Consider the following 57,671-nt stretch of genomic DNA (forward strand, 5'->3'; position numbering starts at 1 on the left):
GTCTAATGAATCGAACATTGAAGGAAACTTTCAAACAAGCCTCATTAGTTTGCTCCCCTTGTTGGCAACAGCAAGAATCATATGAAACAACACCAACCGCTTCCTTATAAACAAAAGTTCATGCATCAGAGTCAGCACCAGATATGAGCGCTGTATGGCTTCTTTGCCTGACACGGATTTGCACACTGCGACGAAGTTCACGCTTACCGATACTGGCTCTTAGTTCACCCTTTATTGAATGTAAGCAAAATCGATTCGTTGACACTTTACTGTAAACAAACCTATAAGTGGGACTTCATTTACACAGTAGGGCATAGCTCGACACGTGTAAGCAAACTTATAACTTTGTTTACACCATTAGACACAGTTTACTGGACGATATAGTACTAAGCCTTTTTATCTAGACGAGTCGAAGAGATGACCACCGAGGGGACTTCACACAAAGCAAGAAGAAATCGTTACGTTATGTCAGCTTATAACTAGATGACTTTCCATTAATGAATGCACTAGGGGGGAGTGCTCCTTTAAGTCATCATCGCTCACAAACTCCCATTTATAACCATTACTAGTGATTACTCAGCAATCGATACTTAGGCATTTCAACTACAGTCCATTCGTACTATCTTTCCTATAAGCTGACAACTCATAGTGGGTTTTGGCATTAGCTGTGTTCAAGGATAGAGACGCTAATTGAATGGTGATAAACTCGTAAATGTCGAAAAAACGCGTCGAAATATCTCGTTTTTTATCGGATTGGCTCATTGATGATAAAAAAACCACTGTCATAATTTAACAGTGGCTGCGAGTACCATAATGGTAAAATTTGTTATAACGGTCATCTTTTTCTGCTAGTTTCGATGAGTAATTTTTAACTACAAGGCTGATTATTATTGCATTGACGATCTTTATGTACAGGCTATCAATTATAATATAATTCTGGCAACTCACGGCTTACGTTGTTATTTGAAATACTATAAGATGAGTCAAAGTTTACCTGTTCATTACTATTAACGAACACCAAAACTCTTTCGAAAACACTTCTCTGCATTTACGCTTTGATGACTCGCGCTCATCGATATTGATAGCTTTCTATGTGGACTCACATGCTAGATTAACTTGTTTATTTCGCTCTTGTTGCATTTTGGCCAAGAAATAAATATTGACGCAGGCAATAAAGCCATTAGTTACGACCACTGGGAATGCATCGATCATAAAACCATAAGTAGTGAAAAGTACACAACCAATGAAGTTCAAAATACGAAGCCATACAATGTCTTTCATCATTAGTGATATTGCAACCATGAGTGACGACGCATAACCCACCATTTCAACCATGTTGAATTCCATAATGTTACCCTCTAGTTTTGCCAATCATCTCATCATGAGACAGTTATTAATCCAGTGATTGATATAAAGGAGGGTTCCTTTCCCCAAATGGTTTATTTTATAAATCACGATCAAACAATAACAACGAAGTGATTCCCCCCAATTGAATTGCGGGGATCAATTGTTAGAAGAAATAACGCAGGTGTAAACCAAACGCATCTTCACCTATATCGCTGCCATTCGCATCTTTCTCTGTTTCTGCCAGTTTATACTCCGCAGCTAAAACTAGTTTTCCTGGAGTCCACTCGGCACCCAACAAGCCATAGGAAAGCTCACCAATGGAATCCTTATCTTCTAAATAGTTATACCCTCCATATAATGCAGTATTACTTGTTGTGTTATACCGAACATAAAGCTCTGAGCCTAGACTTCCAGTCTGTTTATTCGAGCTAGCGGCTACACCATCAAAAACGTGTTCATTTTCATACTGCCCTATTGTTGTAGCAATATACCAGTATTGACTGGTATATTTTGCACCAAATAGCATTGCAACAGTGTCCACATCATCTGAATATTTGGTTGTGGCATAGGTTACACCGAGTTTAATACCCGAATCAAAATCAGAAGCTAATGCTAGTTGGTAACCATAATCTCTATCTGCAGCACCATTTGAACGGTGTTTTTCTTCAACCTGATATTGTGCTCCAATTTGTATATTGCCAATTTTATGACGATAAGTTAAAGCGTCATCAGCTCGCCCTTGACCAGAATCACCGCCATCAAATCCATATCGTCCATCATAGAAGCCAGATGCAGAAGCTCCCCATATCCAAAATTGATCCGTCATTCTTGCAATGTCGCCATAAACAGACCATTGTTTACCTATACGAATAGAGCCAACTTCACTGTTGACGAAACCATAATTAGCTAGACGATTTACAAGATTCAAACTATTCGTTGTTGAATCTTGATTTTGCCCGTCAAATCCCCACTCAACCTGAGCAGATCCTACCCAGTTATCCGTGATTTGATGTTGGAAAGCAAAACGGACACGAGAGTAATGATCTTTCAGGCCACTTTCATTTGGGTAAGCTGATGTATCATCACCAGAAAGATATAAACTGGCGGCTAAGTAACCTTTTATGTCGGCTTTTGTTGAACCATCATCATATATATTTGCAGCCGAAGAAGAAAAGGAAATTAGGCTAGTTCCAAGAACAAGAATTGCTTTATTCATATTATTTACTCAAAAATTTCAGTCACAGCCCACACAGGATGATAGCATTGACTTAGATGAAGGAATTAAATTAATTACATTTTACATCAACTTGACGGCCAGAGGATGTAACGTTGATATTTTTTATTGATCAATATATTAATAACCATTCTCAATACTACGAGGATGTAATAGTGTGACCTCCTTATTTACAGGACAAGTTGATGAACTCAGACCAAGAAATGTAATCAAAATAGAACTAGAAAGTGGCGTTAAAGGGGTTGGTTTCATAATACTCTCTTCTACTTTTCTTTTTATTAACTACGAAGAGTGTAAAGTAAGAATAGTTGCTACCTGGTGATGTTGTTCACATAATTAAATTAAATTTAGACTCAGAAAAAAAGCATTTCCCTTTTAAGTTGTAAATATTTAGATATTTGTAAAACGTATTATGAATATTATCCATAGCATTTGTTCTGACCATAAATTCAGACGAAGTTGGGAACGGAGCATACTTTGTTGAAGTGCATTAACGCTGCTTATCCAAGCAGACAGCTGCGAAGATAAGTACAGCATTTTTTCTTTAGTTAAACGGTGCTGACTGACATGAACTATGTTATATGATTGCGTGACAACCACTTGTTATGGATTTTTTATAAAGTGGGCTACGGCCCGTCATTCATTGAGTCAATAAACCGCTTCCGTTAGGTTTTTATAAATATTTTCGCAGCAAAATTGTTTATTTCCACATCAAGACATAAGGATTGGAATACTTATCGCGTTGAAAATTTAATGGCCATGTAATTACACTGAGTGAAAAGCTTGCATGATCATAACTCATAGGATAACTTTGCGAAAACACCTCATTTCCGTGTGTTACCTGATCCAGAAAGGTATTCTAGAATAGAATTAAACATCAAGACTTGATAAGGTAGACATATACTCTGACATGAAGTCGATGAAACATTTTACTTTAGGTGCAAGATATTTACGTCTTGGGTAAACGACATAAACCGTCAACTCTATATTCGCATTCCATTCAGGAAGCAGTTTTATTAAGTTGCCGGTCTCTATTTCGTCAGTAAGCAAATAAGTTGTCAAATAAGCAATTCCGAGACCAGAACAGGCGGCGTCGAGTAAAGCTGGTGCATTATCAATACGGAAATTACCTTGGACGAAAGCTGATTGGTGAACACCATCACGAGTAAATTCCCAATTTACGTATTTTCTTTCCCGGCTCTGGTAAGTGATGCAGTTATGGTAACGTAAATCACTTGGCGTCTTAGGATAACCATGTTTGCTTAAATACTCAGGTGAGGCGACAACGGCAAAATTACAATCAGCCAACCTTCTGGCAACCATGCCTTCGGGAAGGTACGTGTGTTCGCGAATTGTTAGCCAGCAGTCATAACCTTCTTCAAGCAGGTTAGGGCGATGATCAAATAAGCTCACTTCGATCTCAAGTTCTGGGTGAGCTTTTTGGAATGCAGCAAAGGCCGGTATAATGTGTATATTGCCAAATGACTGTGCGACACCAATCCTGAGAACACCTTTAACTTCATTGCGATAACCTGCGATCATTGCTTCGGCTTCTCCTACCGTATCAAGCAGTTGTTGACCATATTCAGCATATTGAATACCTTGCTCGGTTAAAACAACAAACCGCGTATTCCGCTGTACTAGCTGACAACCCAATCTCTCTTCCAGAAATCGAATCTGTTTACTGACTTGCGACTTTGATATATCAAGGTGTTCTGCTGCACGAGTGAAATTCTGCTTATGTGCAACTGTTGCGAGAATAATCATTTGTTGAAGATTATCGAGCATAAGGGAGCTGTTAAAACTCATTGTCAAATTACCTGTTAACATATGAAACTAGGGAGTTGATGGATGTCAATTCAGTATCCTTAATATCTAAGCCTTCTGTCCTGGATTCTGCTTTAAGATAGTTATAGATAAATCGGAAGATTTCTAACCATTGCACCATGGTTTCGCACTTAATTTTTCGGTGATAGGTAACTGGAAGCCACTCTATGTATTGTTGCCAGAAGTCATGATTCCAGTCAGGTCTTGTTAGTATCGGATTATTTTTTATGGGTTTTGTTAGATAGCCCAGTGCAATATTCCAATGCAGCTTATGCCATGAATAAGCTTGTTGAACCCACCTCTCGTTCCACCAACCCAATATCCGTTGTTTAGCTTCATCTGATGTTGAGGTATGTACTTCCTTATTACAGGCGGCGTGATACAGATAATATAACTGACAGTTCCCTGTTTTTACTTGTTCGCTGAAAGCCCATATACATGATCCTCGTAAAAAGCTTTCATGTTCCAGAATGATCGATAACTTTTTTACAGGATTGAACATGGCCTGCAACAGCTGAAAGTGGCAGTGTGCACCATAAACAGGTCGTAATAGCGCACCTTCTTTGGTCTTACTTCTTGATTCAGAACAGTAAAATAATTCGTCAAACTGCCTTCGACTCATGATCTTATGATAATTCTTTTCAGCCGTTTTTAATAAATTTTCTGGGATAACTTCAATTTCCTGCTCAAGAGCATTGGGGTTATATACCCCCTTAGTTTGTTGATCACCTAGAAGCAAATTGCTTGTCTGAAGAAATTGATAACCTGTCTTGGCATCAGTTGTAGAAAGAAACCAAAGATCAACACCATGGCTTCCAGTTACTCCGGCGCGACAACGGACTACCTGAGAGTGAGTCATCAGCGTAACGTTTCGGGCTACAGACAATCGACATTGTTCCTGAATCCTTGAAAAATGTCGTAATAGTGCACTTAGCTGCCCCAGAGATTGATAAAACTTTTTGCTGTGCATCTGGCTACACTTGATTAAATCTTGGGGCTTTTCTCCGCTGACCAGAAGATCAAATAAGTGTTGGAGTTTTCTTGTCATTTGCTCTGTATTGAGCAAGCTGAATATTTTTCCACAGGATGCACACTTTCTCCTTTGTGTTCCTGCGGGTGTCACCCCATAGGATAATACTTTACTAATTGCAGAGGATTTATAAAGAAAGTTAGGCTTGCATTGAGGACACGCCGCGAGTTTTTGCTGCAAATGTTGCTGGTAGTTCTGTTTGATTAACTGACCAATAGGCTCATTTTCAAGAACAGGCGGATACGACCCGCATAGTGGGCAGTGAAGAGCTGGATAGCCCAATCTGTCAGAACGAGAGTATCTGGCAGTTTCACTCTCTCCCAGATTAGGGCAACCAAAGGATTTGCAGCCATTAAATAATTGACTGAAGACTGACAGCTCTTGAGGATATAGATTGGACATAACATAGTGCGCCAGCAATGGCTGGCGCGCTCCTTCTTAAGTAACGACCAGTTGTTATCTATCGACTTACATCCACTTGTCTTCCTAACCCAGGTACGTTGATCTGCTTGGTTTCACGGAAATAATCAACCAAGTGTTGTGTCACAGATTCGCCATTAGAAAGTAATTTACCCTTCTCAAACATAGTATACCCATCGCCACCACTAGCTGCATAAGAGTATGTCGCCACCTTATAGTTCCCGTCATTTTGTACCTGCTGTCCATTTACTTTTAATGTCAGTAGTCGCTGTCCTTCAGGTTTAGTGCTGTCATAAGTAGATTTAATACCTGAGAATTGAGCCAGGCCATAAGGTAACTTATAACTGTACTCCAGTAGCTCTTTTAATTGGCTACCAGTCATGTCAACGACAGATAGCGTATCGGTGAATGGGAAAAGGTTCATCACATTTGCCACTGTCACGGGGCCGGAGTTAAGATCAACTCGCAGGCTGCCTGAACTGATCATCGCAATATCCGCTTGACCTTTTTTCCGCATAATATCAGCAACTAAATTACCAATGTTCGACTCGCGGTAGTAGCGACGGTATGCAGTTGAGTCAATACTTGCTATTTCCTCTGCCAGTTCAGGGCTATCATTTCTATACTGTTCAATAACTTGGCTTGTTTTTTTATCTATCTTTAATTTGTCTGACTCAACCGGAATTAATTTACCTTCCAGTAGCTTAACCTCATCAGTGTCAGTATCAATTCTGAATTTTGTATACCCAAGGTATTTACCCTGACCAAATGTCAGGCCGATAACAGTACCTGTCTTCGGATGCACAACCGGTTTCCAAAGGCCATGATCAGAATGCCCGCCAAAGATGACATCTACCCCTTTTACTTTTCCGGCTAATTCATAGTCTTCATCAAAGCCGCGTTGGATTTCGGCATCCGCCTCTTTGTCGGTTTGCATTGGTGCCGTTTTATTCTGATGGGTTAAGGCGACGATCATATCAACCTCAGGGCGTAATTTATCCGCCCACTTTTGCACCTCTTCAGCTGGATCGCGAACTTCCAACCCTTTACGGTTTCCTTTCCACATTGTGTTGTAGAAAGCATCTATCCCCATCACGCCAATCACACCGATTCTGACACCATCTTTTTCAAGTATGGTGTAAGGCTGCGCCAACGGAATGTCAGTTCCTTGGTAATAGATATTAGCATTAAGGACAGGGAAGCTTGCGCGTGGCATGGTGTCACGTAAAGACTCCCAACCATATTCAAATTCATGATTGCCCAACGTGATGGCGTCATACCCCATAGCACTGTATATATCGAAAACTACTTTTCCTTGCGTTTTTTTTGACAATGCGCCAGTGTAAATATCACCGGCATCAAGCAAAAAGCTAGTGCTACTTTCCGCTCGAACCTGCTTTATCAATGTCGCTAGATAAGGAATACCACCAATGTGTTCAATATCATTATTCCAGAAAGCCTCAACAGGCTCATAAACACTTTCAATGTCATTGGTATGCAGTAATGTGACCTCCTTAATTTCAGCCCATGCTAGGGGGGATATGCATAGCGCCGCGAAAACGGACACTGCTGTTAACGACTTTTGCACTCTTGTTGTCATAACTTACTCTTCATTCTGATAGTACATCGGATGCGTTAAATATATAAACTCACCAAATGTTTCAGCATGCTTGCGATCACAGTTCGTTCATCATTTGTGAGCACTTAAAAAAGTATTTCCTTTTCGTGTTGGATTTAATTGCAAATAAAAAATAGTTTAATTAAATCTATCATGTTGATTTAAAACGACTTGGTTTACCAAAAGCAGTATCAATAAGTCATGGCTATTATCCCTTCATCACTTTTAAAATGGAATATACCATTTAGCCGAAGTCATTTATTATGATGTTATTAACTGAAATTAAAGATACAACAATGAAATTAATAACTTTCGTTGAAGGACAAAAGACCTAGAAAGTGAAGTTTCCAGATATTTTGTTTATTCAGAATCCGCTAATACAGAAAGAGAAGTAGCACAACAGATTAGTTAGTCAGAAAACCACAGTACGTATATTTCCAAATTATCCAACATGCTGTTGGCCGCTAATTATCCTTAGTATCGAATTCTAAGTAAGACTCGACTGTCATGACCTGATTCATCTTGGCACTGACGAACTTGAAAAGGTTCTTAACGCGGGAGTGTTTGAGCTGACGGCGATACATGATGCTCTAGCCCGTTTTGTTGTTAAACTACAACAAAAATAGCTTATGCACGCTTATTGTGCCAATTATGTACGGTATTAGGGAAGATATGCAGGCTTATGGTGCAAACTACAAACGCTAGATGGGTGGAAGCCCCCACCAGCCACATCCCGGCACACACGTCACCTGCTGCGGTTGCTCCCTTCCGGGCCTGGCCGAGTTCACAGGTTAGTGTTGCGGGAGGACCAATGGGGGCCTCCATAGATTCTTTGTCTCTGTTCGAGAACGGGAGAGATTATCCAACAAGGCAGAACACAATGCAAGGTGATAACGCTCTGCTGCATGTCAACTGCTGGTTTATTGCCCAAACTGACTGCACGTCTGTTTGATGTGAAAGAATTAATCGTTTTCTGCCGCCTTCATCCCTGGTTTACAGCTCTTCTTCAGGCTCATCGAGCAGGAACTCTCCGAGCAATGCCGCCCCCAAAACCAGCAACCAGGCGACTAACACCGGATTCGGGACTTCAAATTGCGGTGTGAGAACCAGGGTTGCAAAACCGACCGCCGGTAAAATCCAGACTAAGCGTGGAACCCAATCACCGAGCTTCACTTTCTTCATACCTTGCAAGGCTGCTATCAGGCCAGTAATACATAACGCCACCAGCGCGGCATGCTCCATGCCTCCTACCCATAGCGGGACCACCAGAAACAATGGCCACCAGGTATTACCGTCTACATAACGCCAGTTTCTGGCTGTATACCACATCGCGGAAACAGCAACAATCTGAACGACCGTCGCCCACACGCTGCCAGCAAGCTTGCCTTCGCTCTGCAGTGCCATCAGCCCGACATCCATCGCGAGTACGACCGAGAATAATAGCGCCCCCAGCTGCCAATTGCTTTTGGGCGAGAAAGCCACTGAAAAAATAGGTAACATCATAAAGATGCTGATGGAAAGTGCGAGTGGCTGTTCTGGCATTACAACACCAAAAGACGCGAGTGCTATCAGTAACAGCCAGGCAGCAACGCCACCTTGCGGCAATAACCAGAGCGCGGGTATAGCAAGGGCCAGTGCGGGCAGATCACCCTGACTAAGACCAAGTGCAATAACACCTAATACAGTCAGCACTATGCTGACCAGAACGAGTAACGCGGCATACAACACGGGCAGCACCTCCTTGCGTTATCCGATAGTGCGAAGGAGAACTAATAGAAGCCAGCAGCTATCGGTATGTTTCTTATTTTTTTATTCAGGTTTAATATGAACGACTTTCCCAGTCAAATCTACACCCAAATTCACCAAATTCCTTTCGGCAAAGTCACAACTTACGGGGATATTGCTAAATTTTCCGGCTTTCCCGGTTATGCACGCCAGGTCGGCCGCTTAATGGCCAATTTGCCAGAAGGTTCAACTTTACCCTGGCATCGCGTGGTTAATGCGAAAGGGCTGATCTCTCTGACTGGCAACGATTTGACCCGTCAGAGAGCAATCTTGCTGGCGGAGGGCGTAGAAGTGTCAGAAACCGGCAAGATTTCGCTGCAAAAATACCGTTGGAATGGCGTGTCAGTCTCAACCGAAAAAGTAAAAAGCTGATTGTTTACTTTACTTTAACCAACATTAAATTTAGCTTGTTTGTGGCGCCGGGATCGGTGATCACAGGGTTGGCAGTATCGGTGATAAAGATCAGCTTGCCATTGATTTCGATACGTGCGCTGACTGTGTAGGTATGATTTGGCTTAACTTCATCCAGTTTATAGTCCAGCTGGAAGATAAAAGGCACTTGTTTCCCGTCAGCAATGAATGACTGGCTGCTGATCACCTCTGCAGCGGCGTCCATTTTAGACACATCAGCTAAAGTCACCGTAATGCGTGCATCGTCTGGTAAAGCAACCGGCTCAGCGTAGGTTAGTGAACCTTCAACACTGCTCATATCAGTGTCGGTCTGAATCAGATTAGTACAAGCCGTAATAACAAGGGCGACGACCAATGCAAACATTAGCGCAATAATTTGTTTCATGATGATCCCGGATTAAAACCAAAACACAATTTAATAAAAGTATGATTACTATTAAATAGCACTTGAATTTGTGCTGTAGTGTCGTAATAACACCATTCCTACTGAGTAATTGAGTCTTCACTCAGCAGCGGTCAATAATAACATGGTAATTGGAGCCACAATGAGCAAAGAACTGAATGAACTTCTCAATCTGTTACATTTAGAGCCTCTGGAGCAAGGGTTGTTCCGCGGCCAGAGCGAACATTTAGGCTTACCTCAGGTGTATGGCGGTCAGGTTATCGGTCAATCATTATCTGCCGCAAAAGAAACGGTCGACAGCCAACGCCATGTTCACTCTTTTCATAGCTATTTCTTATTACCCGGCGATCCTGAAAAACCAATCATCTATGATGTCGAAAAACTACGCGACGGCAGAAGCTTCAGTACCCGCCGTGTGAAAGCGATTCAGAACGGACGGCCCATTTTTTATCTCACCGCGTCTTATCAGGCAGAAGAAGAAGGATTTAATCACCAATCAACCATGCCCGATGTTGCCGGACCTGACGGGCTCGCTTCTGAAAAAGAGCTGGTTCAGTCAATTGCACACCACCTGCCTAAGCAAGCCGTCGATACCTTTGGCCGCGATCGTCCGATTGAGGTTCGCCCTGTTACTGTAATTAATCCGTTGAAACCACAAGCCTCGGAGCCAAAGCAGTATCTCTGGATCAAAGCCAATGGCGAAATGCCTGATGACCCGCGGATCCATCAATATCTGTTAGCCTATGCTTCTGATTGGGGATTTCTGGTGACGGCACTGCAACCTCACGGCGTCACCTTGCTGACGCCTAAGATGCAAGTTGCCACGATCGACCATTCAATGTGGTTCCACCGCCCGTTCCGCCTCGATGAATGGCTGCTGTATGCCATCGACAGTCCCTCTGCCAGTGGTGCCCGTGGCTTAGTACGTGGCGAGATATATAACCAGAAAGGCGAGCTGGTCGCTTCCGCTATTCAGGAAGGCTTAATGCGCCAGCACCAGCCTTAACCGTGCCTGCGACAGTGGCGGTCTATGCCGGCTGCTGTCGCACCGACTCACACAACCTCAGCGCCGGTTTCATCTTCTTCTAGCTGGTGTAAATGCTCACTGGCCTGCTGCAACTGATACATTTGCCAGTAATGGCCTTGCTGAGTCAGTAACTGGCGGTGAGTGCCACGTTCGGTAATATCACCGCGATGCAATACAATAATTTCATCGGCTGCCATGATGGTCGATAAACGATGGGCAATAACCACGACACTCATGTTCTGACGCAGCACATCCAGTGCTTGCTGGATCTTCTGCTCCGTCCCGGAATCAATGTTTGCCGTCGCCTCATCAAGGATCAGAATTTTAGGTTGTGCCACCAGCACACGAGCCAGTGCCAGCAACTGTTTCTGGCCGGCGGACAAATTAACCTCTCCCCCGCCAAGGCGGGTATCTAACCCGTCTTGATACTGATGAATTTGCTCTGCCAGGCCGATTTTTTCCAGTGCATGCCAGATCACCTCATCAGCCACGCGACGGCCAAGGCAAATATTATTCCGTACCGTATCATTCAGCACATGGGGATCCTGCTGCACCATGGCGATCCCCTGGCGCAAGACTTTCTGACTCAGCGTTGTCAACGGCCTGCCATCAACCAGCACTTCACCTTGTGTGACCGGATAAAAACCCATCATCAGCGAGGCCAGGGTACTTTTCCCGCTACCGGTATGCCCGACCAGCGCGAGAAATCCTCGGTGCTTCAAGTTCACCGCAATCTGGTTCAGAACATTTTGTTTGCCGTCATAACTAAAACTGACCTGTTGGCACTGCAAATCGCCAGATGCCAATGGCTTGGTGTCATCGCCGTATTCCTGCTGTTTGGCATCAATGAGACCAAAGATCCGCTCACTGGCAACCAGAGCCTGTTGCAACAAAGACAACTGTTGGGTCAGTTCAATTAATGGTTCCGTCACCCGCCCGAGATAACTGATAAAGGCGTACAGCACACCGACACCAATTAACTCAACCCCACTGACCCCAAACACGGCAACCAGCGAAATCAGTGCCACCCCAGAGATAAAATCGATTAATGGACGCAATAACAGCCCATTCAGTTTCATTACTCCGATCTGTGACTGTAAGTGACGGCTCGTCAGGGATGAGAACTGATCGCTAAACTCTCGCTCCTGACGCATCAGCTGGATCAGGCTCATGCCCTGAATCGACTCGCTCATCGAGGCATTTATATCGGTCAGTAAGTCGCGCATTTTCCGGTAAGCACCAGCACTTTTTCGCTGGTAGACCACCATAATGCACACCACAACAGGCAATAAGATCAGCACCACGATGGTTAACCGCCAACTCAGCATTGTCATCACAACCAACATCACACTAATCAAGGCGATATTTTTCAAGACGGTTGAAATAACAAAAACATAAAAGTCTTTGATCGACTCGGTATCGTTGGTGATCCGGGATATGAGCTTCCCTGCCGGCATGTAGTCAAAGGCGGATAACGGCTGATTCAGTATTTTACCAAACAGCTGTTTACGCACGGTCTGTACCACACTAATCGCAATTTCATTAAAACGGATCGACTGGGCATATTGAAACCAGGCCGCGAGGCACATCAGGCCAATATAAGCCGCGGCCAGCCCTGCCAGCCCCTCGATGGAATAGTTATCTTTAGCAATATAGTTATCGATAAAGTGCTGGATCAACCACGGGCCGGAAACATCTGCCAGCGAAGCGACAATTAACAGCGTTGCCGCAATCGCCAGTTTTTTCTTATCATGCAAGGCATAACGCAACAGACGCTTGAGCACTGCTTTGTTAACGGCTTTCTCACTCATTACGCCTCCTCAATGGCACGTTCTAACTGCTGGTAACGGTGCATTTCTGCATACCAGTTATCATTCTGGATCAATGCCTGATGTTTCCCTCGCTCTGCGATCTGGCCATGCTGCAAGACAATCACCTCATCGGCTTGCTCTAACGCCGTCAGGCGATGAGCTATCACAATCACCGCTCGCGTACTCTGCCGGGTTCGCAGATTCTGCAGTATTATATGTTCGGTTTTCCCGTCAACCGCTGACAGGGAATCGTCCAGCACCAGTATTTCAGCCTCCAGTAACAGCGCCCTGGCTATTGCGATACGCTGCTTCTGCCCCCCCGACAAGGTAATACCTTTTTCACCCACTAAGGTGTCGTACCCTTCTGGAAACTGCATGATGTCCTCATCCACACATGCCAGCTTAGCGGCCTGACGGATCTGATCTTGCGTTGCCTCTGGGAAACCAAGGGCAATGTTGTCGGCTATTGAGCGGGAAAAGAGAAAAGGGGCCTGACTGACAACGGCAAACCGGCTGCGCCAGTGATTGAGATCCGCTTGATCAATGGCAACATCACCATAGTGAATCGAGCCATGTTGCAATTCCTGCTGACGCAGTAGCAGTGATAGCAAGGTCGATTTACCGCTACCGATTGGCCCCGCAATGCCCAGCATCTGTCCGGCTGCCAGTTCGAAATTCACCTGTTGCAGGGCTGGCTGAGCCTGCTGGTTCCAGCAAAACTGTTGAATAGCAACATGCAGGGTTTGCCGAGGTTGATTCAATGGTGTGTCACCGCTGACGATATCCGGCGTTTCATTAAATATGTGCTGGATACGCTGCCAGGCGGCAGAGCCACGCTCCAGAATATTAAACAGCCATGCCATGGCCAGCATTGGCCATATCATCAACCCCTGATACAGAGTGAACGCGGTGAGATCTCCCAGCGTTAACCGCCCCACAGAAACCAGATACCCGCCACCCGCGACACTGAGAAAAAATGACATGCCGACGGTTATTTGAATGACCGGATTGAACTTGGCATCAATCTTCTCAACCGCTAAATTTTTACGCCCGGTTTCATCGACAACGTCATCAAACTCAGCTTGCTGACGCTGCTCCAGCCCAAAGGCGCGGATCATCCGCACCCCATTGAGCGATTCCTGGGTTTTATCTGTCAGGTTCGAAAAGGCGGCCTGCGATTTTGCAAACCTGACGTGTAATTGTCGCCCGAAACGAAACACCACCAGTGTCATGACAGGCATTGGTAATAAAGCCAGCAGAGTCAACTGCCAGCTGAACTGAGTCGTCATAACGACTAATACCGCCAAGCCGGTGATCAGGGAGTCGGCCGCAGTCAGCACCCCTTCGCCAGCAGTCATTACGACGGCGTTGACATCATTGGTTGAGCGCGCCATTAAATCACCGGTTTTATAACGCTCAAAAAAAACCGGGGAGTGTGACGAAAAATGACGGTACAGGCGATTACGCAGTACCGTACCCAGCTTGGCTGCCGCGCCGAATAGCCAGACCCGCCAGATCACCCGCAGAACATAGATCAGGAACCATAGTCCTATGATGGTGCCCAGCCACACCAACATCGTCGCAACAGACATTTCGCCCTCGACGACCCCGTCGACAATCCAGCCAATGGCGCGCGGCGGGATCAGTTCAAATACCGCGACGACACACAGAATTGAGACAGCGCCGCCGTAGCGACGCCATTCCTGACGAAAAAACCATCTGAGTTGCCAAAATATCTGCATGTTTCCTCCGCCGATGTACGGCTTTTGACCAGAACGGGCCATCGGTATTATTGATACCAATATGATGAACTAACTGGTCATTTCGCGAGAGCAAGCTGTCACTTAAAGTGCTTGATTTTAAAGCTCATTATCGAAGGTTAAGCGACGGATTCAACCATAAAGTCGTGGTTGAATAAAATACAGCGATTAATCCTGTATTTACTGATGAAAGATTTTATAAATTCTCTTTTATGCCGTGAACTAAACCGGTAGCGCAGTGGTATATTTTAGCGGTTCCATTGCAAAGGTAGAGGTCACATTTGTCAGCCCTTCTACGCTGTTAACCAGTTTCTTATAGAACAGATCAAACGCCGCCATATCGGCGACCTGTACTTTCATCATGTAATCGTACTCCCCTGCCATGCGATAGAATTCCATCACTTCCGGAAACTCCGACACCGTTTCGACAAAGCAGTGATACCACTCTTTTGAGTGATTACTGATTTTAACCTGCACAAAAGCCGTAAAAGACAACCCCAGTTTGACCGGATCAAGCAGCGCAACTCGCTGGCGTAATATCCCGTTTTCTTCCAGCCGCTTTAAGCGCTTCCAGCATGGCGTGGTGGTCAGATTAACGGCATCGGCCAGCTCCGCTAGCGCCGTGGTACCATCTTGCTGTAATAGTCGAAGTAACGTTCTGTCTATGTTATCCAAACCGCTCATCAATTTCCCTTAAATCAAAATCATGGAGAAAAATATTCTCCATAATAGACCGACTGCAATATACAGCAACCTGTTTTTCCTTCTCTGCAATCGCCTTTTGACAAAATTGGCCGGCTGTTTTATGCCTGATCTGATTGATAAAATCCCCCTCATCCGGCCCGGAGCCTTTTCTCTCATGCAGCTCTGAGGTAGCATGGCCCCCGCCAGCAGATCACGCTCTGATTGGTATTATCTTATTTAATTATTTATAAATCAGATAGTCGGTACCGACTGTTTTTCGGTAAGGCTACATAACACAGGACACCCCCCATGCGTAAAGCCGTAGTAGTATTCAGTGGCGGTCAGGATTCCACCACCTGCCTTATTCAAGCAATCGCCAACTACGATGAGGTGCACTGCATTACTTTTGACTATGGCCAGCGCCATAAGCAGGAAATTGAAGTTGCGCAGTCCATTACCAAAGAGCTGGGTATTGCCGCCCATAAAGTGATGGATGTCGGGCTGCTAAATGAGCTGGCAATCAGTTCGCTGACCCGCGACAACATTGCAGTATCACACGAACTGCAAGCCAATGGATTGCCCAATTCGTTTGTTCCTGGCCGCAATATCCTGTTTCTCACCCTGACCGGGATCTATGCTTACCAGATCGGCGCTGAGGCGGTGATCACCGGTGTTTGTGAAACGGATTTCTCCGGTTATCCGGATTGCCGTGACGAATTTGTAAAATCATTGAACCAGTCGCTGGTACTGGGGATGGATCGCCAATTAAACATCAACACCCCTCTGATGTGGCTGAATAAAGCACAGACCTGGGCGCTGGCGGATCAGTACGGTAAGCTCGACTTTGTTCGTGAGAAAACCCTGACCTGCTACAACGGTGTGATTGGTGATGGCTGCGGTGACTGTCCTTCTTGCGATCTGCGCCGTGCAGGCCTGGAAGATTACCTGAATAATAAAGAGACAGTCATGGCTGAGCTTAAAGCCAAGCAGGAAAAAGGCGACGCCTGATTTAAATGCCCTAATTTGAAAGATAAAAAAACCGGAGTGATTACTCCGGTTTTTTAATGTCCGCCATTCATCGATTAATCGCGATAAATCGAAAACTCGTCTTGGCATTCAAGCAGTTGTTCACGGGTCATCATAAATACCCCGTGGCCGCCATTTTCAAATTCAATCCAGGTCAGCGGTAGATGCGGATATTGCTCTTCCATGTGAACCATGGAATTACCCACTTCACAGATAAGCACACCATCGTCTTTCAGGTAATCAGGGGCGTTAGCAACAATACGACGCATCAGCTTCAGGCCATCAGTCCCCGCAGCCAGACCCAGTTCAGGCTCGTGGCGGAACTCTTCGGGCAAGCTTTCCATATCTTCCTGATCGACGTACGGCGGATTCGTCACGATAAGATCGTATTTATCTTTTGGCACATCACGTAACAAATCCGAGCGCAGCGGGGTTACCTGCTGCTCCAGACCGTGATCTTGAATATTCTGTTCAGCAACATCAAGTGCATCCGTCGAAATATCAACCAGATCCACTTCCGCATTAGGGAATTCATATGCACAGGCAATACCGATACACCCACTGCCGGTACACAAGTCCATAATGCGCGTTGGTTCTTGCTTCAGGAATGGTTCGAAGTGATTTTCAATCAGTTCGCCAATCGGTGAACGAGGCACCAATACACGCTCGTCAACGAAAAATTCCAGGCCACAGAACCACGCTTTATTGGTCATATAGGCAACAGGAGTATGATCGTTAATGCGCCGGATCACACGCTCGACCACACGCAAGCGTTCGCTGCTTGTGAGGCGCGAGAAACGGACTTCCGATGGAATATCTATCGGTAAATACAACGTTGGCAACACCAGTTGTACTGCCTCGTCCCACGCATTATCAGTGCCATGACCATAAAAAAGACCTGCGGCATTGAAACGGCTGACCGTCCAACGTAGCATGTCCTGCAAAGTATGAAGTTCGTTGACAGCCTCGTCGACAAAAATCTTATCCAAAATAGCCTCCGAATAACGCTACAATACCGCCATATTGTTGTTGGAATTTCATTATGAGTAAAAAAAATCCAGACTTAGAAGATGATTTTGCACTCTTCCAAGATGCGGTAAAAGGCGTAAAAAAGTTGACGCATGATACCATAATCACGCCACGTCGACAGGGAACAAAAGTTGATAAGGCGCAAGTCTTGACCAAAGAAACGCAAAACCATGAGTTTTATTTTTCTGATGAGTTTGAACCGCACCTTAATGAGCACGGGCCGACCCAGTATGCCCGTACCGGAATCTCTAAGTACGAAGTGAAAAAACTGCGGCGGGGGGTGTATGTTCCCGATATGTTCCTGGATATGCACGGAATGACCCAGCAAGAGGCCAAGCGGGAACTTGCGGCTTTAATTGCGGCCTGTATTAAGGAAAGTATTTTTTGTGCCTGTGTCATGCATGGCATTGGCAAGCATATTCTGAAACAGAAAGCGCCCCTGTGGCTGGCACAGCACCCTGACGTGATGGCCTTTCACCAGGCACCACTGGAATTTGGTGGTAACGGTGCCCTGCTGGTATTGATTGAGATTCCGGAGAGATAGACGTTGAGATGAGATGCGAGTCGCTAGAACCAAGGAAACAGGTTCTCGAAACTCGCCTCTCGTTTTCTGTCACTAATAAACATATTTAGCCAGCGCGCCAACATTAAGCACCCGACCATCCTGAATCAGGGTAACTTCACCGCTGTCACAGATCTGCATCCGGGTCTTCAGCGCACCCTCGCTGTAATAATGCTCACAAGAGCCATTACGGGCACTGTCGATACGCGAGAAAATAGTGATCCCGCCGGGGCTTAAGATATTGGAAGGTGCGGAAAAAGTTAATGTACTGCCGGATGTCGAAATATGCATTTCTTCACTGACACCATTTGCCCATTTAATCGCACCATTAGCATTGATACTGACTGTTTTTGGTCCCATCACACAACCTGCTAACAAGGCTGAGCAAACAATAACGAATAATTTACCTTTCATTGCAACGCTTTCTTCTGTCTTTGATGCGTGAATCATAACAAACCCGACAAGCGAATAAACGGTCTCAGGTTGGATAATCCGCATAAGAATACCCATTAATGGATGAATAAATGAATTTGCCCAATGGCCCGTTATCCCGCAGGGATATCTTGCCATAAAAATTCAGAGGCCTCTGTATCGGGATTATACTCAATCGCAGCCATAGCCGATGTCTGGAACATTGGCGGTGGCATGCCAGATACCACTTCTGCCGTCAGGTAACCAACCAGAGGTAAATGTGAAACCAGCAATACGGTTTCTGGCCGTTCAACCGCAATGGTCGCTTTAAGGTACGCAGCGACTTCTTGCGCTTCGCCATATGGCGTAATTTCATCAATGTTCAGTACCGCCTTAGCCGCAGGCAGCAGATCGGCCATTGCTTGCCAGGTTTGCTGAGCACGTAAATACGGGCTGACCCATACGATATCCAGCGTCTCTCCCAGATGAGACGCCAGCTGGTTCGCCATCTGCTGTGATTCCAGTTTGCCACGCGTCGTCAACGGACGTTCAGCATCGCTGGGAGCAAAATTCTGTGCTTCACCATGACGCATGATAAAAATTCGCATATTTCTTATCCAAAAATGAATATTTCTGTCGGTATGCTAACAACTCCTTTACTGGCTGAATACCGATTCTGACATTTCTCTTCCTATTCCGTGACCTCGTATTAATAAAAAGGAATAACATTGGATGCGTGCGGGGAGGTCTCAATTTCAACAGAAATGATTACCGGGTCTGAAACGTCTCTTCCTCATTCACCTTAAGCGCCGTAAATTCTGGTTGTTTTATGCTCAAGTCATTTTAAAACTGAGAATCTCATATCAAAAATGGTTGAGGGGATATAATGCCAGGATTTGCCAGCCCGCACTCTGAGCGTCATACTTAGCCTAATTTCCTTAGAAAGTAGGCCCTTCCTGTGCACATTAGTCCAAACGATAACAAGCAGTACCGCTATTTGACCTTAGATAATGAGCTCAAGGTACTTCTGGTGCATGACATTGATGCACCTCGTTCTGCTGCAGCACTTTCTGTCAAAGTCGGGCATTTTGATGATCCTGCCGAGCGGCAAGGTATGGCCCATTTTCTTGAGCATATGCTGTTTCTTGGCACAAAAAAATACCCGAAGATCGGTGAGTTCCAGACGTTCATTAATCACAGCGGCGGCAGTAATAATGCCTGGACAGGCACAGAAAACACCACTTTCTTCTTTGAGGTAAGTCCGCATACTTTCGAGGAAGGGCTGGATCGTTTCGGCCAGTTTTTTACCGCGCCGTTATTTAATGAAGAAGCGGTCGAAAAAGAACGTCAAGCCGTTGATTCTGAATATAAAATGAAATTAAAAGATGATGTTCGCCGTATTTATCAGGTACATAAAGAGACCATCAATCCAGCCCACCCCTTTACTAAGTTTTCGGTGGGGGACCTGACCACGTTGAATGACAGAAACAATCTTTCTGTCAGGGAAGAGTTGCTGGCCTTTTACCATACGCACTATTCCGCTAACGCTATGGGCCTGGTACTGCTTGGGCCACAATCGCTAGACCAATTAGAAAACTATGCCCGGACGAACTTCAGCCACATTAACAACACGGGCGAGGCTAAACCTGTCATTACCGCCCCGCTGGTAACCGAAAAAGAAAGCGCTCAATTTATTCAGATCGACCCCATTAAAGAGGTGCGCAAGCTGACGCTGTCGTTTTCGCTGCCTTCCGTTGATGCGTTTTATCAGCAAAAGCCGCTTTCGTACCTGGCACATTTATTGGGCAACGAAGGCCCGGGCAGCTTAATGTCATTGCTCAAAGGCCGGGGGCTTATCAATACACTCGCGGCAGGCGGAGGCATTAACGGCAGTAATTTCCGCGAATATACGGTCAGCCTCAATTTAACCCCCAAAGGACTGAATGATGTCGATGCCATCGTGACGTCAGTTTTCCAGTATATCGCCCTGATCGAGCAACAAGGCCTCGATGCATGGCGCTATAAGGAAAAACAATCGGTTTTAGAATTGGCTTTCCGCTATCAGGAAAAAAGCCGCCCGCTTGACACGGTCAGCTATCTGGTGATGAACCTGCTCCACTATGATCCGGAAGATGTCATCTACGGCGATTATATGATGACCGGTTATAATGAACCGTTACTGCGTGACTTATTGGGATATCTACGCCCCGATAACATGCGCCTGGTACTCGTCGCGCAAGGACAACATTACGATAAGATCGCGCAGTGGTACCACACCCCATATTCGGTAACACCGTTTACTGCAGCACAGTTATCCCGCTGGCAGCAGGTCAAGCTGGATCCTGAGTTGTTACTGCCACCACAAAACCCCTACATTTGCGAACAATTAGATCCCCATGCTCTGGCGCCGGGCTCTGAACTTCCCCCGCAGCTGATCCAGGATCTGCCGGGGTTCCGCTTATGGTATAAGCAAGAGCATGATTTCCGGGTCCCCAAAGGGGTGGTCTATGTGGCGATTGACAGCCCGCATGCCGTCAATTCTCCGCGTAACATTGTCAAAACCCGTTTATGTGTCGAGTTGTTGCTTGAGTCGATCAACGAAAAAGCTTACCCGGCTGAAATCGCAGGCATGTCGTATAACCTGTATGCCCATCAGGGCGGTGTTACCCTGCAGCTCTCTGGCTTCAGTGAAAAACAACCCCTGCTGATGAAGCTAATTCTCGATCGCTTTGCCAACCGTTCATTTAATCAGGACCGCTTTGATAACATTAAAGCTCAGATGCTACGAAACTGGCGTAATGCCGCGCAAGACAAGCCGATTTCTCAGCTGTTTAATGAGCTGACCGGGCTGCTGCAACCCAATAACCCTCCTTACCCGGTGTTGATTGAAGCGCTGGAGTCGGTTGAAATCGATGAACTCCCGGCCTTTGTCGAGGCAATGTTCGCCGAGCTCCATATCGATACCTTTATCTATGGCAACTGGCTGAAAGAGGATGCGCTGGCACTGGCTGAAACACTGAAAAATGCATTCAGAGTAACCGATCAGCTTTACGGTGAATCACAGCGTCCGCTGGTCCGGCTGGCACAGTCAGGTACCAGAACGCATGAAATCATCTGCAACCATGCTGACTCTGCTATTTTGATGTATTACCAGTCGCGACAAACCACCCCGCGCAAGATTGCCATTTACACTCTGGCCAGCCATCTGATGTCGACGACCTTTTTCCATGAGTTGCGAACCAAGCAGCAGTTGGGCTATATGGTCGGCACGGCAAACCTGCCGTTAAACCGCCACCCGGGGTTGATCTTCTATATTCAGTCGCCTGTTGCCGGGCCGAAGTATTTGTCCGAGGCCATTGATGATTTCGCCAATGCCTTTGCCTTGGTGTTATTAGAGCTCAATGAAGCCCAATGGCAGGCCAGCAAACAGGGGCTGATTGCACAGATTTCGGAGCCGGATACCAATTTACGCAGCCGCGCTCAGCGCTACTGGGTGAGCATCGGCAATAAAGATAATGAATTTAACCAGCGAGCAAAGGTGGTTGAAGAATTAACCGCCCTGAGCCGTGTCGATATGGTGCGTTTTATTGTCGATATCATTAAGCCCCGAACGTCCAACCGCCTGGTTATGCACTGTCAGGGCCAAGCACATGCTAACCTTGAGCCATTAGATATTGGCCAGCCCATTGAATCAATAATGGAATTCCAGCAACAGGCGAGGTAATCCAATCCTCAATGCCCCCTCCTGCGCTAAAGCAAAAGGCCTGCAGATGCAGGCCTTAAATCTAGGCAGGGAATAAATTATGCCTGTTGCAAGCTTCGATCGTTGAAAAAAGCGTTAGCCGTAAAAAGAGAGTTCTTCGTTGGCCATTGCCACCAGCTTTTCACAAGGCGTAAAGCGCTCGCCATATTTATCAACGTGCTCTGTGAGCAGTTCAACTACCCGTTTAGCGCCGAGTTTATCCATATGGCGGAACGGACCACCAAGGAATGGCGGGAAGCCAATCCCGAAGATGGCCCCGATGTCACCGTCGCGAGGTGATTGGATGACCCCCTCATCAAGACAACGGGCCGCTTCATTAAGCATCATCAGCGTACAGCGCAGTGCAATATCTATCCCGGCAGCCTTTTGCTGCGGCTCCAGAGAAAGCAGCTTATACACGGTTTTATCGACTTCTTTCTTCTTGGCCTTGCTCTGCTTCGCATTGTAAAGATAGAAGCCTTTACCGCTCTTACGCCCTTTTCGGCCATCATTAAGCAATATGTCAAACACATCCGGCGCTTTAAAGCGTTCGCCAAGCTCAGCCAGCAGAATAGGACTGATCTTAGCACCAATATCCACCCCGACCTCATCTAACAAGGTGATAGGGCCGACCGGGAAGCCAAAGTCCAGCAACGCACTATCGATATGTTCAATCGGCTCGCCGCTCAATAAAACCGATGCCGCCTCATTCATATAAGGCGCCAGAATACGGTTAACGTAGAAACCCGCTTTATCGGCGACAACAATCGGGGTCTTGCCCTGTTTTTTCGCCAGCGCCACCACCGTTGCGATAGTTTCTGCCGATGTCGCAGCTCCCGTTTCAGTCCCCAGATGTGGGATCACCTCGACCAACGGCATTTTTTCTACCGGGCTAAAGTAATGTAAGCCGACCACATTTTCAGGACGCTCTGCCGCAGAGGCTATCTGGTGGATCGGCAGTGATGACGTATTGGTCGCAAAAATGGTGGTTGGCGAGGTTTCTTGCTCAACATCCCGCACCATTTGATGCTTCAGATCCAGATCTTCAAATACCGCTTCGATCACAATATCTACATTAGCAAAACCTTTAAAACTGGTTCCACCGGTAATTTTCATCATCTGGCTTTGCAGTTCAGCCTTGCTGATAATTCGACGTTTGCACTTTTTATCCAGTAACTTGAAGTTATAGGCCAGTGCATTCTGAATACCATCGTTGGCGATATCTTTGATCCGTACCGGGTAACCGGCCTTGGTTGCCGTGACGTGGCTTATCCCACCGCCCATCAAGCCACCGCCCAACACCCCGACCTTGCTGATTGCTGCCGGTCTGGCTGCTGAGCCTGTTTCTTTTTTCATCGCTGTCGTGGCAAAGAAAATACTCCGTAATGCCGCCGACTCCGGTGTCATTACCAGCTCGCCAAAACGCTTGGCTTCTTGTTGCAGCCCTTTTTTCACGCCATGCTGTAAGCCATATTTGATAACCGCCAGGATAGCGTCAGCGGCAGGATAATTGCCGCGGGTTTTTTCATGGGTCTTTTTCGCGGCCTGATCAAAAACAACAGAGCGGCCTAACGCATTGCCCCCCATCGCCCAGTCCTGAAACGAATGCTTACGCTTTGGCTTCTCGGCTAAAGCTTGCTTCTCCGCGACCTCAAGCAGAATGCTCTGCGGTACGACTTCATCAGCCACCCCAAGCTTCTTCGCCTTTTTTGCCCGAAGCTGCTTACCGGTCAGGATCATATCCAGCGCGTTAGCCACTCCAATCAGGCGAGGCAAACGCTGGGTTCCTCCTGAGCCGGGCAGCAAACCCAGCTGGACTTCAGGCAGGCCCAATCGGGTCTTGTCATCATCACTGCAGACGCGGCTATGACAGGCCAGTGCCAGCTCAAGCCCTCCCCCCAGACACGGACCATGAATTGCCGCAACCACATGGAACGGCAGCGATTCTAACTGCGCAAACAGCTCCTGCCCTTTCGCTGCGAGTTGCTGGGCCTCTTCAGCCGTCGTACAGGCATCAAGCATCCGAATATCGGCACCGGCGATAAAGTTATCCGGTTTGCCGGAATACACCACCATGCCTTTGATATCTTTCTTGGTGTTCAGCTCAGCCAGCACGTCAGAGACCTGGTCTGCAAACGCTGACTGCAAGGTGTTCATCTTCTCGTCAGGCACATCAATCTTGAGCCAGGCGACACCATTGTCACTGTATGACAATGAAAATGCAGAAGGTCGTTCATTTGAAGATTCATACTGTGTCATTATTCTGCCTCCAAGATCATTGCTGCGCCCAGTCCACCTGCGGCACAGGCCGTATTGAGTGCCAAACCGCCCCCCCGACGCTGCAACTCACGCAGGGTTTGGGTGATCATCCTTGCACCCGTTGCGGCAAACGGGTGACCGTAAGCCAGAGAGCCGCCAAGGACATTGAACTTATCCATATCAATCTCACCGATAGCCTGCCGGCGTCCTAATTTCTCTTCAGCAAATTTCTGCGAACCAAACATTTTCACATTGGCCAGCGTTTGAGCCGCAAACGCTTCGTGCATATCAATCAGGGTAAGATCTGCCAGCGTGATCCCGGCACGATCCAGCGCTATCGGAGTCGCATATGATGGCCCCATCAACATGTCTTTTTCCACGCCAATGGCAGAAAATGCATAAGAGCGGATATAGCCCAGCGGCGTCAATCCAAGTTCTTTGGCCCGGCCTTCACGCATCAATAAAATCGCGGCGGCGCCATCGGTCAATGGCGTACTGTTCGCGGCCGTTACCGAACCGAATTTGCGGTCAAAAGCCGGACGGAGTTTGGCATAGGATTCAAGCGTTGATTCTTCACGAATATTATTATCTTTATCAATCCACTGACGATACGGTTCAGGGAAAGCCGTCATCACTTCATCGCGTATCAGGCCATCGTTCCAGGCTTTTGCGGCCAGGGTATGAGAACGGTGTGCCAGTGCATCTTGCTCTTGACGGCTGATCCCATACGTTTTAGCCATCTGCTCGGCAGTTTGGCCCATGCTAATCCCCGTTGAATACTCAGCAACCGCCGGGGGCACCGGCATCAGATCTTTTACCTTCAAATGACTGAGTAGTTTTAAACGCTTCCCTATGGTGCGTGCTTTGCTTAACGCCAGCAAGGTAGCCGCTAACTGTTTAGATACGCCGATAGGCAACACAGAAGAAGAGTCTGCCCCGCCAGCAATACCAATATCGATGGTACCTGATAGGATGCTTTCCGCGATATTGGCTGCCGCTTGAAAACTGGTCGCACAGGCCCGGGAGACGCTGTAGGCATCCGTGCCGATATTCATGCCTGTACCCAGAACAATTTCACGTGCAATATTAGGGGCTTCAGGCATTTGTACCACTTGGCCAAATACAACCTGTTCAATTAATGCCGGGTCAAAATCAAGCTCTTGAAGCATTTCATTGACCACCATTTTCCCCATATCCAGAGCCGGCACACCATTGAAGGCGGTGGCTTGACGAGCAAACGGGGTACGTAATCCACTTACAATGGCGATGCGCTCACCTTGACGGGTGGTGAGATCCTGGAGACGTGTCATCGCTACTCCTTATTGTTAGGTTATAGGGCACAGAGATGTGCGCCAGAGGTCAGACCACAATAATTGTAATTGAGCTGTTATACATTTCAAATAAATGTTTCATTTTTGTGGAAAAGAACAGAAAAGAGCGAGCAGAGGCGAGAATGTTGCAAAAACGAAAGATTAGAAGCGCTATACTTTGCTTTAGATAAAAAAAAACCATACCTATGGGGTATGGTTGTAATTTACGCGGAAAGCTATTTACCAAAGAAATAAGCCATCTACGTAAAGATTGTAAGTCAATTAACATAAAGCCAATTGCAAATCAGGATAAACCTGATAGGAGAAAGTAAAGTCAGCCTTCAAAGGAAGTTGTCATCTTGCTCAACAGATAGTAATTTTTGAAAACAATGTCTGATCCTCAGAACTTGCTCTCTCTGACCACTACCAGATGACAGTCACTACTATAGCTTCCCGACCAAGACACAATTTGAACCAGATCAATTTTAGGGCTGATTATCTAATTATTCGCACCATCGCTGAAAAAACTAACGAAAAAATCGGTGCCGCGGTTACCATTTTATGGGTCAAACACCCTATTGACGGGCAAATTTATGATTAAGCAATTTTTTCGCAAGAAAAAGTCAGATGCCTCGGTCTCTGTTGATATGAATAAGCAAAGACGATATGAAGCCCTTGTCAGGGCATGGCATCGAGATTTATACCGCTACGCCTATTGGTTATGTCATGACCCTCATATCGCCGAGGATCTTGTACAGGAAACCTGTTTGCGCGCCTGGCGATCCCTTGATAGCTTGCAGGATGACAAGGCAGCAAAATCATGGCTGATCACTATATTACGCCGGGAGAATGCGCGTCGCTTCGAACGCAAGCAGCTGGACTTAGTCAATATTGACGACCATCCTATTGCCGATACCCACCATCAGGGAACGGAAAGGGATATTGAACAGCAACTGCTGCGCCGCCAAATCATGAAATTAGCCCCTGAGTACCGAGAACCTTTAGTGTTACAGGTCATGTCAGGCTTTAATGGCGATGAGATAGCGGAGATATTGGGGTTAAACCGCAATACTGTAATGACGCGCTTATTCCGCGCCAGAAATCAGCTAAAAGATCAAATCGAAAAACAGTCCGAGCGGAGGGGTCAACAAAATGGACGATCTTGAATTCCGTCGCCGTATCCTGTCTGATCCTAACGACAACAGCCCAGATATGGCAACGGCCAGAAATTCTTCAGTGAACAACCGAAAGTTAGCTGATGAATTAAAGCAATTAGATGTACAAATCGACAATATCCTTAAAGTGGATGTACCGGATGATCTTGCCGATCGCATTTTATTTCATCAATCGGGACAATCTCACGACAAACCGAATAAAGCCCGCTTCCACTTGGCTATTGCTGCGTCTGTCGCTTTTGTTTTTGGGATATTATTGGGTCAATTCAATCCCCAGAGACTGCTGCCGGCTGAAGTTACCGGGATGGGACAGATCGCCTTGCAACATATACATAATGAAGCCTCTTTTATTGAGGGGGTAAATGAATCGGTTAGCCTCAGACAAGTTAATGCCAAGTTGCAACCTTTTGGAACCAACCTGACCGACCTGCCAGGCCATGTGTACTATGTTAATCACTGTGGTTTCGGCGATCAGAGTGCGCTGCATATGGTTATGGAGACTGAAAAAGGCAAGGTGACAGTTTTTGTGGTGCCAGAAACAAGCACAACCACTTTACACTTTAACGACAGCCGAATGGAAGGGGTTGTCTTACCGCTTCAGCATACCAGCTTAATTGTGGTTGGCGAAAAAGGTCAGGACATCACGCCGATTGCCAACACGATAAAATCAGAGATGCGCTGGAAAATTTAACCGCTTGAAAGCCACAGCCAAAAGCCATTATCAGAGCTAATGATAATGGCTTTTTTATGCTATTGAAAGATATAGCTCTTCTTGTAATACCCCTGCTGGATACTTGAGATTTCATTACTCCGCCGTGTACTTTGAATTCTATACACTCGATCGCGAAACTGTTCATTTCACAATAACAATCAACGAAATAACAACTGGTCAGATTTGATAGATCAAGTTACAGACCTACAATCTTCCGCGATCTGTCAACATAGACAGGCACTTATGCACGAAAAAATTAGGAATAATAATAAATATGAATAAGAAGCGTCTGTTTACACAATCACTGATTGCTGCGGCAATTACTCTTGCAGCATCTCAGCAAGCCCTTGCTGCAGGTTTTCAGTTAAATGCACAATCGGCGACAGGTCTGGGCCGTGCTTTTGCAGGTGATGCCGTTATCGCTGATAACGCCTCTGCGATGTCGCGTAACGCGGCTGCAATGTCCCTTTTCGATGCACCAGCGATCTCGCTGGGTATCAATGCGATTGATACTGATATTAGCGTGAAGAATGCAAGCTACACCAATGCAATCTCACAACAGTCCGGTTCTATCAACGATCAGTCAGTCGGTGACATCTCCTATGCTCCTAACATCTATTACATCCACCCTATCAATGAAAAGTGGACGGTAGGTGCGGGGATCTACTCAAATTTCGGTACCAAGACTGAATTTAGCGATGACTATGCTGCAAATGAATACGGTGGCATGACTGACGTTAAAAGCGTTAACTTTGCGCTAAGTGCCTCTTACCGCATCGATCAGCAATGGAGCGTCGGTGGTGGCTTAGATGTTATCTACGGTGCAGGCAAACTAAAACGTTCTGACAAAGCTCTCGAAGCCGCTCTACCTGGTGACGGTCCCCTTCTAGATGTTGATGCTGATGGTGTTGCTTTCGGTTGGAATATCGGTACCGTTTATGAGCTTAATGAAGACAACCGCTTTGGCCTGTCTTATCGCTATAGCCCAGAATTGGAAGCTGAAGGTGATATGTACTATCAGCCAGGCGGCGGTGATATCAGCAACGAAAAACTACTGATGCCACTACCTGACATGGCTGAATTCTCAGGCTTCCACAAACTGAATGACACGTTTGCAGTACACTACAGCGTACAGTGGATTGGCTGGAGTGCATTTGACAAGCTGGAAACAACCGGTGGCAAAGAGTTGAATTCCTATGAGTGGAAGGACGGCTGGCACTATGCACTGGGTGGTACTTACTACCTGAACAACGACTGGACCCTGCGTGCCGGTTATATGTATGACACCAGTGCTCAAGATGAAAAAACATCAATTTCCGTGCCGGATTCAGATCGCCAATGGTTCTCAAGCGGCTTTACTTACCACCTAGATGCGAAGTCCAATATTGACTTTGGTATTACTTATCTCGTAGGTAAAGATATTAACGCAAGTGAAAGTACAATGGTTCCAAATCAGGGTCAAGGTCCTGCCTTCATTGAAGCAAGTAGCGTAACTGCAACAACCCGCGCTAACGCCTGGTTATACGGTATTCAGTACAGCCGTTCGTTCTAATTTCAGCGAACAATTGCTAGCGATGTAATTAAGGGAGCCTCTGGCTCCCTTTTTGTTGATTGACGCTTTAATCGCTTTTATTCACTTGATACCCAAAGCATTTCATTTTAGGCAAAACCTCATTATCACCTTTTTTCAGTGAACACATGATCGCTGAAACCCTCCAATTCAGACACAACTGTACGCTGAAAACAGATCTGACCAGAATAATCAGAACAAAAATTACCACTTATTAAACCTATAAGAAGAAAACAATCAGCATAAAACACTAAAACAGAATTAAAATCCAAGAAAAACTTAAAGAAATTGCTCTAAAGCGTATGATCCACCTATTAGTATTTCAGCGAACAGACATAACCATGAATAAAAATAAAATCACATTAGCCTTAGCGTTAGCGTTAACACTTGGGATGAGCGCTAATGCCACTGCAGCAGGTTTCCAGCTGGCAGAATATTCAGCAACTGGTCTGGGCCGTGCTTTCGCAGGTGAAGCGGCAATGGCCGACAATGCTGGCGTACAATTCCGCAACCCGGCGATGATGACCTATTTGGAAGGAACACAACTGTCTATCGGTGCTATTTACGTTGACCCGAACATTGATGTTGAAGGTAAAGTAAATGGTGTTAAATCTACCGAAGCAACAGATATTGCCGGTTCTGCCGTGATCCCTAATTTCTACCTATCGCACCAGCTAAACAACCAGTGGGTCGTCGGCCTGGCACTCGCGACTAACTACGGTATGGAAACCAAGCTCGACGGCGACTACCAGGCGACTCAGTTTGGTAACCAGGCGATGGTAAAATCGGTGGAAATCAATCCCAATGTGGCGTACAAAATCAATGACCAATTCAGCATCGGTGGTGGCGTTCGCTATGTGATCGGCGAAGGGCATTTTGGTGCTGCAGGTTCGTCCCTAACAGAACAGGCAGGCTTAATACCGGCAGGAACTGACATTAAATACATGGAAGGAGATGATACCTCATGGGGCTGGCAGCTGGGTACTGCCTGGCAGATCAATGAGTATAACCGCATTGGGGTAAACTACCGTTCAGCTGTTGATCTGACCTTAGACGGTGAGGCTTCAGGTCTCCTTTACGGCAACAAAACCCTGCCTGGGAGTATGGATCTGACATTACCGGCAACCGCTGAAATCTCCAGCTTTCACCAGCTGACTGATAAAGTCGCTGTACACGCCAGCTTTAACTGGACCGACTGGAGCAGCTTCGAAAAACTGGAAGCTAATATTCCCGCATTTTCTTCTAAGCCAGATTTGATTAAAGAAGAAAATTGGGAAGATAACTACCGCCTTGCCGTTGGTACAACTTACCAGTACACCGATACGCTGGCTCTGCGTAGCGGTGTTGCCTACGATACGTCGGCCGTCAGTGAGAAACACCGTACTCAGACGATTCCTGAGACCGATCGCCTATGGCTGAGCCTAGGGGCGGGCTATACATGGTCTGAAAACCTGACTCTGGATGCGGGCTTGGCCTATATTTTTGCCAAAGATGCTGCGATGAATGAACAATTAAAAGATGCCAATGGTAATGTTCTTTCAACATTCGAAGGTGAAACCACCGGCGACATCTGGCTGGTCGGCGTTCAGGCCAGCTACCGGTTCTAAAATAGTCGCGAGGGATGAGAAACGAGTTTCTCGATTCTCATCCCTCGATAATTAAAAAGAGAGCCGCTTATAACAGCGACTCTAGTTTTAATTTTTAATAATTATCAACTTCATCTAAGAAGTCATCAAGATACTCTTCATTGACAGGCTTTTGTTCAGAGACTTCGCCATCACTGGCTTTGAAGTTTTTATGCTGAATATAAGCATCACGAGTGAACACATACGGATCAGGCGAGTCTCTCAATATAGATTCCTGAGATACCAATGCTGCACGATCTTCCATCCCTTCAATCGCCCACTTACCTAAGCTTTGCCAGAATGTGAGTAAGTTCAGTGGAAAATAAAGGCCATCAGCTGTATCACCGACCCCTTCACGTAAGGTGACCGGCCCGTAGAAAGGCACCATGAAATAAGGGCCGTTACCGACACCATAATAACCAAGGGAATCACCGAAAGCGCGACTGCGAGGTGCCGTAATATCAGCTGCTGTCGCAATATCGATAACACCCGCAAGACCAAACACCGTATTAATCCAGAAGCGGTTAAAGTGGGTAACAGCATCCCTCGGATTTTGCATGATAATACTGTTCACCATACTGGCGGGTTCATCTAAGTTCGCAAAAAAATTAGAAAGCCCGGTACGCAGAGGACCAGGCGCATAATCCACATAAGCCAGTGAAACAGGTCGCGCGATGTACGGGTCGAGATAGTTATAGTTCAGATCCCACATTGCGCGGTTAAAGCCTTCTAACGGGTCATAGACATCGCCATATGAGCCAGACTCCTCCAGCTCGATATAATCCGCTACGTTTGTAGTATCCGTTTCTGCTTTCGGATCCTCAGGAGACCCAGCACAGCCAGCCAGGGTGATCAGCAGAAAAACAGAAAAAATAATACTCTTATTCAAGGGGTTATTCACATCCAATAAAAAAGCAGACGGGACATGATATCCAGCCTGCTTCATTTGTGCCAGTGTTGTGATTAATATTGTTTATTGATTGTCACAATTGTTGAACCGCCTAATTGTGTTTCACCGCTCTGGCCGTACCAATCACCTTGCTTGGTCATGACATTGCCATCGGCATCAATCCGAGCTTTCACTATCATCGATGGCAATGACGATAACTTACGCTCAGGGATCATGCTGTCGTTGTCGTCTAACGTCACGGTCAACGGAAACTGGCTAGACAACGAAAGCCGGCGGGCTGCCACAGGCATTGGAGATCCGTCGGCGGGGTGCACCGAAATAATCACTAGCCCCTGCGCTGGTAATGAAACGCTCGGATCCAAATTTACTTTCACCGTTACGCTGGTTGCAGTATTGACCGCGTTACCTAAGCGCGATTGAGCACGCTCAATACTGCGGTTTAACATATTGGCACGCGGATCATCTTCACCAATCAGATTTTTCATCATGGTCCAGTACGAAACCGCCTGCTGATAGTTTCCGGCTTCAAACGCATCAAATGCCAGCAAAGACAGCGCACGGATATTGCTGTGATCGCGCTTAATCACTGAACGTAATAACTGACGGGCATAATCACTTTGTCCCGGATCGCCGATCAACATCAGCGTCTGGGCATAGCCTAGCTGAATCTCCAGATCGTCAGGTGCAAGAGCATAAGCCCGCTTCATCGCGCCCTGCGACGTTTCAGCATCACGGTTAGCCATACCGATACGTCCCAGCAATAACCACCCCATAGCATCATCCGGGTTGTTATGCAGCCGGGTACGCAGTGCCAGAGTCAGATCCACCATTTCCTCATCGGTTAGTGGTACTGTGCCCTGTTCATCCATCAACCGTTTTGACAGTTCTGGCAAGCGTGAAGCCGTCTGCTGCCAGCTTTCCACCTTATTGATATTGCCAACAGCGAAATACATGCCATAGCAGATACCGACCAGCAGAATTAATCCCGGAAAGAGCATTAACGGGCTCACCGCTACAGCTTGCTGCTTCGAGCTGGCAGGAACATCATCCAATAGTGACTGTTGCAGCTCCACAACCAACTCTTGCGGGTTATCGACCAAGCCTTCGCTGTCTTCTTCGTTCAATTCGTTAATGCGATCTTTAAAGAATGCTTTATTCAGCTCATCACGGCTTGCAACGTCATCCTGCTCTTTCCCAACGTACATAGGGGCAACAAAAATGACAGCGGCTATCAGAACCAAAATGACCGTTAGTATCCAAAACAGCGTCATCATTTCACCTTACCGTTTTTATTCGGATTTTGTTGTTCTATCTCTTCTAATAGCGCTTGTAAACGCTGCTCTTCTTCAGCTTCCAAGCTAACCTTGCCTTTCGCGTCATCCGTTTTACGTGAACGCATAACCAAGATGGTAAATCCGATGATAATGAACAGAACTGGGCCAAGCCACAGGATCAGCGTCGATGCCATGAATGGTGGATCATAGGTTACAAAGTTGCCGTAACGCGCAACCATGTAGTCAATCACATCTTGCTGACTCTTACCTTCGCTCAACAACTCGAAAGTTTTCTGACGCATATCTTGTGCCAGGGTGGCATTGGAGTCGGCGATGGTATTGTTCTGACACTTTGGACAGCGCAATGTCGCCGTCAGCTCCTGAAAAGCCTGTTCCTGTTCAACATTCTTAAACTCATAAACATCAATCGCCGCTGATGCCGGCATCGCTGCCGCAACGATAAACCCCACACCGGCAAGCAGGGCAAATAAACGTTTCATCATCCTTTCGCCTCCTCTTGCAGCGCTTTATACATAGGCGCTAATGTGCCTGACCAGTTACGCTCATTCACATCACCGACATGGCGATAACGAACAATACCTTTAGCATCAATCAGAAATGTTTCTGGCGCACCATAAACCCCCAGATCCATGCCCAGCATACCGTTACCATCAAACAGGCTATGGATATATGGGTTACCCAGTTCATTTAACCAGTTGACAGCTTTCAGGCGTTCATCTTTATAGTTAAGACCAATGATTTTTACCCCTTTGCCCGCTAACTCATTAAGGTAAGTATGCTCTGCATAACAAGTCGGGCACCAGGTCGCCCAAACGTTCAGCAGCAAAGGCTCGCCAATAAAGATATCCTGCTGATAGACCTTGCCCGCTTCAACCAGATCTTCAAGCTTAAATTCCGGAACCGGTTTGCCGACCAACACCGACTCCAGCTTGGTGGGATCATCGCCGTCGGCATTGCGGGTCAACTGGATCATAAAGACAACCGCAAGCCCAAGAAACAGGACTAGCGGTATAAATAACAACTTCTTATTCATCAGTTCACCTCTGCCTTTTCAGCTGCTGTCACTGTGCCCGCTTTCGTTTTTTTCCGGAAGCGGTAACGTTTATCACTGATCGCGAATGCACCACCTAATGCCATTAACGCAGAACCGAACCAAATCCAGTTAACAAATGGTTTGTAGTATATACGCACGGCCCAGGCGCCATCACCTAGCTTCTCACCCAATGCGACATACAGATCACGGGTTACACCGCTATCGATAGCCGCTTCTGTCATCATCGAGCCTGCCGTGCTGTAAAACCGTTTTTCCGCATGCAGGGTGGTCACGGACTTGCCGTTTTGAGTGATGTTGAAATCGGCAATATAGCCATCATAGTTAGCGCCATCGGCATTGCGCAGACCGTCAAACGTAAAGTCATAACCCTGCACCTGGACTGTCTCCCCCGGTGCCAGGCGCACATCACGCTCAAGATCGTAGTTGGACACCAGCGTAATACCGATAACAGATACCGCCATACCGATATGACCCAGCATCATTGCCCAGTGACTACGGCCAAGTTTACCCAACCCAGTAATGAAACTGTGGCGGTGAGTCGCACGCTGGTAAAGCTCAAAACCGTGCATCACGATGATCCAGGTTGCCATCACCAGACCAAGAACCGCCATTGGCTCAAGCGTATCGGAAAACACCAGCAGAGAAATAAATGCAAACGGCAGGGTTACCACGGCGGATATCAGCATTTGCTTGCTGACATTAGAGACCTGATCACGCTTCCAACGCACCAGTGGACCAATACCCAGAATAAAAGCAAACGGGATCATCAGCCAGGTAAACAGCATATTAAAGAATGGAACACCAATCGAGACTGAACCCAGGCCGATCTGTTTATGGATCAGCGGCAATAGCGTACCAATCAGTACAACCAATAACCCTGCGACTAATAACAGGTTATTCGCCAGCAACAGGTTCTCTCGCGAGAACAGGGTGTAGCTGCCACGCGAACGGATTTGACCGCCTCGCAAAGCGTATAACAGCAACGAGCCGCCAATCACCACGATCAAAAAGCCGAGAATAAACATACCGCGAGCAGGATCAGATGCGAAGGCGTGAACCGAGACTAAAACACCGGAACGCACCAGGAAAGTACCCAGCAGGCTTAAAGAAAAAGCAGAAATCGCCAGTAGTACCGTCCACGCTTTAAAGGTACCGCGCTTCTCCGTCACCGCTAACGAGTGCATCAGAGCTGTACCCGCCAGCCAAGGCATGAAAGAGGCGTTTTCGACGGGATCCCAAAACCACCAACCGCCCCAGCCGAGTTCGTAGTATGCCCACCATGAGCCCAGCGCAATACCCAGCGTCAGGAATGACCAGGCTGCAATTGTCCACGGGCGAGACCAGCGAGCCCATGCCGTATCAAGACGCCCCGTCATCAGTGAGGCAATCGCAAAGGCAAAGGCTACCGAGAAACCCACATAGCCCATATACAGCATAGGCGGGTGGATAATCAGACCCGGGTCTTGCAACAACGGGTTAAGATCACGCCCATCAATAGGAAAATAAGGCAAAGTACGCAGGAACGGGTTGGAGGTTACAATAATAAACAGCAGGAAGCCGACCGATATCATGCCCATTACCGCCAATACACGGGACACCGATTCTAGTGGCATATCACGGCTAAACTTCGCAACAGCCGCTGCCCATCCAGCCTGGATTAACACCCACAACAGCAACGAGCCCTCATGCGCTCCCCAGACCGCGGTGATACGGTAATACCATGGCAGTAAACTGTTGGAGTTACTGGCAACGTAACTCACGGTAAAGTCATTGGTATAGAATGCCCAGCACAATGCAATAAAAGAGAGCGTCAACATGCCAAACACGCCGTATGACAACGGCCGAGCCATACGCATCAATGACTGGTTGCCGACAGAGGCACCGTACAGCGGATAGATACTGGCTAAAACCGAGAGGCCAAGCGCAGCAATGAGGGCAAAGTGCCCTAATTCAGCAATCATTGAACACTACCTTGTTTTTGTACATCCGTGTATTCAAGAGGCGCATGCGTTTTCTCCATCGCTGCCGCGACTTCAGGAGGCATATACTCTTCATCGTGTTTGGCTAATACTTCATGCGCTTCAATCGTTGTCGGGTTAAGCAGTACACCTTGTGCCACGATGCCCTGTCCTTCACGGAACAGATCGGGGAGAATACCATTATATGTAACCGTCACTGCCGGACCGACATCGGCCACGTCGAAACTCACTACCAATGACTGGGGATCACGCTTAACCGATCCCGTTACCACCATGCCGCCGATACGCAAACGCTGGCCAACATGAGGCTTGGTTCCGTCAGGCTTGCCTTGTACCAGTTCGGTTGGGGTGTAAAACAAGTCCATATTCTGATTCAACGCATACAGCATCAAACCTACGGTTGAGCCGAGGCCAAAAACCAGCGCCAGTACTAAGGTCAGGCGCTTTTTACGTCTCGGGTTCATAATGTATTCTCCAGTTTTTTCGCGGCTTCAATACGTTGTTCACGAGCCATTTTATTTTTAATATCAGCCAGTAAGCGGCGCTTTTTACTTAAGCTCGTCAATAAAATCCAGACCATTGCGGCAAAAGAAATCCCGTATGCACTCCATACATAAGGTGCATACCCTCCCATCGCAAAAAAGTCACTCAATGATTCAAAATGCATTCTGGCCTCACTTCACTAAGTTACGTACCCAAGGTCGATGACTTTCACGGGCTATGATTTCATTACGCAGGCGCACTAGCGTCAGTGCACCAAAGAAACAGGCAAAACCAATGGCATTAATAAGCAGTGGCCAGAGCATGCTGACATCCATTGATGGTTTATCAAATTTAGTGATCGTGGCCCCTTGGTGCAGGGTATTCCACCACTCGACGGAAAAATGAATAATAGGCAGGTTAATCACCCCGACAATCGCCAGAATACCCGCCGCTTTGGCCGCCGTTTTCTGGTCGTCAAATGCGCTATGAAGAGCAATGACGCCCAGATAAAGGAACAGCAAAATCAATTCAGAAGTCAGCCGAGCATCCCAAACCCACCAGGCACCCCACATAGGTTTGCCCCAGATAGCACCAGTTAATAGCGCTATCACCGTAAAGACCGCTCCGATTGGGGCCATTGCTGCCGCCGCCAGATCTGACATTCTGATTTGCCAGACTAAGCCGATAAATGCCGCTATAGCCATTGACATATAAGCGCCCATTGACCAGATTGCCGCAGGTACGTGCAAATAGATGATTCGGAAACTATCTCCTTGCTGGTAATCAGTTGGTGCAAACATCAAGCCCCATACGGTACCGACAATAATCGATACCAAGGCAATGACAGAAAACCACGGTAACAGCTTGCCGCATAAACGGTAACAGTTTTCGGCTTTAGCATAGGGATGTAACCACTTCCACATAACTCTACTCTACTCAGTTTGAAAGTATTTAATAATAATAGGTTATCAATTAACGCTTATGCGCAACGACGCCGCTACGGCAAACGGGGCTAATGTCGCAGAACCTACCAACATAGCCCCCATCAAGGCCAGCTGTCCGTTATACGGCATACCCAGACTGGCGGCATCAATCGCTGATGTGGCGAATATAAGCACGGGAATATACAACGGCAATATGAGCAAGCTCAATAAAACCCCGCCTTTTCGTAATCCAACGGTTAACGCAACTCCTATCGCCCCCAGAAAACTTAACGTCGGAGTACCGATAAGCAACGTCAATACCACGGCTTTCCATGTTGCCCAGTCTAACGATAATAAAATCGCCAGTAACGGACTAATCACCAACAGCGGGACGCCGGTCAGCAACCAGTGGGCAATCATTTTGGCCAGCGCCAGAATCGAAAGTGGCGTTGGCATCAATAGCATCTGCTCTAAAGAGCCGTCGACATAATCGTCCCGGAACAGGCGTTCCAGCGATAAGAGTGCCGCTAATAATGCAGCAACCCAAACAATCCCCGGCGCAATACGCGCCAGTAAGCCTGGTTCGGGACCAATCCCTAACGGAAACAGGGTGATCACTATAATAAAAAACCACAGCGGGTTAAATACATCGGCCTGACGGCGAAAAGCGATCAGTAATTCGCGGCGAATGACTTGTGAAATGGCATTCAACATCCTTAGTACAGCCCCAACCTAATTTTGCGTAAATGGTTACTGTCTGCAAACATATCCTGATGGGTGGTTAGAATCACTATTCCGCCTCTCGCCACGTGTGATAAAAATAGGCTTTCAAGTACTTTCACCCCTTGCTTATCAATAGCCGTCAGGGGCTCGTCAAGGATCCAGAACTTATGATTGCTGACCCACAATCGCGCCAAGGCGACTCGTCGTTGCTGGCCAGCAGATAACTGCCCCGCCGTCACATCTTCCCGTCCGGCCAAGCCGACCTGGGCCAGCGCTTGCCATAAGCAGTTATCACCTGAAACTTGCGGCTGGCCAGTCAGACCCTGATCGGTCTTATCAGTGTGCATCGCCTGAAAAAAAGCCAGGTTCTCATAAGCCGTCAGCTCGCGTTTGACTCCGGTCTGGTGACCAAGAAATAATAAATCCTGGTGGTAATCTTCTCGCGCCGATTCGATATTCTCGTTATTCCAACAGACCTGACCACTATCCGCACGGCCCAAACCGGCAATAATTCTCAGCAAAGTCGTTTTACCGGCACCATTATGGCCTTCAATCTGAACCAGTTCTCCGCTCGATACGGTAAAATTCAAATTGTCGAACAATACCCGCTCATCACGAACACAGCTTAATTTATCCACTGACAGCATATGTAATGATGCATCCTAAGTGACACAATTGAGAACTCATATTACCACAATCACTTGCAATTTGGTTAGACTCCGGGTTGTATAGATTGGTGACGAAAATAAGTAAATGTGAAGTAAATGCGTATCTATAACCCCGCAGTAAACGCCCCTCTGAAAAATACCCGAGCAGAAGGGCAACAAAAGACAGAGAAAATGCCGTTAAAAGCTGGCGTTTCGGGTAATTTTCAATCAGTTAAAGCCTTATCGGGAACGAACAACCAGACCACACAGTTAACCCAGCTGTTATTCCGGCTTGATGCGCTGCAACGCTTATTTACAATATTGTCACTGGCTGCGTCATTACCGGGACGCTCACCCTCCCCCATCACCGCGTTTTTGCCGCAATTATTACTCCCGCAACATCAGGGACTGCTGGTTACCTGGCTTAAACACGGCGCTGGAAATAAAGTGCTGGGTGAAATGATCTCGCAACTTGCCAACCCGCAAAGTACATTAAGCCAATGGCTTCACGCACTTCCTGAAAACCATCAAAATGATGTCAAAGCACTATTGCGACTCGCTGCAGAGCAACGAGTCGCTGAATTGCCCCAACAGTTAGATGATACCGCGATTCAGCTCCACTTCCCGCAACCAAGCGGGCGAGAGATTCAGCTTAAAATTCGCCAGCAACAGGCAAGATCGAATAGCAAGAAGAAAGGCCAGCCCAGAAAATGGACGGTAGAATTAACGTTGCCTGTCGGCCCGTCTGACGCATTCAAAGCAACGGCAATATGGTGCGACGATCAGCTGAGTCTGGCCTTTGAAAGTGAAAATGCCGCAATGATAGGTCGAGTAGAACACCTTTCTCCCCTTCTGCTAGAGCGATTAGGGGCGATGGAAATCACAACCAACACGGTTCACTTTCGAGCGGGAAAATCCGCCAGCGTGCCTTCTTCAACCGAAGGCTTATTGATAAAGGTCTAATAGAGTTCAACGCGTATATGAAAAGCAGTAAAAAGGCGATAGCCCTAACCTACGATGGACAGCAAGCTCCGCATGTCAGTGCCAAAGGGTTTGAACACCAGGCTGAACACATTATTGCGCAAGTAAAACAGCAAGGCGGGCTGGTTCATAAAGACGAGGTGCTCGCCCAGTACTTAAGTCAGTTTGAACTCGGGGATGAGATCCCTGAAACCTTATATCAGGTCATTGCCGAATTGATTGCATTTTCCTGGTACCTAAACGGCAAAACCCCTCCGGGATGGGAGGGGCTTAAATGTATCAACCAGAAAGTCTAATCTCGGCAGATTGGCAAAAACTAACGGCGCCTTTGCGTCGTCATTTGTTGCTGAAGCCTTAACAATAGTTCTGCTTCGGCTTGCGGCAAGTCGCATTCTTCCATTAACTCGTTAACGTCAGCACCTAATTCAACCATCTTACTGGCGCGGCTATAGAGTTTTCCATCCGGATCCTGCATTGCCATTTCACCTTGACGATCAGCGACATCTTCAAGATGAAGGGCCATATCAGCCATTTTCTGACTCATCGCCATTGTGCCTGCACGTAACTCATTAAACTGCTTTAACAAACTTTCGTGTTGCTGACGGGAATTTTTCGATACCAGCTCAATCGCCTCGAATTTAGTCTCGAGTACCCGTCGAGCTTTTTGCTCCCGTCGAACCAAAGCAAAAGCGGCCACGATGACTAGCACCGCAATCACAACAGGCGACCACTGTATGACCAGGTTAAGCATTATAGGTACGCCATGTCATCCCATTCTTCATCTGACAATAGCTTGTTCAAATCAACCAGGATCAATAGCTCACCATCTCGGTTGCTGACACCTTGAATGAACTTAGCACTTTCTTCGGTACCCACACTCGGCGTACTATCGATTTCAGAACCTCGCAAATAAACGACTTCAGCAACACTATCAACAAGAATACCAATCACTTGCTTTTCTGCTTCGATGATCACAATACGTGTATTGTCAGTAATTTCACCTTGCATCAAACCAAAACGCGAACGGGTATCGATAACCGTGACCACATTGCCACGAAGGTTGATAATACCCACGACGTAATCCGGCGCGCCTGGTACAGGTGCAATTTCTGAATAACGTAATACTTCACGAACCTGCATTACGTTAATACCATAGGTTTCATCTTCCAACTGGAAGGTAACCCACTGTAGTACTTCATCTTCTTTCTGAATCTCGGCGACACTAACCTGCGACATGTTTTTTCCTCTTTGACCCATCGTCACATAATACCCTTAACATCTAAACCCTCATTCAGCATTGAGATAAGAGCATTAACATGAATTAGAGCACACATTTTTTCTTTAACCATTCCAGCAAGCCAAGGGCGCTTTCCTGCCTTTTCCCGCCAGCGGACACTTTGCTCTGTCAGGGTTTCAGTGCCGTGGAGCTTATCACAAGCCAGCCCCCACTTACTCTCACCTAACATCACGATATAACGATAATTTTCCTGGTATTCATCCGTACCTAGTTTTTCTGGCATCACCCAGCAAGCCGTATCCACCACATCGAACTGTTTTTCTCGATTGGTCAGCAGCCCTAAATACCAAGCGGGACGGCCAAGCAAATGATTCAATTCACCCATTTGGTGAATACCGCCCAGCTCATTCAACGCCACGGCAAACGTGACGCCATTAACCTCGAAAAACAATGCTTGAAATGCCTGCTCAGAGCCAAGCTTACGCCATTGCTCAGGCGGCTCATCTCCACCTTCTTTTACCTGACGTAACGTTGACACGCCAGGTTCAAAATCAATCTGTGACTCTTCCGGTACAACAGGCTCAATGTCCGGTTCTGTTATTGCAGGCTGAAGCGCCACACTGTCGGTCTCAGCAACAGCCAGAAACTCCGCTTCCGTCTGTGTGGCAATCAGCCCATCACTTTCCAGCTGGATCTCTTGTTGCATCCGGCTCATCTGACTCAGCAGCCGTTGAACGCCTTGTAATTCCGAACGTTCATTATCGAATACTGCGGTTGCCGGTGAACGATCGCTCGACTTCGGTTGCAACTTGGCAACTGGCTCTGCCTGGAGCACCCATCCCGATGCCTGGCTTCCTCTTGTCGGCCCAGCCCCTTCAGAAACGATTGCACCAAAACCAACGCCAGCCTCTGATAACGCATCCGCCGAACCTGATCGCGCTTCTAATCCATCAGATAAGTTTGCTATCTCGCCAGATAACTGGTCAAAATCAAACGGCGTCGCGGTTGGCCCACAGCCATTATCAGCCTCAGCACTCTGCAGATCTTGGCTATCCTGCTGTTCCGCAGGGTGATGGCCTTTGGCGAGCGCCGAATCTTCGCTGAGATTGCCGCAATGATCGCAATCTTGCTCGATAGCAGGGGCAGAAGAAAGTACACCTGCACTTTCTTCAATGACAGCTGTCTTTTGTTCTGCCGCTGCTCCCTCGTCAAACAATGACGGTTCAGCCAGCAAATCAAAAAAATAATCGTCCAGCGCTTGTTCGCTGGATAACCGATTTTTATCGTTCATCTTGTTCTAATCGCTCAAGATAATTTAATAAGGTTTTATAAGCAAAAACACCGCGGCAATTACGAGCAAACAAGGATGGCGGCATATGTTTGATGCTGGCATCACGGAACTTGGTATCAATAGGCACAGCCGAGGCCCACACCTGGTCGGGAAACCTGACTTTAAGCTCCTGCAATGTCTGCAATGATGCCCGGGTTCGCTTGTCGTACATCGTTGGCACAATACAGACCTTAAAGCCTGCAGGTTTGGATTTCTGCATGATCTGCAATGTGCGCATCATCCGTTCCAGCCCTTTCATGGCCAGAAATTCAGTTTGTACCGGGATCAGAATCCGATCACTCGCGGCCAAGGCATTCACCATCATGACCCCCAGAATCGGCGGGCAATCGATCAACACATAGTCATAGTCATCAACCAGAGTCTGCATTGCCCTTTTCAGCACCAACCCCATACCACCCCGATTTCCCATTACCCTGTCGAGTGTTGCCAGCGACATATGGGCAGGAATAATATCGATCCCTTTAAACGCTGTGCTCAATATTAATGGCTGTACGGCGGAACGAGATATTGCAGGTAGCTGGAACAGGTCAAATAAACTGGCTGGTACATGATCAGCATCAAAATTCAAATATGTGGTCAGCGAAGCATGGGGATCAGTATCAACTAACAATACCCGCTTATTTCGCTCGCTTAACAAGCCAGCTAAGGCCACCGTCGTTGTCGTTTTACCAACGCCGCCTTTTTGGTTAGCAATACTCCAGACTATCAATGCCCGCTCCTTATCCCAGTCCAACCTCAACCAGAATACGCTCTGCAATACGTTCCAGCGGCAAATCTTCGCTAGAAATCCCCGCTTTAGCAACTGCTTGCGGCATTCCATAGACCACACAACTCTCTTCATCTTGAGCCCAAATGGTCGAGCCATTTGTTTTCAGCATCCGAGCACCTTCCCGGCCATCAGCCCCCATGCCCGTCAATACCATAGACAAGACTTTGTCGTGGTAGACTTTGGCAGCAGAACCAAAGGTGACATCAACACATGGTTTATAATTCATGCGCTCACCACCATCAAGAATGCGAATACGTGCTGCTCCCGGACGTCCTTCCACCATCATTTGCTTACCGCCTGGTGCCAGATAGGCAACTCCGGCTTGTAAGGCATCGCCATCCTCTGCTTCTTTGACTCCGATCTTACAAAGGTTATTCAATCGCGCAGCGAATGCCGCGGTAAACGTCGCTGGCATATGTTGGATCAATACAATTGGATACGGGAAATTGGCGGGAAGCCGGGTCAATACTTTCTGCAGTGCAACAGGTCCTCCGGTCGACGTCCCGATAGCCATTAACTGGTATTTTTTCCCCGAGGCTTTAAAACGAGCCAGCGGCTTAGCCGTTGCCGGACGCGCTAGCGGACGCGTTGCCGCCGCGGGTTTCAATGACGTCTGAGCAACTGCCGCACGTCCAGTCGAAAGAGGCTTCGTCAGCTCACGAGCGGTATTGGTCGCAGGCGCTGCCGTACGAACAGCACGACGCATAAATAAACGCTTACGGGCTAATTCGGCCACGCGCTTTTGTAATAAACCGATCGCTTCGTCGCGATTGCGCGCGATGTCTTCAAATTTTTTCGGCAGAAAATCCAATGCACCTGCATCCAGTGCATCTAACGTTGATTTTGCGCCTTCGTGAGTCAGTGATGAGAACATCAAAATCGGCGTTGGCGCAATTTTCATGATTTCACGGACCGCCGTAATGCCATCCATTACAGGCATTTCAATGTCCATGGTAATCACATCAGGCTGCAACTTCTGAGTTAACTCAACAGCTTCTTTACCGTTAACGGCATTACCAATCACTTCAAGACGAGGATCCGCATTAATGATTTCACTTACTCGGCGACGAAAAAAACTCGAATCATCTACCACCAATACTTTTACTGCCATTTAGTATTTATCTCGTCGTTATAAATTACCGGATCTTAATGATCAGTCAGGGGCCGGAGATCCTGACTGACTCATACAATTAATCAGTCACTAACTAGTGACCAACGTAATGCTTCAGCAGATTCGGAACATCAAGGATCAGTGCAATGTGACCATCACTGGTGATGGTTGCACCAGCCATACCCGGCGTGCCCTGAAGCAGAGCATCCAGCGGTTTGATCACGACTTCCTCTTGGCCGATTAAGGCATCAACGACAAACCCAATTCGCTGGTGACCAATCTGGACAATCACCACATGTCCATGAGCGCGCTCATTTTTTGATACGCGAGCTCCCACCAACCAGTCTTGCAGGTAGAACAACGGGATTGCCTTATCACGAACAATGATCGTTAACTGACCGTCTACGGTATTTGTCTTACGCAGATCCAGATGGAAAATTTCGTTAACACTGGCCAGAGGCAAAGCAAATGGCTGATCTGCCACGCCTACCATCAGAGTTGGCAGAATGGCAAGTGTTAGTGGCACTTTAATATCAATCCGGGTACCTTTACCAAGCGCTGAATCAATATAGATAGAACCGTTTAACTGGTTAATTGCCGTTTTGACGACGTCCATCCCAACACCACGGCCAGAAATATCTGAAATCTCTTTCTTGGTCGAGAAGCCCGGTGCGAAGATCAGGTTATACGCTTCGTGATCAGAAATACGAGAAGCTGCATCTGCATCCATCACACCACGCTCAACGGCAATCGCTCGCAGTCTGTCCGCATCCATACCACCACCATCATCTTCGATCGTGAGTAAGATATGATCCCCTTCTTGGGAAGCAGAGAGCAGTACGGTACCCTCGCGCGGCTTACCGGCTTTCTCACGGACATCCGGCATTTCAATACCGTGATCGACAGAGTTGCGCACCAGGTGAACCAATGGATCGGCTAGTGCCTCAACCAGATTCTTATCAAGATCGGTTTCTTCTCCGCGCATTTCCAGCACGATATCTTTCTTCAATGTACGCGCGAGATCGCGAACCACGCGAGGGAAACGACCGAAAGCTTTCTTGATGGGCTGCATACGGGTTTTCATCACCGCACCCTGCAAATCGGCGGTCACCACATCCAGATTGGATACAGCTTTTGACATTTCTTCGTCGTTGGTATTCAAGCCAAGACTAACCAGGCGGTTTCGTACCAGTACCAGTTCACCCACCATATTCATAATGGTATCGAGGGTTGAGGTATCAACTCGCACGGTTGTATCAACTTGTGGTTTCACTTTATCTTTCGCAGCCACTGGCTGTGTTTTACGTACGGCAACTGGCTGATTTGTCGGCGCAGGAGTAACGGGCGTAACCGGTGCTGGCGCCGGACTTGTTTCAGCGATCAGATCAGCAACGGATTTCGTCGCCATCTCTAATTCTTCTGCGGTAGGACCTTTGCCACTACCATGCAGTTCATCCAACAGACGTTCAAATTCATCGTCTGACATCAAGTCATCGCCAACGGCGCTCGAACCACTGTAAGCAGGAACTGATGACGCCGTCTCCGCCTCTGGCACTGAGGCGACAGGGGCAACTGAAGCACTCGGACTATTCGCAGGTCCGTTGCCACTGCCATGCAGTTCATCCAACAGACGTTCAAATTCATCATCCGTAATGTCGCCAGTTTCAGCCTGGAGTTGAGAAACCACATTCTGATTTGCCGAAGATGGTGAATTCATGGCTTGCGATTGCTCCACTGACGGACCTGAGCCTTGCCCGTGAAGCTCATCAAGCAGGCGTTCAAATTCATCCTGAGTCATGTCATTAACGGAACTGCCCGCCATTGCAGATGCAGCAGCGGGCACTTCGGCTACCGGTGCAGGATCTGAGGCCGGTTCTGCTGCGATGGATTCTGCCACCGCGGACCCGGCTAACTCAGCTTCTGTCGGCGGATGGCTGAAACGATGCAATGCATCAAGCAAGCTTTGATCTGCCGGAGCCAGGGGTTCATGTTCCTGAACCTGAGCAAACATCACATTGATCGTATCTAACGCTTCTAAAATCACATCCATCAATTCAGACGTAACCTGGCGCTTGCCAGTACGAAGCAGATCGAACACGTTTTCCGCACCATGGCACGCATCAACGAGTTCAGCTAAAGAGAGAAAGCCTGCGCCACCTTTAACAGTGTGAAAACCACGGAAAATGGCATTCAACAACTCTGAATCATCAGGGCAGCGTTCAAGCTCTACCAACTGCTCAGATAGCAGCTCAAGAATTTCTCCTGCTTCAACCAGAAAGTCCTGCAGGATGTCTTCGTCTAAATCAAAGCTCATAAATTTCCCTTAAAATCCAAGACTGGATAGCAAATCATCAACATCATCTTGAGAAGCCACCACATCAGAGCGTTCTTCGGCATTGACGATTGGTCCTTCAGCAGCAAGCGCGTTCACTTCCTTGAGGGATTCGGTTCTGTCATCTTGTTCCATGCCAAAAGCTTTCAGGATATCAACTAATCGATCTTCAACTTCATGCACCAATTCAATCACCCGGCGAATAATCTGACCGGTAAGATCCTGGAAATCTTGAGCCATCAGGATTTCCGTTAAATGGTTTCGAAGCTCACTGCTATCACCTTCAACCTGTACCAACAGATCATCAATGCCGTGACAGAGCGTTTTGAACTCACTGAGTTCAATCTGCCCGTTCATCAATTGTTTCCACTGTGGCTGAACTTGCAGCAAGTTCTGATGCAGTTTGTCAGCAATAGGTAATGTGATTTCAACCGCATCCATTGTTTTATTTGCTGCCGCTTCGGTTTTGTCTATCACATAGGACAAACGGCCACGAGCATCAGGTATTTCGGTCTTCGCTAAGTCATTAATGCGTGGATCCAGGCGAAAATTGGCCAGCGAGTCATGTAACTGTCGGGTTATTTTGCCCACTTCCGCAAACATAGGATCATGACTATCGGAAACCAAAGTCTGCACAAGCAAGTTGGCATCGGCCTGTTTGCCTTGCTCCAGCAAACTGACGAGCTGTTTTGCCTGATCGAGTGAAATCATTATTATTATTATCCTTTTAGCATCCGGCTAATGATGATTACTGCAACCGCTCAAAGATCTTCTCTAATTTTTCTTTTAGTGTTGCGGCGGTAAATGGCTTAACAATGTACCCATTTACACCGGCTTGTGCGGCTTCAATAATCTGCTCGCGCTTTGCCTCGGCCGTGATCATCAGTACCGGCAGGCGTCTTAATTCCTCATCGGCACGAATGTGCTTCAGCAAATCAATGCCTTGCATACCCGGCATATTCCAATCGGTAACGACAAAGTCAAAATCACCTTTCTTCAGCATTGGTAGTGCAGTCAATCCGTCGTCCGCCTCAAGGGTGTTATTAAAGCCCAAGTCACGTAGTAAGTTTTTAACGATACGGCGCATTGTTGAAAAGTCGTCAACAATGAGGATTTTCATGTTTTTGTTCAAAGTTGCCTCCACTGAGGTCACAGTGTTTTTATCTAGGTTTAATTTAGTAATACTAAACAGTATTAAACAGCCCAAGCTTTCAGCTTGGATCGTAAACGTTGCATAGCCTGACTCTGAATCTGGCAAACTCGGGATTCACTTACCCCGATAATGGCCCCGATCTCTTTAAGATTGAGTTCTTCATCATAATAAAGAGACAGAACCAAAGCCTCTCTTTCAGGTAATTCCTTAATGGCTTCGGTCAATGATTGACGGAAATTATCATCTACAACGCCCTGAAAGGGAAGATTTTCTTCCAGTGACTCTTCACTTGCCACTGCATCTTCTGACACGCCGAGATCATCCATCCCAACCAGACGCCCACAATTAACATCATTTAACGCCTGATGGTACTGATCGAGTGTCATTTCGAGATATTCAGCGATTTCCTGATCATTCGGGTCACGCCCCAGTTCATTTTCTAACCGGGAAATGGACTCGCTGATACGTCGGCTATTTTTATAAACAGAACGAGGAACCCAGTCGCCACGACGAAGATCATCGAGCATCGCTCCCCGAATACGAATACCGGCAAAGGTTTCAAAGCTCGCCCCTTTGGTCGGATCGTAGTTTTTTTGTGCTTCCAGCAAACCGATCATGCCGGACTGAATCAAATCTTCTACGAGCACGCTTGGAGGAAGACGACCCATAAGATGATGGGCAATGCGTTTAACCAACGAGGAATAACGCTCGATAAACGCTTGCGGACTTTCTTTGTAGCGTCCGTAAGTGAGTGCTTTATTCACCGACCAACACCTCAACAGGCGCTTTTTTTACGATTAACCTCTCAACAAAAAACTCCAGATGACCACCAGCATGGCTGGGAATGGGCCAGGTCAGCGCTTTGTTGGACAGAGACGTTAATGCTAATGATGCCGGACAACGAGGGTATGCTTCAACGACGATTTTCTGCCGCTTCACAGCCTGGCGGACGCAATCATCCAGTGGTACACAGGCCACCAATTCCAAGTTTGCATCTAAAAAGCGCTCTGTTACCCGGGTTAACTTGGTGAATAAATCACGACCTTCACGATAACTGCGTACCATATTGGCGACAATTTTAAACCGTTGAACATCATATTCACGGCTCAATAATTTGATTAGTGCATAAGCATCTGTAATTGAGGTCGGTTCATCGCACACCACTACCACCACATCCTGTGCGGCGCGGGAAAAACTCAGAACCATATCGGAGATACCAGCGGCCGTATCAACGAGCAGCACATCAATATCATCCTGCAAGTTGCCAAACGCGCGGATTAAGCCGGCATGCTGTGCTGGGGTTAATTCTGCCATATTTTGCGTGCCGGATGATGCTGGCACGATTTTTACGCCATAAGGACCTTCAACAATAATATCCTGAAGCTCACATACCCCCGCCAATACGTGCGACAAATTGCGTCCGGACCGTAACCCTAACATAATATCGACATTGGCCAGACCTAAATCAGCATCGAGCACCATGACTTTCTTACCCTGACGGGCCATAGATATCGCCATGCTTAGCGTAACATTGGTTTTACCAACCCCGCCTTTACCACCTGTTACTGTAATAACCTTGGTGGATGATAACTTTGTCATACGGCGCAGGCCGCTCGCTTGATCGTGCATTATGTTCTCAATCATAAAAATCCGCCGCCTGATCGTCTGAGTTATCACTACTCCAGAAATGAGATTGCTGACTAATTTCTTGTTCTAATAATTCATTCGCGCGTGAAACAAGATAGTTACCGGTGGCAACTTTAATGTCTTCCGGCACACGTTGACCGTCTGCTAAGTAAGCAATAGGCAAGGCATTTTGTATTGTTACGCACATCACTTCGCCTAAACTTAACGACTCATCAAGTTTTGTCAGCACACACCCTGAAAGCGGTATCCGACGGAAATGTTCAATCGTCTCCTGCAACACCCGACGTTGTGCCGTTGATGGCAAGACCAGGAAACTACGGATATGGGCACCACTGTTTTGCATCAATGTATCAAGTTGCTCAGATAAACGAATATCCCGCTGCCCCATACCAGCAGTATCGAGTAGTACTAAACGGCGATGTCGCAACTGATGAAGTATATCGGCAAGTTCTTCGGCATCTTTAGCAACTCGTACCGGACATCCCATAATTCGGCCATAAGTGGCTAATTGTTCATGAGCACCAATACGGTAAGTATCAGTTGTAACCAGTGCAATCTCATCAGGTCCGAAGTCCATTGCCGCTCGTGCTGCCAGTTTTGCAATGGTGGTGGTTTTACCGACCCCTGTGGGACCCAGAAGCGCCACGACGCCACCGGTTTCTAAAATGCAGTCGCTGGTGGTGATAATCTGATCTGACAATAAATCTAATACTGCCGGCCAGGCTTCATGGGCCGGGACATCTTCCGGAATATAACACGCCAGCTGATCTGAGAGTTCCGGTGATAATCCCATTTTTTCTAAACGTTTGATCATCATGGCGCGCATTGGTTCACGGCGCTCAACTTCCTGCCACATCAAACCAGACAGCTGATGTTCCAGCAACCGGCGAATGGATGCCATTTCATTGCGCATCACATCAAACTCATCATTCTGACGGCCGGATTTTGAGTCATAACGGGTAGGATCAAGGCGTGACTGACTCGTCCGCTCGGCACCACGGCCCAACTCAGATTGCGGGTTATGGCGCGAAGCAGAAGAACGATGAAAATCACCGCGGTCCATGGCAGAGTTTGTCTGGCGCTGTCCCAGACCTGCAGATCGAGACTGGCGCTCATCAGCACCGCGTCGAGCGGATCCTTGCCTGAAACCATCAGCATTCAAGTTTGTTTTTTGAGCTTGTCGAGGTTCGTTCTGGCTGTAACCGTGACGGTTCGGACTCATGTTATTGCGATTCTGACTGCTGCCGCTACGATTAAGGCTATTACGTTCTGGCTGCGCACCATGCTGCTTCGACTGGCGCTTTAACAACGCTGATAATGAATCAATTTCACTCGGGTCTTGGGCCTCATGATATGACTCGCCCGCTTGCGGTTTATCGCCGGTATAGTTTTGCAGCACATTGGCAAAGCGGCTAACCGCCGACGGCTGTTTTAACTGCACCTGATCATCGGCCAGCTTACGCTTAGCTTGTCCGAGGCGGCTGGCCAGTGCATCGCGAGTCGCCTGAAGGGCTTTCGGCGGCTCATTGGCGACGTCTGTATCAACGGCGGCAACAATTTCAACCCCCCCTGTGACTTTCTTATTCGACATGATCACGGCATCAGCACCGAGCTCTTCTTTCACTTCGCTCAGTGCAGTCCGCATATCCTTGGCAAAAAATCGTTTAATTTTCAATTTTGTCTTCCCGTCAGATGGCGCTTCACCATGCTTGTACGTTTTACTCAATTACCGACTTGTTCAGTTGTCTACTGACTCAGCCACAATCTGTTTCGTTGCTACGGGCTTAGTTACCCACCGCATTCACAATACGTATTTGTTTTTCATCAGGAACTTCCTGATAGGACAGTACGCGTAAGCTTGGAATGGTGTTTTTAACAAACTTCGCTAAGGTGGAGCGTAAGACCCCAGAAGTGAGCAGTACTGCAGGCTCCCCTTTCAGCTCTTGCTGTTGAGTCGCCTCGGTGAGTGAACGCTGTAATCGCTCTGCCAAACCGGGTTCAATGCCTGATGATTCACCACCGGCAGACTGCATGGTTTTATGCAAAAGTTGTTCCAATTCTGGAACCAATGTAATTACCGGTAATTCAGGCTCTATTCCATTGATTTCTTGTACGATTAGGCGCTTTAAGCCGATTCTGGCTGCCGCTGTCAGTATGTCAGGATCTTGACTCTTCGATGAATATTCAGACAAAGTCTGAACAATAGTTCGAATATCACGCACCGGTATGGCTTCATTAAGCAGATTCTGCATCACTTTCACCACAACACCCAGAGATAGCTGGTCCGGTACAAAACCATCGATGAGCTTAGGCGTTGATTGCCCCAGCATCTCAAGCAGGTTTTGTACTTCTTCATGGCCGAGCAACTGAGACGCACTGTTGGTTAAGATCTGGCTTAAATGGGTGGCCAGCACCGTTGCCGAATCCACCACGGTATAACCCAGCGCCTGAGCATGCTCCCGCTGGGCTTCCATGATCCACACGGCTTCCAGTCCAAAGGCCGGATCGGTCGTGTTTTCCCCGTCAATGGTACCGAATACCTGGCCCGGATTAATTGCCAGCTCCATATTGGGATGAATATCCGCTTCACCACACGCGACCCCCATCAAGCTGATACGGTAGCTATTCGGCGGCAATTCCAGATTATCGCGGATATGGACAGGCGGAATGAGAAAGCCAAAATCCTGGGATAGCTTTTTGCGGACCCCTTTGACACGGTCAAGCAACTCACCGCCCTGCTCTTTATCAACCATCGGGATCAGACGGTAGCCGACTTCAAGGCCGATAATATCAACCGGTTGAACATCGTCCCATGAAAGTTCTTTTTGTGATGGTTGCAATGCCAGTTCGGTCGATGGTGCCTCTTGTTCAACCAATGCCGCCTCTTTTTCTTTTTTCGCGCGCCAATAGGCAAAACCACCAATCATCATTGCAAACAGCAGAAAGGGAATATGGGGCATGCCTGGCACAATGCCCATGACAAATAAAATACCACCGGTAATAATCAATGCTTGCGGGTTATTGAATAACTGGAAGTTCAGTTGCTGGCCCATGTCCTCGTCAGTATTTTGACGGGTCACCATCATGGCCGCACCAATCGACAGTAATAGTGAAGGGATTTGAGCGACCAGACCATCACCGATAGTCAGCAAGCTATAAATTTCAATGGCATCGCCAAATGACAGGCCGTGTTGGCCCATACCGATAATCAGCCCCCCCACGATATTGATCACCAAGATCAAAATACCGGCAATGGCATCACCTTTTACGAATTTAGACGCACCATCCATCGAGCCGTAAAAGTCGGCTTCTTTGGTTACTTCAAAACGGCGGGTACGCGCTTGCTCCTGATCAATCAGTCCGGCATTCAAATCAGCATCGATTGCCATTTGTTTACCCGGCAAGGCATCGAGAGTAAAGCGGGCACTCACTTCAGAAATACGTCCTGCACCTTTGGTGACAACCATGAAGTTAATGATCATCAAGATAAGGAATACCACCAGGCCTACAGCATAGTTACCCCCAATGACCACGGAACCAAAGGCATCAATCACCTGGCCTGCAGCATCAGAGCCTTCATGGCCATACAGTAACACCACGCGCGTCGACGCCACGTTCAGTGCCAGGCGAAGCAACGTCGCAATTAACAGCACGGTGGGAAATGCGGCAAAGTCCAGGGGGCGACGTGTATAAATGGTGACCAGCAGTACCACTAAAGACAAAGCAATATTAAAAGTAAAGGCCATATCCAATATCAGGGGAGGTATTGGCAATATAACCATTGCTAAGGTTGTAAGCACCATGATTGGTGCACCAACAGCAGGTATAGACTGTAACCGGGATAACTGTAATTTATCCGTAAAAGGTATCAAGAACTTCATGAAATATAATTATTCGGCGCGCTACTGAAACTGCTATTGAAAGGCTCTTTAAAATGTTTGAGCCTGATTAGGAACCATATTGAAAGCAAAAATCATGCCCTAAATTACTGCCATTTTTTTGACCTCGAGAGAGACTAACAGAAGTCTGGATAAGCTACGAGAAACCGGATGCGTTTTGTGACATTTGGCAGGCTTTAAAATGGTTATAACCTTAAACAGAGCGCGGTAACACAGGCGCATATGAGACATGTTCAGCATCAGTGACGTAACTCGGCAGGAATATCCATTGCTTCTTTTGCCAGCATTGGTCTTTTGCCTCGTCCTTTTCGGTACTGCTTCAATTGGAACACATACGCTAATATTTGCGCCACGGCGGTAAATAACCCGTCAGGGATCTGCTGTTCCAATTCTGTCGAGTGATAAATCGCTCGTGCCAACGGTGGTGCCGGCACGATATCAATACTGTGCTTATTGGCCACTTCACGAATTTTAAGTGCCAGATGATCGATGCCTTTCGCAATAACAATCGGCGCCTTATCAAGATCTGGATCATAACGCAAAGCAACCGAGAAGTGTTCCGGGTTGGTGATCACCACATCGGCGGTAGGCACATCTGCCATCATCCGACGCTGTGCCATTTCCCGCTGCAGCATACGAATACGCCCTTTCACTTCCGGTTTACCTTCAGAGTCTTTATATTCGTCCTTAACTTCCTGTTTGGTCATTTTCAGCTGTTCGCTGTGCTGCCAGATCTGATACGGCACATCAATCGCCACAACCACCAGCAGCGAACAACAGATCAAAATGACAAAGTTCAGCAAAATATCTAACGCATGGAAAATATTAGTCGGATACGTTTCAACGCTGAGCTGGAAAAAATCGTCAAGACTGGCGTACATCAAGTAAAATGCCATACCGGCAACTAATCCGATTTTGAGTATTGATTTTATCAGCTCAATCCAGCTTTGACTGCCAACCATCCGCTTCAGGCCACTTAGCGGGCTCATCTTTGACAACTTCGGTCTTGCCGCCTCAGCCGAAAAACTCACCCCGCCTAAACCCGCAGCACCAATTAACGCCGCAAAAAAAAGAAACAGCAACACTAAACTCAGCGGTAATGCGATACGCCAGACCGACAGGCTAATGATCGAGAACAGCTTATTCAGGTCAAAAATGTCATCTCGGCTTAACGAAAACATTTTCGACATAACCAGAGCAAGCGACGTTCCCAGTCCTTCACCAAACCACATCAGCGAAACGGCACCTGCTACCAACACGGCAACTGAAGCCAATTCTCTTGAGCGCGGAACCTGACCTTTCTCCCGCGCCTGCTCCAGCCTTCGCGGGGTGGCGGATTCGGTGCGTTCCTGACCGTCTGAATCTGACATTTAGATATCTTCTCGTTATAAGGTTCTAGGAAAGCGTTTAATCCGCGCGTTGAGCCCATATTTAACAATCGACTCGAACCAGACTGCATATTTGTTCAAAACCAAACTGCCAGTTGTATTCATACTGCGGCAGCATCCCCATCACCAAAAACCAGCTGATCAACAAACCAAGCAACAGGGCCAATGAAAAACCAAGCGAAAAAATATTCAGCTGAGGGGCAGCCCGGGTCATAACACCAAATGATAAGTTCACCGTCAACAAGGCAATAACGCCAGCCAACGCCATATTTAATGCTGCTTTGAACATATGGCCAAACCACTCGGTCAACTGATAATAATCCACCGGCTGTAACATTGCCTTGCCAATCGGTAAGGTTTTAAAACTGAGTACCACTAGATTGAGCATGGCCAGATGACCATCGGTCGACAGAAACAACATGATCGCCAAAAACAGATAGAGCTGGCCGAGTACCGGGGTATTCTGCCCATTCGCCGGATCGACCATAGAGGCGAAACCGAGACTCGATTGCATACCAAGGATCTGCCCCACCAAGACAAAAGTCTGGGTAACAAACTGCGTCACCATTCCCATCGCGACGCCGATAATCACTTGCTGGGTGGTCGTTAGAAAACCTTGTAAAGACAATAAGGCAAGATCTTCGGGCACCTTGGGCAAAACGGGCATCACCGCAAACGTGATCGTTACGGCCAGATATAAGCGAATTTTAGGAGATACAAACCGGGCACCAAAAAAGGTCATCGCCATCATCATGGCCGAGATGCGGGTTAGGGGCCAAAAGTAATTGGCGATCCAGTCAAGCAGCAGTTCGGATGGATAGGCCATCAGGTTACTCGCCTGTCTCTATGCGGCATGTTTTTTTCGTACATGACACTCTGATATGCAACCCTTTGATATAAAATCCAGCTTTCATATACTGACTACCTTTTTCCGCCGGACTAATATAACAGCTGAGGAATTTGTTCGACGATCCGGAAAAAGTAATCCATCAGCATCTGCGTCATCATATGGCCGAAAAACATCAAGGCCAGTAAGGTAACGATCAGGCGAGGCAAGAAGCTCAACGTTTGCTCATTAATGGATGTCGCGGCCTGAAAAACCGCGACCACTAAGCCAATCAGCAAGCCCGGAACCACAATTGCGCAGACCATCAGCAACACCATGTACAGGGCTTCCTGGAATATTTCGACAAACGCTTCAGGTGTCATAACATTTCCTTTTGAATTGGTATCAGATACCAAAACTCCCCGCCAAGGTAGACAAAATCAGATTCCAGCCGTCAACCAGCACAAATAGCATCAACTTAAACGGCAACGATACAATCATCGGCGACAACATCATCATCCCCATCGCCATCAGTACCGATGCAACGACCAAATCAATGATTAAGAAAGGTAAGAACAACATAAAGCCGATCTGAAATGCCGTTTTCAGTTCAGAGGTAATAAATGCCGGGATCAGTACCGTCATCGCAACGTCTTGCGGATCGGTTGCCGTTGAACCCGACATATTAACAAAGCTTTCCAGATCTTTGACCCGGGTCTGTTTCAGCATGAACTGCCTCAGTGGCTGCTGGGCTGCGTCGAAAGCTTGCAGCGCGGTGACTTCTTCGTTGATATACGGTTGGATAGCATCGGTATTGATCTTATCGAGTACCGGCGACATGATAAAGAAAGTCAGGAACATCGCAATACCGATAATCACCTGATTCGACGGTGTCTGCTGCAGGCCCATCGCCTGCCTTAAAATCGACATCACCACCACAATACGGGTAAATGATGTCATTAAGATAACAATTGCCGGCAAGAAGCCTAAGGCTGTCATCAATGCCAGGATCTGCAGGGTTACCGAGTAATCTTCAGTGCCGTCAGGATTGACGGTAACAGAAAAAGCCGGAATACCGCCGCCACTGCCTTGGGTCAATAAACGAGATGCACCTTGTTCATTTTTCATCGCGCTGGCCGTAACACTCTCAGCACCAGCCGACAATGCTGGTAACGCATTGGCCGTGGTTTCCGCCATGACCGAAAAGGCAAAGAAAAAGGCAAAAGCCGCCAAAGTGGCGGCAATAATATTATTTCTTATCATTTATTTTCAACAACTTGCTTAGGTGGTTAGAAAAATCCCCACTTTGCTGCTCCCCCATGGGCAACGGCTCTTCTAATTTGGTTAGCAGCGAGATATTGTGTTGCGTTACCCCGACAAGCACTTGCTCGTTGCCGATCTGCAATAACACAATGCGTTCCCGCTGACCGATAGGCAACTGCTTCAGCACCTTTAACGAACTGTCCGACCCTTGAATACCGGGTAATTTCATTCGTCTTACTAACCAGGCTAAAAACAAGATAAGCAACACAACTAGCATCAACGAGGCTAACGTCGTCGCGACATTGATCTCGGGTGCCGGTGCAGCCAGTACCGGTAGGCTTATAAAGGCAGATCCTACACCAGCGAATAAAGATAGCGGATATTTCATGGTTAACCTTAACGAAGTTTCTTAATGCGCTCGGTCTGACTGATCACGTCTGTCAGACGAATACCAAACTTGTCATTAACCACAACCACTTCGCCGTGAGCAACCAGCGTACCGTTAACCATGACATCCAGTGATTCACCGGCAATACGGTCTAGCTCCACCACAGAGCCCTGATTCAATTGCAGCAAGTTACGAATACTGATTTGAGTGCGGCCCACTTCCATCGAAATGGTTACCGGAATGTCCATAATCGAATCGAGCTTACGCCGTTCATCATCCGAAATTGGCGTGCTTTCATCGGTGAGCTCTTCAAGAGGAGCCGGCTGTGCGGCTTCTTCAACCACCTGCTCTGCAAGTGCAGCAGCCCAATCATCAGCAATTTGTTGGTCATTTTGAGACATAACTTACACCCGTCATTTAATTGTCTGATTTATCTCTATTAATTTCTGTCAATGCAGAACCTAACTCATCACGGTCAAGAAAAGCCAAATCGGTTTTCATCATATCCGGACGCTTGAGTTTCTCGGTTACCTT

General features: G+C 47.2%; 55 protein-coding genes and 1 other RNA gene (1 of these 56 running past the window's edge). 11 read left to right on the forward strand and 45 right to left on the reverse strand.

The window, feature by feature from the left end; genetic code table 11:
• Positions 1-1,089 precede the first annotated feature (1,089 nt).
• The 7 genes from R3289_RS08180 to R3289_RS08210 all read right to left on the reverse strand — a co-directional run bounded on the left by R3289_RS08180 (position 1,090) and on the right by R3289_RS08210 (position 9,204).
• Entirely contained in the window at positions 1,090-1,347 is a 258-nt protein-coding gene (locus tag R3289_RS08180; protein ID WP_318925039.1) for a hypothetical protein, read from the reverse strand.
• Positions 1,348-1,510: 163 nt separating this feature from the next.
• Positions 1,511-2,563, reverse strand: coding sequence for a porin (locus tag R3289_RS08185; protein WP_318925040.1), 1,053 nt, complete (start codon positions 2,561-2,563; stop codon positions 1,511-1,513).
• A gap of 888 nt (positions 2,564-3,451) precedes the next feature.
• Positions 3,452-4,369, reverse strand: coding sequence for a LysR family transcriptional regulator (locus R3289_RS08190; RefSeq protein ID WP_318925248.1), 918 nt, complete (start codon positions 4,367-4,369; stop codon positions 3,452-3,454).
• A gap of 28 nt (positions 4,370-4,397) precedes the next feature.
• Positions 4,398-5,840 carry a hypothetical protein gene (locus tag R3289_RS08195; RefSeq protein ID WP_318925041.1) on the reverse strand — a complete coding sequence of 481 codons (1,443 nt, stop codon included), beginning with the start codon at positions 5,838-5,840 and terminating at the stop codon, positions 4,398-4,400.
• A gap of 58 nt (positions 5,841-5,898) precedes the next feature.
• Positions 5,899-7,458: a bifunctional UDP-sugar hydrolase/5'-nucleotidase gene (locus R3289_RS08200; protein WP_318925042.1), complete on the reverse strand. Its 1,560-nt coding sequence runs from the start codon at positions 7,456-7,458 to the stop codon at positions 5,899-5,901.
• 735 nt (positions 7,459-8,193) lie between these two features.
• Positions 8,194-8,290, reverse strand: an RNA gene (gene ffs, locus R3289_RS08205) — signal recognition particle sRNA small type.
• A 179-nt stretch (positions 8,291-8,469) separates the two neighbouring features.
• A complete protein-coding gene (locus R3289_RS08210; RefSeq protein ID WP_318925043.1) occupies positions 8,470-9,204 on the reverse strand; it encodes a hypothetical protein in 735 nt (244 codons plus the stop codon).
• A gap of 96 nt (positions 9,205-9,300) precedes the next feature.
• Between R3289_RS08210 and R3289_RS08215 the strand changes: the two genes are divergently transcribed.
• Positions 9,301-9,633, forward strand: a complete 333-nt coding sequence (locus R3289_RS08215) for an MGMT family protein (protein WP_318925044.1) — start codon at positions 9,301-9,303, stop codon at positions 9,631-9,633.
• 4 nt (positions 9,634-9,637) lie between these two features.
• On the opposite strand, the gene R3289_RS08220 is transcribed toward R3289_RS08215, so the two are convergent.
• Positions 9,638-10,057: a YbaY family lipoprotein gene (locus R3289_RS08220; protein WP_318925045.1), complete on the reverse strand. Its 420-nt coding sequence runs from the start codon at positions 10,055-10,057 to the stop codon at positions 9,638-9,640.
• A gap of 160 nt (positions 10,058-10,217) precedes the next feature.
• Between R3289_RS08220 and tesB the strand changes: the two genes are divergently transcribed.
• Complete coding sequence (gene tesB, locus R3289_RS08225; RefSeq protein WP_318925046.1) at positions 10,218-11,081, forward strand: acyl-CoA thioesterase II; 864 nt, start codon at positions 10,218-10,220, stop codon at positions 11,079-11,081.
• Between the two features lie 47 nt (positions 11,082-11,128).
• Here tesB and R3289_RS08230 read toward each other — a convergent pair whose 3' ends face one another.
• From R3289_RS08230 to R3289_RS08240, 3 genes are all read right to left on the reverse strand, one after another.
• The gene (locus R3289_RS08230; protein WP_318925047.1) at positions 11,129-12,913 is read right to left on the reverse strand and encodes a SmdB family multidrug efflux ABC transporter permease/ATP-binding protein; all 1,785 of its coding nucleotides are present in this window, start codon (positions 12,911-12,913) and stop codon (positions 11,129-11,131) included.
• On the reverse strand, positions 12,913-14,655 hold the full coding sequence (locus R3289_RS08235; RefSeq protein WP_318925048.1) for a SmdA family multidrug ABC transporter permease/ATP-binding protein: 1,743 nt from the start codon (positions 14,653-14,655) through the stop codon (positions 12,913-12,915). The genes R3289_RS08230 and R3289_RS08235 overlap by 1 nt, the downstream gene beginning before the upstream one ends.
• A 240-nt stretch (positions 14,656-14,895) precedes the next feature.
• Positions 14,896-15,357, reverse strand: a complete 462-nt coding sequence (locus tag R3289_RS08240; protein WP_318925049.1) for an Lrp/AsnC family transcriptional regulator — start codon at positions 15,355-15,357, stop codon at positions 14,896-14,898.
• Between the two features lie 309 nt (positions 15,358-15,666).
• Between R3289_RS08240 and queC the strand changes: the two genes are divergently transcribed.
• On the forward strand, positions 15,667-16,365 hold the full coding sequence (gene queC / locus R3289_RS08245; protein ID WP_318925050.1) for a 7-cyano-7-deazaguanine synthase QueC: 699 nt from the start codon (positions 15,667-15,669) through the stop codon (positions 16,363-16,365).
• Between the two features lie 74 nt (positions 16,366-16,439).
• Here queC and prmB read toward each other — a convergent pair whose 3' ends face one another.
• Positions 16,440-17,372, reverse strand: coding sequence for a 50S ribosomal protein L3 N(5)-glutamine methyltransferase (gene prmB / locus R3289_RS08250; RefSeq protein WP_318925051.1), 933 nt, complete (start codon positions 17,370-17,372; stop codon positions 16,440-16,442).
• 53 nt (positions 17,373-17,425) lie between these two features.
• Here prmB and smrB point away from each other — a divergent pair, with 53 nt between their 5' ends.
• Positions 17,426-17,956, forward strand: coding sequence for an endonuclease SmrB (smrB, locus tag R3289_RS08255; protein ID WP_318925052.1), 531 nt, complete (start codon positions 17,426-17,428; stop codon positions 17,954-17,956).
• Between the two features lie 72 nt (positions 17,957-18,028).
• Here the strand turns inward: smrB and R3289_RS08260 are convergent, their stop codons facing one another.
• Together R3289_RS08260 and sixA are read right to left on the reverse strand one after the other, a co-directional pair.
• Positions 18,029-18,424, reverse strand: coding sequence for a hypothetical protein (locus tag R3289_RS08260; RefSeq protein ID WP_318925053.1), 396 nt, complete (start codon positions 18,422-18,424; stop codon positions 18,029-18,031).
• 95 nt (positions 18,425-18,519) lie between these two features.
• A complete protein-coding gene (gene sixA, locus R3289_RS08265) occupies positions 18,520-18,993 on the reverse strand; it encodes a phosphohistidine phosphatase SixA (protein ID WP_318925054.1) in 474 nt (157 codons plus the stop codon).
• A gap of 350 nt (positions 18,994-19,343) precedes the next feature.
• Between sixA and R3289_RS08270 the strand changes: the two genes are divergently transcribed.
• Entirely contained in the window at positions 19,344-22,109 is a 2,766-nt protein-coding gene (locus R3289_RS08270; protein WP_318925055.1) for an insulinase family protein, read from the forward strand.
• 114 nt (positions 22,110-22,223) lie between these two features.
• Here the strand turns inward: R3289_RS08270 and fadJ are convergent, their stop codons facing one another.
• Together fadJ and fadI are read right to left on the reverse strand one after the other, a co-directional pair.
• Positions 22,224-24,386, reverse strand: a complete 2,163-nt coding sequence (gene fadJ, locus R3289_RS08275) for a fatty acid oxidation complex subunit alpha FadJ (RefSeq protein WP_318925056.1) — start codon at positions 24,384-24,386, stop codon at positions 22,224-22,226.
• On the reverse strand, positions 24,386-25,696 hold the full coding sequence (gene fadI / locus R3289_RS08280; RefSeq protein ID WP_318925057.1) for an acetyl-CoA C-acyltransferase FadI: 1,311 nt from the start codon (positions 25,694-25,696) through the stop codon (positions 24,386-24,388). The genes fadJ and fadI overlap by 1 nt, the downstream gene beginning before the upstream one ends.
• A 593-nt stretch (positions 25,697-26,289) precedes the next feature.
• Between fadI and R3289_RS08285 the strand changes: the two genes are divergently transcribed.
• From R3289_RS08285 to R3289_RS08300, 4 genes are all read left to right on the forward strand, one after another.
• The gene (locus R3289_RS08285; RefSeq protein ID WP_318925058.1) at positions 26,290-26,862 is read left to right on the forward strand and encodes a sigma-70 family RNA polymerase sigma factor; all 573 of its coding nucleotides are present in this window, start codon (positions 26,290-26,292) and stop codon (positions 26,860-26,862) included.
• Positions 26,849-27,562 (forward strand): DUF3379 domain-containing protein, encoded by a 714-nt coding sequence (locus tag R3289_RS08290; RefSeq protein ID WP_318925059.1) that lies wholly within the window; start codon positions 26,849-26,851, stop codon positions 27,560-27,562. Before R3289_RS08285 ends, R3289_RS08290 begins: the two co-directional genes overlap by 14 nt.
• Positions 27,563-27,857: 295 nt before the next feature.
• Positions 27,858-29,135: an outer membrane protein transport protein gene (locus tag R3289_RS08295; protein ID WP_318925060.1), complete on the forward strand. Its 1,278-nt coding sequence runs from the start codon at positions 27,858-27,860 to the stop codon at positions 29,133-29,135.
• Between the two features lie 359 nt (positions 29,136-29,494).
• The gene (locus R3289_RS08300) at positions 29,495-30,760 is read left to right on the forward strand and encodes an outer membrane protein transport protein (RefSeq protein WP_318925061.1); all 1,266 of its coding nucleotides are present in this window, start codon (positions 29,495-29,497) and stop codon (positions 30,758-30,760) included.
• 94 nt (positions 30,761-30,854) lie between these two features.
• Here the strand turns inward: R3289_RS08300 and R3289_RS08305 are convergent, their stop codons facing one another.
• The 10 genes from R3289_RS08305 to ccmA form a co-directional block, all read right to left on the reverse strand.
• Positions 30,855-31,667 carry an MlaA family lipoprotein gene (locus tag R3289_RS08305; protein WP_318925062.1) on the reverse strand — a complete coding sequence of 271 codons (813 nt, stop codon included), beginning with the start codon at positions 31,665-31,667 and terminating at the stop codon, positions 30,855-30,857.
• Between the two features lie 74 nt (positions 31,668-31,741).
• Positions 31,742-32,959 (reverse strand): c-type cytochrome biogenesis protein CcmI, encoded by a 1,218-nt coding sequence (ccmI, locus tag R3289_RS08310; RefSeq protein ID WP_318925249.1) that lies wholly within the window; start codon positions 32,957-32,959, stop codon positions 31,742-31,744.
• Entirely contained in the window at positions 32,959-33,465 is a 507-nt protein-coding gene (locus R3289_RS08315) for a cytochrome c-type biogenesis protein (protein ID WP_318925063.1), read from the reverse strand. Before R3289_RS08315 ends, ccmI begins: the two co-directional genes overlap by 1 nt.
• Positions 33,462-34,016, reverse strand: a complete 555-nt coding sequence (locus tag R3289_RS08320; protein WP_318925064.1) for a DsbE family thiol:disulfide interchange protein — start codon at positions 34,014-34,016, stop codon at positions 33,462-33,464. The genes R3289_RS08315 and R3289_RS08320 overlap by 4 nt, the downstream gene beginning before the upstream one ends.
• Positions 34,016-35,998, reverse strand: a complete 1,983-nt coding sequence (locus R3289_RS08325) for a heme lyase CcmF/NrfE family subunit (RefSeq protein ID WP_318925065.1) — start codon at positions 35,996-35,998, stop codon at positions 34,016-34,018. The genes R3289_RS08320 and R3289_RS08325 overlap by 1 nt, the downstream gene beginning before the upstream one ends.
• A complete protein-coding gene (gene ccmE / locus R3289_RS08330) occupies positions 35,995-36,480 on the reverse strand; it encodes a cytochrome c maturation protein CcmE (RefSeq protein WP_318925066.1) in 486 nt (161 codons plus the stop codon). Before ccmE ends, R3289_RS08325 begins: the two co-directional genes overlap by 4 nt.
• Positions 36,477-36,683 (reverse strand): heme exporter protein CcmD, encoded by a 207-nt coding sequence (ccmD, locus tag R3289_RS08335; protein WP_318925067.1) that lies wholly within the window; start codon positions 36,681-36,683, stop codon positions 36,477-36,479. Before ccmD ends, ccmE begins: the two co-directional genes overlap by 4 nt.
• Positions 36,684-36,690: 7 nt before the next feature.
• Positions 36,691-37,422, reverse strand: a complete 732-nt coding sequence (locus tag R3289_RS08340; protein ID WP_318925068.1) for a heme ABC transporter permease — start codon at positions 37,420-37,422, stop codon at positions 36,691-36,693.
• Between the two features lie 45 nt (positions 37,423-37,467).
• A complete protein-coding gene (gene ccmB, locus R3289_RS08345; RefSeq protein WP_318925069.1) occupies positions 37,468-38,136 on the reverse strand; it encodes a heme exporter protein CcmB in 669 nt (222 codons plus the stop codon).
• Positions 38,137-38,138: 2 nt separating this feature from the next.
• Positions 38,139-38,792, reverse strand: a complete 654-nt coding sequence (ccmA, locus tag R3289_RS08350; RefSeq protein ID WP_318925070.1) for a cytochrome c biogenesis heme-transporting ATPase CcmA — start codon at positions 38,790-38,792, stop codon at positions 38,139-38,141.
• A gap of 117 nt (positions 38,793-38,909) precedes the next feature.
• On the opposite strand from ccmA, the gene R3289_RS08355 reads away from it, so the two are divergent.
• Positions 38,910-39,755 (forward strand): hypothetical protein, encoded by an 846-nt coding sequence (locus tag R3289_RS08355; protein ID WP_318925071.1) that lies wholly within the window; start codon positions 38,910-38,912, stop codon positions 39,753-39,755.
• Between the two features lie 17 nt (positions 39,756-39,772).
• Positions 39,773-40,069, forward strand: a complete 297-nt coding sequence (locus R3289_RS08360) for an EscU/YscU/HrcU family type III secretion system export apparatus switch protein (protein WP_318925072.1) — start codon at positions 39,773-39,775, stop codon at positions 40,067-40,069.
• Between the two features lie 20 nt (positions 40,070-40,089).
• Here the strand turns inward: R3289_RS08360 and R3289_RS08365 are convergent, their stop codons facing one another.
• From R3289_RS08365 to fliM, 19 genes are all read right to left on the reverse strand, one after another.
• Positions 40,090-40,524: a DUF2802 domain-containing protein gene (locus tag R3289_RS08365; protein ID WP_318925073.1), complete on the reverse strand. Its 435-nt coding sequence runs from the start codon at positions 40,522-40,524 to the stop codon at positions 40,090-40,092.
• The gene (locus R3289_RS08370; RefSeq protein ID WP_107281728.1) at positions 40,524-41,009 is read right to left on the reverse strand and encodes a chemotaxis protein CheW; all 486 of its coding nucleotides are present in this window, start codon (positions 41,007-41,009) and stop codon (positions 40,524-40,526) included. Before R3289_RS08370 ends, R3289_RS08365 begins: the two co-directional genes overlap by 1 nt.
• Before the next feature lie 23 nt (positions 41,010-41,032).
• Positions 41,033-42,301, reverse strand: a complete 1,269-nt coding sequence (locus tag R3289_RS08375; protein ID WP_318925074.1) for a chemotaxis protein CheW — start codon at positions 42,299-42,301, stop codon at positions 41,033-41,035.
• On the reverse strand, positions 42,291-43,070 hold the full coding sequence (locus R3289_RS08380; protein WP_318925075.1) for a ParA family protein: 780 nt from the start codon (positions 43,068-43,070) through the stop codon (positions 42,291-42,293). The genes R3289_RS08375 and R3289_RS08380 overlap by 11 nt, the downstream gene beginning before the upstream one ends.
• A gap of 10 nt (positions 43,071-43,080) precedes the next feature.
• Complete coding sequence (locus tag R3289_RS08385) at positions 43,081-44,241, reverse strand: chemotaxis response regulator protein-glutamate methylesterase (RefSeq protein WP_318925076.1); 1,161 nt, start codon at positions 44,239-44,241, stop codon at positions 43,081-43,083.
• Positions 44,242-44,335: 94 nt separating this feature from the next.
• Entirely contained in the window at positions 44,336-46,555 is a 2,220-nt protein-coding gene (locus R3289_RS08390) for a chemotaxis protein CheA (protein WP_318925077.1), read from the reverse strand.
• A 9-nt stretch (positions 46,556-46,564) separates the two neighbouring features.
• Complete coding sequence (locus tag R3289_RS08395; protein ID WP_318925078.1) at positions 46,565-47,284, reverse strand: protein phosphatase CheZ; 720 nt, start codon at positions 47,282-47,284, stop codon at positions 46,565-46,567.
• A 37-nt stretch (positions 47,285-47,321) separates the two neighbouring features.
• Entirely contained in the window at positions 47,322-47,693 is a 372-nt protein-coding gene (gene cheY, locus R3289_RS08400) for a chemotaxis response regulator CheY (RefSeq protein ID WP_318925250.1), read from the reverse strand.
• Positions 47,694-47,767: 74 nt separating this feature from the next.
• Positions 47,768-48,490 (reverse strand): RNA polymerase sigma factor FliA, encoded by a 723-nt coding sequence (locus R3289_RS08405; protein ID WP_318925079.1) that lies wholly within the window; start codon positions 48,488-48,490, stop codon positions 47,768-47,770.
• Positions 48,483-49,370: a MinD/ParA family protein gene (locus R3289_RS08410; RefSeq protein WP_318925080.1), complete on the reverse strand. Its 888-nt coding sequence runs from the start codon at positions 49,368-49,370 to the stop codon at positions 48,483-48,485. Before R3289_RS08410 ends, R3289_RS08405 begins: the two co-directional genes overlap by 8 nt.
• Positions 49,363-51,048, reverse strand: coding sequence for a flagellar biosynthesis protein FlhF (flhF, locus tag R3289_RS08415; RefSeq protein WP_318925081.1), 1,686 nt, complete (start codon positions 51,046-51,048; stop codon positions 49,363-49,365). The genes R3289_RS08410 and flhF overlap by 8 nt, the downstream gene beginning before the upstream one ends.
• Positions 51,049-51,157: 109 nt before the next feature.
• Complete coding sequence (gene flhA, locus R3289_RS08420) at positions 51,158-53,254, reverse strand: flagellar biosynthesis protein FlhA (RefSeq protein ID WP_318925082.1); 2,097 nt, start codon at positions 53,252-53,254, stop codon at positions 51,158-51,160.
• Positions 53,255-53,511: 257 nt separating this feature from the next.
• A complete protein-coding gene (gene flhB, locus R3289_RS08425) occupies positions 53,512-54,642 on the reverse strand; it encodes a flagellar biosynthesis protein FlhB (RefSeq protein WP_318925083.1) in 1,131 nt (376 codons plus the stop codon).
• 61 nt (positions 54,643-54,703) lie between these two features.
• Positions 54,704-55,486, reverse strand: coding sequence for a flagellar biosynthetic protein FliR (fliR, locus tag R3289_RS08430; RefSeq protein WP_318925084.1), 783 nt, complete (start codon positions 55,484-55,486; stop codon positions 54,704-54,706).
• A 113-nt stretch (positions 55,487-55,599) separates the two neighbouring features.
• Positions 55,600-55,869, reverse strand: coding sequence for a flagellar biosynthesis protein FliQ (gene fliQ, locus R3289_RS08435; RefSeq protein WP_107281740.1), 270 nt, complete (start codon positions 55,867-55,869; stop codon positions 55,600-55,602).
• A gap of 22 nt (positions 55,870-55,891) precedes the next feature.
• A complete protein-coding gene (fliP, locus tag R3289_RS08440) occupies positions 55,892-56,749 on the reverse strand; it encodes a flagellar type III secretion system pore protein FliP (RefSeq protein ID WP_318925085.1) in 858 nt (285 codons plus the stop codon).
• Entirely contained in the window at positions 56,736-57,137 is a 402-nt protein-coding gene (gene fliO, locus R3289_RS08445; protein ID WP_318925086.1) for a flagellar biosynthetic protein FliO, read from the reverse strand. The genes fliP and fliO overlap by 14 nt, the downstream gene beginning before the upstream one ends.
• Positions 57,138-57,145: 8 nt before the next feature.
• Positions 57,146-57,538: a flagellar motor switch protein FliN gene (fliN, locus tag R3289_RS08450; RefSeq protein ID WP_318925087.1), complete on the reverse strand. Its 393-nt coding sequence runs from the start codon at positions 57,536-57,538 to the stop codon at positions 57,146-57,148.
• 16 nt (positions 57,539-57,554) lie between these two features.
• Positions 57,555-57,671, reverse strand: the 3' end of a protein-coding gene (gene fliM / locus R3289_RS08455; RefSeq protein WP_318925088.1) for a flagellar motor switch protein FliM. 936 nt of this gene lie beyond the right edge of the window; the window shows 117 of its 1,053 coding nt (coding positions 937-1,053); its start codon lies off the right edge, out of view; the stop codon is at positions 57,555-57,557.

It is taken from the genome of Photobacterium sp. (assembly GCF_033720175.1).
GTDB lineage: Bacteria > Pseudomonadota > Gammaproteobacteria > Enterobacterales > Vibrionaceae > Photobacterium.

What these genes read in the sequence shown, in the direction of transcription:
- R3289_RS08180 (WP_318925039.1), bottom strand. Translation starts at nt 1,347, where the DNA reads ATGGAATTCAACATGGTTGAAATGGTGGGTTATGCGTCGTCACTCATG.
- R3289_RS08185 (WP_318925040.1), bottom strand. Translation starts at nt 2,563, where the DNA reads ATGAATAAAGCAATTCTTGTTCTTGGAACTAGCCTAATTTCCTTTTCT.
- R3289_RS08190 (WP_318925248.1), bottom strand. Translation starts at nt 4,369, where the DNA reads ATGCTCGATAATCTTCAACAAATGATTATTCTCGCAACAGTTGCACAT.
- R3289_RS08195 (WP_318925041.1), bottom strand. Translation starts at nt 5,840, where the DNA reads ATGTCCAATCTATATCCTCAAGAGCTGTCAGTCTTCAGTCAATTATTT.
- R3289_RS08200 (WP_318925042.1), bottom strand. Translation starts at nt 7,458, where the DNA reads ATGACAACAAGAGTGCAAAAGTCGTTAACAGCAGTGTCCGTTTTCGCG.
- R3289_RS08215 (WP_318925044.1), top strand. Translation starts at nt 9,301, where the DNA reads ATGAACGACTTTCCCAGTCAAATCTACACCCAAATTCACCAAATTCCT.
- R3289_RS08220 (WP_318925045.1), bottom strand. Translation starts at nt 10,057, where the DNA reads ATGAAACAAATTATTGCGCTAATGTTTGCATTGGTCGTCGCCCTTGTT.
- tesB (WP_318925046.1), top strand. Translation starts at nt 10,218, where the DNA reads ATGAGCAAAGAACTGAATGAACTTCTCAATCTGTTACATTTAGAGCCT.
- R3289_RS08230 (WP_318925047.1), bottom strand. Translation starts at nt 12,913, where the DNA reads ATGAGTGAGAAAGCCGTTAACAAAGCAGTGCTCAAGCGTCTGTTGCGT.
- R3289_RS08235 (WP_318925048.1), bottom strand. Translation starts at nt 14,655, where the DNA reads ATGCAGATATTTTGGCAACTCAGATGGTTTTTTCGTCAGGAATGGCGT.
- R3289_RS08240 (WP_318925049.1), bottom strand. Translation starts at nt 15,357, where the DNA reads ATGAGCGGTTTGGATAACATAGACAGAACGTTACTTCGACTATTACAG.
- queC (WP_318925050.1), top strand. Translation starts at nt 15,667, where the DNA reads ATGCGTAAAGCCGTAGTAGTATTCAGTGGCGGTCAGGATTCCACCACC.
- smrB (WP_318925052.1), top strand. Translation starts at nt 17,426, where the DNA reads ATGAGTAAAAAAAATCCAGACTTAGAAGATGATTTTGCACTCTTCCAA.
- R3289_RS08260 (WP_318925053.1), bottom strand. Translation starts at nt 18,424, where the DNA reads ATGATTCACGCATCAAAGACAGAAGAAAGCGTTGCAATGAAAGGTAAA.
- sixA (WP_318925054.1), bottom strand. Translation starts at nt 18,993, where the DNA reads ATGCGAATTTTTATCATGCGTCATGGTGAAGCACAGAATTTTGCTCCC.
- fadJ (WP_318925056.1), bottom strand. Translation starts at nt 24,386, where the DNA reads ATGACACAGTATGAATCTTCAAATGAACGACCTTCTGCATTTTCATTG.
- fadI (WP_318925057.1), bottom strand. Translation starts at nt 25,696, where the DNA reads ATGACACGTCTCCAGGATCTCACCACCCGTCAAGGTGAGCGCATCGCC.
- R3289_RS08285 (WP_318925058.1), top strand. Translation starts at nt 26,290, where the DNA reads ATGATTAAGCAATTTTTTCGCAAGAAAAAGTCAGATGCCTCGGTCTCT.
- R3289_RS08290 (WP_318925059.1), top strand. Translation starts at nt 26,849, where the DNA reads ATGGACGATCTTGAATTCCGTCGCCGTATCCTGTCTGATCCTAACGAC.
- R3289_RS08295 (WP_318925060.1), top strand. Translation starts at nt 27,858, where the DNA reads ATGAATAAGAAGCGTCTGTTTACACAATCACTGATTGCTGCGGCAATT.
- R3289_RS08300 (WP_318925061.1), top strand. Translation starts at nt 29,495, where the DNA reads ATGAATAAAAATAAAATCACATTAGCCTTAGCGTTAGCGTTAACACTT.
- ccmI (WP_318925249.1), bottom strand. Translation starts at nt 32,959, where the DNA reads ATGACGCTGTTTTGGATACTAACGGTCATTTTGGTTCTGATAGCCGCT.
- R3289_RS08315 (WP_318925063.1), bottom strand. Translation starts at nt 33,465, where the DNA reads ATGATGAAACGTTTATTTGCCCTGCTTGCCGGTGTGGGGTTTATCGTT.
- R3289_RS08320 (WP_318925064.1), bottom strand. Translation starts at nt 34,016, where the DNA reads ATGAATAAGAAGTTGTTATTTATACCGCTAGTCCTGTTTCTTGGGCTT.
- R3289_RS08325 (WP_318925065.1), bottom strand. Translation starts at nt 35,998, where the DNA reads ATGATTGCTGAATTAGGGCACTTTGCCCTCATTGCTGCGCTTGGCCTC.
- ccmE (WP_318925066.1), bottom strand. Translation starts at nt 36,480, where the DNA reads ATGAACCCGAGACGTAAAAAGCGCCTGACCTTAGTACTGGCGCTGGTT.
- ccmD (WP_318925067.1), bottom strand. Translation starts at nt 36,683, where the DNA reads ATGCATTTTGAATCATTGAGTGACTTTTTTGCGATGGGAGGGTATGCA.
- R3289_RS08340 (WP_318925068.1), bottom strand. Translation starts at nt 37,422, where the DNA reads ATGTGGAAGTGGTTACATCCCTATGCTAAAGCCGAAAACTGTTACCGT.
- ccmB (WP_318925069.1), bottom strand. Translation starts at nt 38,136, where the DNA reads ATGTTGAATGCCATTTCACAAGTCATTCGCCGCGAATTACTGATCGCT.
- ccmA (WP_318925070.1), bottom strand. Translation starts at nt 38,792, where the DNA reads ATGCTGTCAGTGGATAAATTAAGCTGTGTTCGTGATGAGCGGGTATTG.
- R3289_RS08355 (WP_318925071.1), top strand. Translation starts at nt 38,910, where the DNA reads ATGCGTATCTATAACCCCGCAGTAAACGCCCCTCTGAAAAATACCCGA.
- R3289_RS08360 (WP_318925072.1), top strand. Translation starts at nt 39,773, where the DNA reads ATGAAAAGCAGTAAAAAGGCGATAGCCCTAACCTACGATGGACAGCAA.
- R3289_RS08365 (WP_318925073.1), bottom strand. Translation starts at nt 40,524, where the DNA reads ATGCTTAACCTGGTCATACAGTGGTCGCCTGTTGTGATTGCGGTGCTA.
- R3289_RS08370 (WP_107281728.1), bottom strand. Translation starts at nt 41,009, where the DNA reads ATGTCGCAGGTTAGTGTCGCCGAGATTCAGAAAGAAGATGAAGTACTA.
- R3289_RS08375 (WP_318925074.1), bottom strand. Translation starts at nt 42,301, where the DNA reads ATGAACGATAAAAATCGGTTATCCAGCGAACAAGCGCTGGACGATTAT.
- R3289_RS08385 (WP_318925076.1), bottom strand. Translation starts at nt 44,241, where the DNA reads ATGGCAGTAAAAGTATTGGTGGTAGATGATTCGAGTTTTTTTCGTCGC.
- R3289_RS08390 (WP_318925077.1), bottom strand. Translation starts at nt 46,555, where the DNA reads ATGAGCTTTGATTTAGACGAAGACATCCTGCAGGACTTTCTGGTTGAA.
- R3289_RS08395 (WP_318925078.1), bottom strand. Translation starts at nt 47,284, where the DNA reads ATGATTTCACTCGATCAGGCAAAACAGCTCGTCAGTTTGCTGGAGCAA.
- cheY (WP_318925250.1), bottom strand. Translation starts at nt 47,693, where the DNA reads ATGAAAATCCTCATTGTTGACGACTTTTCAACAATGCGCCGTATCGTT.
- R3289_RS08410 (WP_318925080.1), bottom strand. Translation starts at nt 49,370, where the DNA reads ATGATTGAGAACATAATGCACGATCAAGCGAGCGGCCTGCGCCGTATG.
- flhA (WP_318925082.1), bottom strand. Translation starts at nt 53,254, where the DNA reads ATGAAGTTCTTGATACCTTTTACGGATAAATTACAGTTATCCCGGTTA.
- flhB (WP_318925083.1), bottom strand. Translation starts at nt 54,642, where the DNA reads ATGTCAGATTCAGACGGTCAGGAACGCACCGAATCCGCCACCCCGCGA.
- fliR (WP_318925084.1), bottom strand. Translation starts at nt 55,486, where the DNA reads ATGGCCTATCCATCCGAACTGCTGCTTGACTGGATCGCCAATTACTTT.
- fliQ (WP_107281740.1), bottom strand. Translation starts at nt 55,869, where the DNA reads ATGACACCTGAAGCGTTTGTCGAAATATTCCAGGAAGCCCTGTACATG.
- fliP (WP_318925085.1), bottom strand. Translation starts at nt 56,749, where the DNA reads ATGATAAGAAATAATATTATTGCCGCCACTTTGGCGGCTTTTGCCTTT.
- fliO (WP_318925086.1), bottom strand. Translation starts at nt 57,137, where the DNA reads ATGAAATATCCGCTATCTTTATTCGCTGGTGTAGGATCTGCCTTTATA.
- fliN (WP_318925087.1), bottom strand. Translation starts at nt 57,538, where the DNA reads ATGTCTCAAAATGACCAACAAATTGCTGATGATTGGGCTGCTGCACTT.